General features: G+C 65.9%; 56 protein-coding genes and 4 tRNA genes (2 of these 60 only partly in view). 25 read left to right on the forward strand and 35 right to left on the reverse strand.

Annotated features, from left to right (window positions below; translation table 11 throughout):
• A protein-coding gene (locus tag LMQ14_RS03555; RefSeq protein WP_267733469.1) for a WS/DGAT/MGAT family O-acyltransferase crosses the window boundary here: on the reverse strand, window positions 1-298 show its 5' end (the start). 1,124 nt of this gene lie to the left of the window's left edge; only the first 298 of its 1,422 coding nucleotides appear in the window; its start codon is at window positions 296-298; the stop codon falls past the left edge of the window.
• A gap of 196 nt (window positions 299-494) precedes the next feature.
• Here LMQ14_RS03555 and LMQ14_RS03560 point away from each other — a divergent pair, with 196 nt between their 5' ends.
• Window positions 495-1,334, forward strand: coding sequence for a mycofactocin-coupled SDR family oxidoreductase (locus LMQ14_RS03560; protein WP_267733470.1), 840 nt, complete (start codon window positions 495-497; stop codon window positions 1,332-1,334).
• Window positions 1,335-1,338: 4 nt separating this feature from the next.
• Here LMQ14_RS03560 and LMQ14_RS03565 read toward each other — a convergent pair whose 3' ends face one another.
• Entirely contained in the window at window positions 1,339-2,145 is an 807-nt protein-coding gene (locus LMQ14_RS03565) for a lysophospholipid acyltransferase family protein (protein WP_267733471.1), read from the reverse strand.
• Window positions 2,146-2,289: 144 nt separating this feature from the next.
• On the opposite strand from LMQ14_RS03565, the gene LMQ14_RS03570 reads away from it, so the two are divergent.
• Window positions 2,290-3,354 carry an NAD-dependent epimerase/dehydratase family protein gene (locus LMQ14_RS03570; RefSeq protein WP_267733472.1) on the forward strand — a complete coding sequence of 355 codons (1,065 nt, stop codon included), beginning with the start codon at window positions 2,290-2,292 and terminating at the stop codon, window positions 3,352-3,354.
• Window positions 3,355-3,358: 4 nt separating this feature from the next.
• Here LMQ14_RS03570 and LMQ14_RS03575 read toward each other — a convergent pair whose 3' ends face one another.
• The gene (locus tag LMQ14_RS03575) at window positions 3,359-3,829 is read right to left on the reverse strand and encodes a hypothetical protein (RefSeq protein ID WP_267733473.1); all 471 of its coding nucleotides are present in this window, start codon (window positions 3,827-3,829) and stop codon (window positions 3,359-3,361) included.
• 146 nt (window positions 3,830-3,975) lie between these two features.
• Window positions 3,976-5,184, reverse strand: a complete 1,209-nt coding sequence (locus tag LMQ14_RS03580; RefSeq protein ID WP_267733474.1) for a cytochrome P450 — start codon at window positions 5,182-5,184, stop codon at window positions 3,976-3,978.
• Between the two features lie 236 nt (window positions 5,185-5,420).
• Between LMQ14_RS03580 and LMQ14_RS03585 the strand changes: the two genes are divergently transcribed.
• Window positions 5,421-5,819: a VOC family protein gene (locus tag LMQ14_RS03585; protein ID WP_267735327.1), complete on the forward strand. Its 399-nt coding sequence runs from the start codon at window positions 5,421-5,423 to the stop codon at window positions 5,817-5,819.
• Here LMQ14_RS03585 and LMQ14_RS03590 read toward each other — a convergent pair.
• From LMQ14_RS03590 to LMQ14_RS03625, 8 genes are all read right to left on the reverse strand, one after another.
• Window positions 5,813-6,280 carry a cupin domain-containing protein gene (locus LMQ14_RS03590; protein ID WP_267733475.1) on the reverse strand — a complete coding sequence of 156 codons (468 nt, stop codon included), beginning with the start codon at window positions 6,278-6,280 and terminating at the stop codon, window positions 5,813-5,815. The genes LMQ14_RS03585 and LMQ14_RS03590 overlap by 7 nt on opposite strands.
• A gap of 38 nt (window positions 6,281-6,318) precedes the next feature.
• Window positions 6,319-7,464, reverse strand: a complete 1,146-nt coding sequence (locus LMQ14_RS03595) for a hypothetical protein (RefSeq protein ID WP_267733476.1) — start codon at window positions 7,462-7,464, stop codon at window positions 6,319-6,321.
• 39 nt (window positions 7,465-7,503) lie between these two features.
• Window positions 7,504-8,187, reverse strand: coding sequence for a haloacid dehalogenase type II (locus LMQ14_RS03600; protein ID WP_267733477.1), 684 nt, complete (start codon window positions 8,185-8,187; stop codon window positions 7,504-7,506).
• A gap of 8 nt (window positions 8,188-8,195) precedes the next feature.
• Window positions 8,196-9,059, reverse strand: a complete 864-nt coding sequence (locus tag LMQ14_RS03605) for a DUF427 domain-containing protein (protein WP_267733478.1) — start codon at window positions 9,057-9,059, stop codon at window positions 8,196-8,198.
• 56 nt (window positions 9,060-9,115) lie between these two features.
• Window positions 9,116-10,165, reverse strand: coding sequence for a zinc-binding dehydrogenase (locus LMQ14_RS03610; protein WP_267733479.1), 1,050 nt, complete (start codon window positions 10,163-10,165; stop codon window positions 9,116-9,118).
• Between the two features lie 126 nt (window positions 10,166-10,291).
• A complete protein-coding gene (locus tag LMQ14_RS03615) occupies window positions 10,292-10,951 on the reverse strand; it encodes a TetR/AcrR family transcriptional regulator (RefSeq protein ID WP_267733480.1) in 660 nt (219 codons plus the stop codon).
• A complete protein-coding gene (locus LMQ14_RS03620) occupies window positions 10,948-11,649 on the reverse strand; it encodes a TetR/AcrR family transcriptional regulator (RefSeq protein ID WP_267733481.1) in 702 nt (233 codons plus the stop codon). Before LMQ14_RS03620 ends, LMQ14_RS03615 begins: the two co-directional genes overlap by 4 nt.
• 78 nt (window positions 11,650-11,727) lie before the next feature.
• Complete coding sequence (locus LMQ14_RS03625; protein WP_267733482.1) at window positions 11,728-12,597, reverse strand: alpha/beta fold hydrolase; 870 nt, start codon at window positions 12,595-12,597, stop codon at window positions 11,728-11,730.
• Window positions 12,598-12,780: 183 nt separating this feature from the next.
• Here LMQ14_RS03625 and LMQ14_RS03630 point away from each other — a divergent pair, with 183 nt between their 5' ends.
• Entirely contained in the window at window positions 12,781-13,497 is a 717-nt protein-coding gene (locus tag LMQ14_RS03630) for an SDR family oxidoreductase (RefSeq protein WP_267733483.1), read from the forward strand.
• Window positions 13,498-13,526: 29 nt separating this feature from the next.
• Window positions 13,527-15,227: an MOSC and FAD-binding oxidoreductase domain-containing protein gene (locus tag LMQ14_RS03635; RefSeq protein WP_267733484.1), complete on the forward strand. Its 1,701-nt coding sequence runs from the start codon at window positions 13,527-13,529 to the stop codon at window positions 15,225-15,227.
• A gap of 31 nt (window positions 15,228-15,258) precedes the next feature.
• Here the strand turns inward: LMQ14_RS03635 and LMQ14_RS03640 are convergent, their stop codons facing one another.
• Window positions 15,259-16,059, reverse strand: coding sequence for a family 1 encapsulin nanocompartment shell protein (locus LMQ14_RS03640; protein WP_267733485.1), 801 nt, complete (start codon window positions 16,057-16,059; stop codon window positions 15,259-15,261).
• Window positions 16,056-17,081, reverse strand: coding sequence for a Dyp-type peroxidase (locus tag LMQ14_RS03645; RefSeq protein WP_267735328.1), 1,026 nt, complete (start codon window positions 17,079-17,081; stop codon window positions 16,056-16,058). The genes LMQ14_RS03640 and LMQ14_RS03645 overlap by 4 nt, the downstream gene beginning before the upstream one ends.
• Window positions 17,082-17,127: 46 nt before the next feature.
• Here LMQ14_RS03645 and LMQ14_RS03650 point away from each other — a divergent pair, with 46 nt between their 5' ends.
• Together LMQ14_RS03650 and LMQ14_RS03655 are read left to right on the forward strand one after the other, a co-directional pair.
• On the forward strand, window positions 17,128-18,387 hold the full coding sequence (locus LMQ14_RS03650; protein ID WP_267733486.1) for a M18 family aminopeptidase: 1,260 nt from the start codon (window positions 17,128-17,130) through the stop codon (window positions 18,385-18,387).
• Between the two features lie 11 nt (window positions 18,388-18,398).
• On the forward strand, window positions 18,399-18,746 hold the full coding sequence (locus LMQ14_RS03655; RefSeq protein ID WP_267733487.1) for a VOC family protein: 348 nt from the start codon (window positions 18,399-18,401) through the stop codon (window positions 18,744-18,746).
• Here LMQ14_RS03655 and LMQ14_RS03660 read toward each other — a convergent pair.
• The gene (locus LMQ14_RS03660) at window positions 18,740-19,324 is read right to left on the reverse strand and encodes a TetR/AcrR family transcriptional regulator (RefSeq protein WP_324291128.1); all 585 of its coding nucleotides are present in this window, start codon (window positions 19,322-19,324) and stop codon (window positions 18,740-18,742) included. The two genes, LMQ14_RS03655 and LMQ14_RS03660, sit on opposite strands and share 7 nt — an antisense overlap.
• Before the next feature lie 84 nt (window positions 19,325-19,408).
• Here LMQ14_RS03660 and LMQ14_RS03665 point away from each other — a divergent pair, with 84 nt between their 5' ends.
• Both LMQ14_RS03665 and purL read left to right on the forward strand, forming a co-directional pair.
• Window positions 19,409-20,479, forward strand: a complete 1,071-nt coding sequence (locus LMQ14_RS03665; protein WP_267733489.1) for a phosphotransferase — start codon at window positions 19,409-19,411, stop codon at window positions 20,477-20,479.
• A 101-nt stretch (window positions 20,480-20,580) separates the two neighbouring features.
• Window positions 20,581-22,857: a phosphoribosylformylglycinamidine synthase subunit PurL gene (gene purL, locus LMQ14_RS03670; protein ID WP_267735329.1), complete on the forward strand. Its 2,277-nt coding sequence runs from the start codon at window positions 20,581-20,583 to the stop codon at window positions 22,855-22,857.
• A 27-nt stretch (window positions 22,858-22,884) separates the two neighbouring features.
• On the opposite strand, the gene LMQ14_RS03675 is transcribed toward purL, so the two are convergent.
• The gene (locus LMQ14_RS03675) at window positions 22,885-24,138 is read right to left on the reverse strand and encodes an HAD family hydrolase (protein ID WP_267735330.1); all 1,254 of its coding nucleotides are present in this window, start codon (window positions 24,136-24,138) and stop codon (window positions 22,885-22,887) included.
• A gap of 63 nt (window positions 24,139-24,201) precedes the next feature.
• Window positions 24,202-25,407: an MCE family protein gene (locus LMQ14_RS03680; RefSeq protein ID WP_267733490.1), complete on the reverse strand. Its 1,206-nt coding sequence runs from the start codon at window positions 25,405-25,407 to the stop codon at window positions 24,202-24,204.
• A 19-nt stretch (window positions 25,408-25,426) separates the two neighbouring features.
• On the opposite strand from LMQ14_RS03680, the gene LMQ14_RS03685 reads away from it, so the two are divergent.
• The 3 genes from LMQ14_RS03685 (at window position 25,427) to purM (ending at window position 28,644) form a co-directional block, all read left to right on the forward strand.
• Window positions 25,427-25,816, forward strand: a complete 390-nt coding sequence (locus tag LMQ14_RS03685) for a sterol carrier family protein (RefSeq protein WP_267733491.1) — start codon at window positions 25,427-25,429, stop codon at window positions 25,814-25,816.
• A gap of 135 nt (window positions 25,817-25,951) precedes the next feature.
• Window positions 25,952-27,478 carry an amidophosphoribosyltransferase gene (gene purF, locus LMQ14_RS03690; protein WP_267733492.1) on the forward strand — a complete coding sequence of 509 codons (1,527 nt, stop codon included), beginning with the start codon at window positions 25,952-25,954 and terminating at the stop codon, window positions 27,476-27,478.
• Between the two features lie 71 nt (window positions 27,479-27,549).
• Complete coding sequence (gene purM, locus LMQ14_RS03695; RefSeq protein ID WP_267733493.1) at window positions 27,550-28,644, forward strand: phosphoribosylformylglycinamidine cyclo-ligase; 1,095 nt, start codon at window positions 27,550-27,552, stop codon at window positions 28,642-28,644.
• A 63-nt stretch (window positions 28,645-28,707) separates the two neighbouring features.
• Here purM and LMQ14_RS03700 read toward each other — a convergent pair whose 3' ends face one another.
• Both LMQ14_RS03700 and LMQ14_RS03705 read right to left on the reverse strand, forming a co-directional pair.
• Entirely contained in the window at window positions 28,708-28,887 is a 180-nt protein-coding gene (locus LMQ14_RS03700) for a DUF3073 domain-containing protein (RefSeq protein ID WP_267733494.1), read from the reverse strand.
• A 146-nt stretch (window positions 28,888-29,033) separates the two neighbouring features.
• Window positions 29,034-30,128, reverse strand: a complete 1,095-nt coding sequence (locus tag LMQ14_RS03705) for a YgfZ/GcvT domain-containing protein (protein WP_267733495.1) — start codon at window positions 30,126-30,128, stop codon at window positions 29,034-29,036.
• Between the two features lie 85 nt (window positions 30,129-30,213).
• On the opposite strand from LMQ14_RS03705, the gene LMQ14_RS03710 reads away from it, so the two are divergent.
• A complete protein-coding gene (locus tag LMQ14_RS03710) occupies window positions 30,214-31,086 on the forward strand; it encodes an aminodeoxychorismate lyase (RefSeq protein ID WP_267735331.1) in 873 nt (290 codons plus the stop codon).
• A gap of 242 nt (window positions 31,087-31,328) precedes the next feature.
• Here the strand turns inward: LMQ14_RS03710 and LMQ14_RS03715 are convergent, their stop codons facing one another.
• From LMQ14_RS03715 to lmeA, 9 genes are all read right to left on the reverse strand, one after another.
• On the reverse strand, window positions 31,329-32,849 hold the full coding sequence (locus LMQ14_RS03715) for a sensor domain-containing protein (RefSeq protein ID WP_267733496.1): 1,521 nt from the start codon (window positions 32,847-32,849) through the stop codon (window positions 31,329-31,331).
• Window positions 32,850-32,998: 149 nt separating this feature from the next.
• On the reverse strand, window positions 32,999-35,374 hold the full coding sequence (locus LMQ14_RS03720; protein ID WP_267733497.1) for a hypothetical protein: 2,376 nt from the start codon (window positions 35,372-35,374) through the stop codon (window positions 32,999-33,001).
• Between the two features lie 124 nt (window positions 35,375-35,498).
• Window positions 35,499-36,164: an FABP family protein gene (locus LMQ14_RS03725; RefSeq protein ID WP_267733498.1), complete on the reverse strand. Its 666-nt coding sequence runs from the start codon at window positions 36,162-36,164 to the stop codon at window positions 35,499-35,501.
• Window positions 36,165-36,327: 163 nt separating this feature from the next.
• Window positions 36,328-36,630 (reverse strand): DUF1416 domain-containing protein, encoded by a 303-nt coding sequence (locus tag LMQ14_RS03730; RefSeq protein WP_036471607.1) that lies wholly within the window; start codon window positions 36,628-36,630, stop codon window positions 36,328-36,330.
• Window position 36,631: 1 nt separating this feature from the next.
• A complete protein-coding gene (locus tag LMQ14_RS03735; RefSeq protein WP_267733499.1) occupies window positions 36,632-37,465 on the reverse strand; it encodes a sulfurtransferase in 834 nt (277 codons plus the stop codon).
• Window positions 37,466-37,503: 38 nt separating this feature from the next.
• Window positions 37,504-37,974 (reverse strand): DUF4395 domain-containing protein, encoded by a 471-nt coding sequence (locus LMQ14_RS03740; protein ID WP_267733500.1) that lies wholly within the window; start codon window positions 37,972-37,974, stop codon window positions 37,504-37,506.
• Window positions 37,975-38,070: 96 nt separating this feature from the next.
• On the reverse strand, window positions 38,071-38,190 hold the full coding sequence (locus LMQ14_RS28255) for an Ms5788A family Cys-rich leader peptide (protein WP_420714605.1): 120 nt from the start codon (window positions 38,188-38,190) through the stop codon (window positions 38,071-38,073).
• Window positions 38,191-38,195: 5 nt separating this feature from the next.
• Window positions 38,196-38,618, reverse strand: a complete 423-nt coding sequence (locus LMQ14_RS03745; RefSeq protein ID WP_267733501.1) for a thioredoxin family protein — start codon at window positions 38,616-38,618, stop codon at window positions 38,196-38,198.
• A complete protein-coding gene (gene lmeA / locus LMQ14_RS03750) occupies window positions 38,615-39,427 on the reverse strand; it encodes a mannan chain length control protein LmeA (protein ID WP_267733502.1) in 813 nt (270 codons plus the stop codon). The genes LMQ14_RS03745 and lmeA overlap by 4 nt, the downstream gene beginning before the upstream one ends.
• Window positions 39,428-39,613: 186 nt before the next feature.
• Between lmeA and LMQ14_RS03755 the strand changes: the two genes are divergently transcribed.
• The 6 genes from LMQ14_RS03755 (at window position 39,614) to pstB (ending at window position 45,359) form a co-directional block, all read left to right on the forward strand.
• Entirely contained in the window at window positions 39,614-40,387 is a 774-nt protein-coding gene (locus LMQ14_RS03755) for a winged helix-turn-helix transcriptional regulator (protein ID WP_267733503.1), read from the forward strand.
• Window positions 40,384-41,313: a mycothiol synthase gene (gene mshD / locus LMQ14_RS03760; RefSeq protein ID WP_267733504.1), complete on the forward strand. Its 930-nt coding sequence runs from the start codon at window positions 40,384-40,386 to the stop codon at window positions 41,311-41,313. The genes LMQ14_RS03755 and mshD overlap by 4 nt, the downstream gene beginning before the upstream one ends.
• Before the next feature lie 141 nt (window positions 41,314-41,454).
• Window positions 41,455-42,579 carry a phosphate ABC transporter substrate-binding protein PstS gene (gene pstS / locus LMQ14_RS03765; protein WP_420714606.1) on the forward strand — a complete coding sequence of 375 codons (1,125 nt, stop codon included), beginning with the start codon at window positions 41,455-41,457 and terminating at the stop codon, window positions 42,577-42,579.
• 47 nt (window positions 42,580-42,626) lie between these two features.
• The gene (pstC, locus tag LMQ14_RS03770; RefSeq protein WP_267733505.1) at window positions 42,627-43,658 is read left to right on the forward strand and encodes a phosphate ABC transporter permease subunit PstC; all 1,032 of its coding nucleotides are present in this window, start codon (window positions 42,627-42,629) and stop codon (window positions 43,656-43,658) included.
• Entirely contained in the window at window positions 43,655-44,569 is a 915-nt protein-coding gene (pstA, locus tag LMQ14_RS03775; protein WP_267733506.1) for a phosphate ABC transporter permease PstA, read from the forward strand. Before pstC ends, pstA begins: the two co-directional genes overlap by 4 nt.
• 13 nt (window positions 44,570-44,582) lie before the next feature.
• A complete protein-coding gene (pstB, locus tag LMQ14_RS03780; protein ID WP_267733507.1) occupies window positions 44,583-45,359 on the forward strand; it encodes a phosphate ABC transporter ATP-binding protein PstB in 777 nt (258 codons plus the stop codon).
• A 5-nt stretch (window positions 45,360-45,364) separates the two neighbouring features.
• Here the strand turns inward: pstB and phoU are convergent, their stop codons facing one another.
• From phoU to LMQ14_RS03805, 5 genes are all read right to left on the reverse strand, one after another.
• The gene (gene phoU, locus LMQ14_RS03785) at window positions 45,365-46,030 is read right to left on the reverse strand and encodes a phosphate signaling complex protein PhoU (protein WP_267733508.1); all 666 of its coding nucleotides are present in this window, start codon (window positions 46,028-46,030) and stop codon (window positions 45,365-45,367) included.
• A gap of 57 nt (window positions 46,031-46,087) precedes the next feature.
• A complete protein-coding gene (locus LMQ14_RS03790) occupies window positions 46,088-48,232 on the reverse strand; it encodes an LCP family protein (RefSeq protein ID WP_267733509.1) in 2,145 nt (714 codons plus the stop codon).
• 224 nt (window positions 48,233-48,456) lie between these two features.
• Window positions 48,457-49,590 carry a tRNA dihydrouridine synthase DusB gene (dusB, locus tag LMQ14_RS03795; RefSeq protein ID WP_267733510.1) on the reverse strand — a complete coding sequence of 378 codons (1,134 nt, stop codon included), beginning with the start codon at window positions 49,588-49,590 and terminating at the stop codon, window positions 48,457-48,459.
• Between the two features lie 6 nt (window positions 49,591-49,596).
• Window positions 49,597-50,619: an acyl-ACP desaturase gene (locus LMQ14_RS03800; protein ID WP_267733511.1), complete on the reverse strand. Its 1,023-nt coding sequence runs from the start codon at window positions 50,617-50,619 to the stop codon at window positions 49,597-49,599.
• 134 nt (window positions 50,620-50,753) lie between these two features.
• Window positions 50,754-51,365 (reverse strand): TetR/AcrR family transcriptional regulator, encoded by a 612-nt coding sequence (locus LMQ14_RS03805; protein WP_267733512.1) that lies wholly within the window; start codon window positions 51,363-51,365, stop codon window positions 50,754-50,756.
• A gap of 68 nt (window positions 51,366-51,433) precedes the next feature.
• Between LMQ14_RS03805 and LMQ14_RS03810 the strand changes: the two genes are divergently transcribed.
• A complete protein-coding gene (locus LMQ14_RS03810; protein ID WP_420714607.1) occupies window positions 51,434-52,495 on the forward strand; it encodes an oxygenase MpaB family protein in 1,062 nt (353 codons plus the stop codon).
• A 136-nt stretch (window positions 52,496-52,631) separates the two neighbouring features.
• Window positions 52,632-53,531 carry a class I SAM-dependent methyltransferase gene (locus LMQ14_RS03815; RefSeq protein ID WP_267733513.1) on the forward strand — a complete coding sequence of 300 codons (900 nt, stop codon included), beginning with the start codon at window positions 52,632-52,634 and terminating at the stop codon, window positions 53,529-53,531.
• Between the two features lie 4 nt (window positions 53,532-53,535).
• On the opposite strand, the gene LMQ14_RS03820 is transcribed toward LMQ14_RS03815, so the two are convergent.
• Together LMQ14_RS03820 and LMQ14_RS03825 are read right to left on the reverse strand one after the other, a co-directional pair.
• The gene (locus tag LMQ14_RS03820) at window positions 53,536-54,330 is read right to left on the reverse strand and encodes a TIGR04255 family protein (RefSeq protein WP_267733514.1); all 795 of its coding nucleotides are present in this window, start codon (window positions 54,328-54,330) and stop codon (window positions 53,536-53,538) included.
• A 100-nt stretch (window positions 54,331-54,430) separates the two neighbouring features.
• A tRNA-Lys gene (locus LMQ14_RS03825) sits at window positions 54,431-54,506 on the reverse strand.
• 111 nt (window positions 54,507-54,617) lie between these two features.
• Here LMQ14_RS03825 and LMQ14_RS03830 point away from each other — a divergent pair.
• From LMQ14_RS03830 to LMQ14_RS03845, 4 genes are all read left to right on the forward strand, one after another.
• Window positions 54,618-54,690, forward strand: a tRNA-Glu gene (locus tag LMQ14_RS03830).
• 48 nt (window positions 54,691-54,738) lie between these two features.
• Window positions 54,739-54,812, forward strand: a tRNA-Asp gene (locus LMQ14_RS03835).
• A gap of 36 nt (window positions 54,813-54,848) precedes the next feature.
• Window positions 54,849-54,925: transfer RNA gene (locus tag LMQ14_RS03840), tRNA-Phe, on the forward strand.
• Window positions 54,926-55,048: 123 nt separating this feature from the next.
• Window positions 55,049-55,847, forward strand: the 5' portion of a protein-coding gene (locus LMQ14_RS03845; RefSeq protein WP_267733515.1) for a C1 family peptidase. The gene runs 128 nt beyond the window's last position; 799 of the gene's 927 nt are visible here — the first part of the coding sequence; the start codon lies at window positions 55,049-55,051; the stop codon falls past the right edge of the window.

The raw sequence follows: 55,847 nt of genomic DNA on the forward strand, positions 1-55,847 counted from the left end.
CCAGCTCGCGGCGGCCACCCGGTGCGGGCACCTGCACTCGTCGCAGGTGGTAGTCCAGATCGACCTCGCAGTTCTCCTGCCACATCGGGCGATGCAGTTGCCAGGGGATGTCGACGAGCTTGTAGCGCAACGGTTCCAACAGGTGCAGCCGACGGCGCACGTGCAGCCGGAAGGCGTCGAAGTCGAACTCGCCGTCGAAGTCGGACGGGTCGAGTATCGCTACTTTCAGCGTGTGCGTGTGCAGGTTCGGCGTCTCGCTGTAGAGCAGCATGGCGTCCATACCATTGAGTCTTTTCACACGCCACCTCGCCGTGTAGACGCGACCTGAAAGCAACTATGCCGTAGTGCTTTCGGGTTTGCTATGGGTCGGCGCTCGCCAATTCTGGCCGCTAGGAGACGGCGCCTCTTTCGTGCTAGGAGACACGTCATTGTCGGGGCTCGTTCGCAGGCGCACCATCGGGCTGGAGGTTCTCAGCGATCCGGGGAGGAAGCCAGTGACCCAAGGAGGTACCGGCCTCGAGGGCCGAGTTGCGCTCGTCACCGGGGCGGCCCGCGGCCAGGGACGCGCTCATGCCCTCCGTCTTGCCAGCGAAGGCGCGGACATTATCGCTGTCGATGTATGCGCATCCGTCTCCAGCACCATCCCCTACCCGGCCGCCACGTCCGAGGAGTTGGTGGAAACGGCACGGGCGGTGGAGAATTCGGGACGCAAGGCGCTGACCCGCGAAATCGACATCCGCAATCTGGCGGACTTGCAGCAGCTGGTTGCCGATGCCGTCGATCAATTCGGCAGGCTCGATATCGTCGTCGCCAACGCGGGGGTATTGAGCTTCGGGCGGTTGTGGGAGATGTCCGAAGAGCACTGGGACACCGTCATTGACGTCAACCTCAGCGGCACGTGGCGGACCTTGCGCGCCGCGGTGCCCGCGATGATCGAGCTGGGTAACGGCGGCTCGATCATCATCATCAGCTCGACGACCGGACTGAAGGCCACTCCCGGCAACGGGCACTATTCGTCGTCCAAACACGGCCTGGTCGGGCTCACGAATGCGTTGGCGGTGGAATTGGGCGAGTACGGCATCCGGGTCAATTCCATCCATCCGTACGCGGTGACCACGCCGATGGGAAGCTCCGTGGAGATGCTGACGTTTCTCGCCGATCATCCCTCCTACTTGCACAGCCTCTCCCCGATGCCGTTTCGTCCGGTCGGCGAACCCGAAGAGTTCATGAAGCCCGAGCACATCGCCGATGTCGTTGCGTGGCTCGCCGGCGACGGGTCGGCGAACATGTCGGGCAGTCAGGTCGTGGTGGATCGCGGCTACCTGAAGCATTAGGTGGTTAACCCAGGATGGGAAAGCGCCGCCGGGCGGCCAGCCGCTTGAGCGCGGCTTCCATTACCGAACGCACGTGCGCGTCGACCTCGGCGATGTCGGGGTCCTTGCCGAACTGGGCGGTGATGTCGATCGGCTCGAGCACCTCGGTGACGATCTTGGACGGCAGCGGCAGGTTCGGCGGGAAGATGACACTCAGACCGAACGGGAAGCCGAAACTGATCGGCAGAATATCCATGCGGGCCTTGGTGATTCCCAGCTTGCGGGCCAGCCAGTTGCCGCGGGTCAGGAAGAGCTGGGTTTCTTGGCCGCCGATCGAGACGGTCGGCACGATCGGTACTCCGGCTTCGATGGCGGTCCGCACGTAGCCGGTGCGGCCGTTGAAGTCGACGGTGTTCGCGCTCAGCGTGGGCCGGTAGGAGTCGTAGTCACCGCCCGGGAAGACCAGCACCACCGCGCCCGAATGCAGTGCGGTGGCGGCATTTTCGCGGCTGGCCTCGATCACCCCCACGCGACGCAGCCAGCCGTCCAGCGGACCCATGAACACCCCGTAGTGGGCCAGGGTGTACACCGGTCGGTCGTAGCCGAATTTGTCGTAGAAGGCCGACGAGAAGATCAGCACGTCGGGCGTGAAAATGCCGCCGGAGTGGTTGGACACCACCAGCGCCCCACCGGCCGGCGGCACGTTGTCCAGGTTTCGTACCTCGGCCCGAAACCAGCGGTTGACCACCGGGCCGACCGTGTTCTTCACCTGCTCGGTGAACGCCGGATCCCATTTGGCGGTTTCGTGATTATCGGCCTCAGCGTCGCCCATCGTGATTCCCCCACGGTTGTGTTCCTGTTCGTATTTGCCAGCGCGAGGCCGCTCCCCCAGGGCACACCGCTTGTGACATAGGGTACTCTCTATTTGAGAGAATGTCATATCCGTTTGCTGTGGCTGCCACGCATCGGGGGGGAAATGACCGAAGTCGTTCTGGTTACTGGTGGTTTCGGGTTGGTCGGCTCGCAGACCGTGCGCCAGTTGGTTGCTGACGGCCATCGCGTGGTCGCCACCGACCTCGGCACGCCGGCCCACCTTAAGGCGGCCAGGTCGCTGCCCGCGGGAGCCGCGGTGCGCTGGGCGGACCTGACCGACCCGACGCAAGTCGACCGTCTCGTCGCCAAGACGGCGCCCTCGGTGATCATCCATCTGGCCGCGGTGATCCCGCCCGGGATCTATCGTCACCCGAAACTGGCCAGGCGGGTCAACGTCGACGCGACCGCGGCGCTGGTGAACGCCGCGAAGGCTAGCCCACGCCCGGTGCGTTTCATCCAGGCATCGAGCAACGCGGTGCACGGGTCGCGCAACCCGCGCCGGCACCGCGAGTGGTTGCGCGCGGACACTCCGGTGCGTCCGTCGGACCTTTACGGCGCGCACAAGGTCGAGGCCGAAGCGCTTGTCCGCGCCTCGGGTCTGGAGTGGGTGATCCTGCGCCTGGCCGGGGTGATGAGCGTCGATCTGGGCGCCATGCCGCTGAGCCTGGACGCACCCTTCCTGGAAAGCGCGTTGCCGACCGACGGGCGTATTCACACCGTCGACGTCCGCGACGTCGCGTTCGCGTTCTCGGCCGCGGTGACCGCGGACGTGATCGGTGAGACCCTGCTGATCGGGGGCGACGAGTCGCACCTGCTGCGGCAGTCGGACGTCGGCAAAACGCTGGCGGCCACCCGGGGTCTGGTCAACGTGCTGCCCGAGGGCCGCCCGGGTGATCCCGACAGCGAGGACGGCTGGTACGTGACGGACTGGATGGATACCGCCCGCGCGCAACAGGCGTTGCGCTTCCAGCGCCATCCGTGGCCGGACATGCTGGCCGAAATGCGCGCGGCGGCGGGCTGGCAACGCTATCCGATGCGGGTGGTCTCTCCGATCGCGCGCCAGTTCCTCAAATACCGTGGCGCCTACCGGAAATCGCCCGCCGGCTATGCGGACCCGTGGGCCGCGATCCGCGCCGAGTTCGGCGAGCCCCGGCCCGACATCGGATGACCGCTCAGCCGGCGTCGCGCAGCAGCGGTTCCGCCGGCGTCGGGCATTCGGCGACCTCGGCCAGCTTGGCGAAGAACACAATCGCCGCGGCAATGGTGTGGTCGACGTACATGGCGAAGTCGTCGAAGTCGATCGGCTCCCGGACCTTGCGGGTGTTCCGCGCCAGAACACCGACCCGCTGTGGGTCAGAGGATCCGTGCACAGTCACCACGACATCGCGGTTGAGTTGATTCCAGGCGTCGGCGAGCTCGGCCAAGTCAGCGCTGTCGGTGGCGGGGAAGAAGCAACCGGGGGTGATTTGGATCGTGAACTCGTCGCTGTGCCAACGGGAGATCCCGAGGTGCACATGCAGCCGCCGGGGGCGGGTGTTGGCGACGTAGAAGAATTCGCCGTCGTGCTGGCCGCGGAAGTACCGGCTGCCGCGGGTGCACAAGTAACGTTCGATCAGGTTTGCGGACAACGCTTCAGTCGTCATGAACTAATGGTGAGGCCTGCGGCTTTGCGGATCCTTTGAGTCGAGCAATGTGTCGGCAAAGAATCTGTTGAGAATTAGCTGAGTTTGTAACGATCCGGTCACGCTAAGTCCACTGTCCCGCAACGGAATACGGCTGAGTCCCACGCTCAGGGTAACACGCGCACCGGCACGTTCGACCAGCCGGCGACATTCTGCATACTCACCCGTTTGCAGTCGTCCCAGAGCACTTCGTAGCGGGGCATCAGGTCCAGCAGTTTGTTCAGCGCGATCGCGCTTTCCAGCCGGGCCAGCGCGGCGCCCAGGCAACTGTGCACGCCGTACCCGAAGCCAAGGTTCTGCGCCTCGGAGCGATCGCGGTCGATGTCGAATTTGTCGGCGTCGGTGAAGGCCTTGGGATCGCGGTTCGCCGAACCGCCCAACAGGAACACCGGCTTGCCCGCCGGAATAGTGACACCGTGCAGTTGAACGTCTTTGAGCGAGCAGCGGACGTTGTACTGCGCCGGCGCCTCGTATCGCAATACCTCTTCGACGGCGGCCGGGACTTTGCCGCGATCATCGAGGAGCTTCTGCCATTGGTCGGGGTTGCGCGCGAACTGCACGACGGCGTTGCCGACCAGCTTGGTTACGGTCTCGGCGCCGGCGCCGCCCAGAAGTGTGGCGAACCCGGTGATTTCGAAGTCATCCAGCTGTGTGGTGCCGCCGTCTTCGCGCTCCACCTCCGCGGCGATCAGACCGCTGATCATGTCGTCCTGCGGCGCTTTTCGGCGCTCCTGGATCAGGTTGTAGTAGTACGTGCCGATCTGGGTGACCGCCTCCCAGTTGGCTTCGCCCATCTCGATCTGTCCCGGTTCGCGATGCAACGAGACGTCAACCCAGTGACGGATTTGCTGCCGGTGTTCGGCGGGCACACCGAGCACCGAGCTGATCACCTCGACGGGAAAAAGCGCCGAGAAGTCGGCGACCACATCGAATCGGTTGGGATCGATCCGGGACAGGTGGTACTCGATCAGCTCGGTGACGGAGTCTTTCAGGGACGTGATCGCGCGTGGGGTGAAGACCTTGTTGACGAGACTGCGCATCCGCCGGTGCTCCGGAGGATCCATGAAGATCATCGACCTCGAATCCTCCGGGAGATCGTTGTTCTTGACCATGGCCAGATCGATCCCGCGCGCCGACGAATACGTTTCGTAGTCCTTGAATGCGGCGCTGACATCCTCGTGGCGAGCCAGCGCATAGAAGTCGTGTGCCTCGTCGTAATAGACCGGGGCCTCTTCTCGCATCCGCCGATACGTCGGATACGGGTCGTTGAAGAACTCCTCCGAGAACGGGTCGAACACCAGGTGCGCGGTTGCCATGTCTCCTCCTCAACGCCCTGCAAGGCGTGCTGAGCATCTGCTTAGCATTAGCCACCGGGCCCGGTCAAGGGCTCGGGGCCGACGAATTGGTGGCCATTGCGCGCGCCGGCTCGATCGCCGGGAAAAGTTTGCGCTGGTGCGACACCCGACGGCTCACCTACCCGAGCGGGTTACCGTGGTGTCGAATGATTTTCGCGCAGAGCCGCACTCGATGGGTGCGGACCAGGAGGGTCACCGTGGGGTTCGGCATCGAACGGTTCGACCACATCGTCATCAATTGCAATGACGTCGAGGCCACCGCGGCGTGGTACGAGCGTGTTCTCGGCATGAAGCGGGAGACGTTCGGACCGTCCAACCGAACAGCGCTGTGTTTCGGGAATCAGAAGATCAACCTGCGGCCTGTCGGCGCACTCGCCGACGATCCCGACTGGGTCACCGGGACCGTCGAAGCCGCGGGCTCCGAAGACCTGTGTTTCATCACCGATTCCACTCCCGACGAGGTGCGTGCGCACCTACAAGCGTGCGGCGTCGAGATCACCGCGGGTCCGGTAACAAAGACCGGTGCCCTGGGGCCGATGACCTCGCACTACTGCCGTGACACCGACGGCAACCTCGTCGAAATCGCGGTCTACTGACCGCTTTCGAGCGGATGCAGCGCGGGCAGGTTGACCACGATGGCCTCCTGGGTGCTGCGCGCGATCACGACTTCCGCCTGCGTGTTCGGGTCCGGGTTTTCTTCCCGGTGTGGCAGATACGGCGGGATGAACACGTAGTCGCCGGGTGCGGCGACGATGCGCACTTCTTCGACGCCGTCGTGAAAGACGAACTCCGGGTTGCCGCTTCGCACATAGATCGCGGTCTCCGACTCTCCGTGGTGATGGTTGGACGAGACGGTCGCGGGTAGTGCGTGCGTCTCGCCCATCCATAGCTTCTCGGCGCCGACCGATTTACCGGACAGCGCCGCGAACCGCCGCAGTCCTTCGGACTGCGCGGTGTCGGAGCTGATCTCCGACGCCTTGATGTGGTGCACCCGGCTCTGCGACACCTGCTGTTTGGTGTCATCGAAGTCAGGGTGAAATCCATCCGTGGTTGCCATGGTCCACAATTGTCCCGGTTTTCGAATCGACGTGCCGCTCAGTTGTGTTCGAGCATCGCCGCGTATTTGCGCAGGTCGTCGTCGGGTACTTCGGTGAATCCCCCGTAGTCCTGGTAGAGCTCGATGCTGGTCGCACCCTGCTGGACGCCGTAGCCGATGACGGCACCCAGATCCGGCGGCGAGGCCCCGCCGGTCTGGAACTCCACCTCGGCGCCGCTGCTCTTCATCGCCGCATAGATGGTCTGCAGGTCTTTGTTCACCTTCTTCGGCACGTCGAGGTCATGGTTGTCGAACACGCAGCGGTCACCCGCGCGCTTTCGGCAGTCCGCCATCCAGGCCAGCGTGAAATCGACGTCGTGCACCGGCTTGCCGCTGTCGGTGGCCTTGAACGGATTGAGCGGGGTCTCGAAACGCGTGGTCTTCCAGGGCGCGTAGTCGTCGACGATCCTGTTGAGGCAGGCCTTGTAGTTCGCGTCGGTCATTCCGGCCTTGCGGAGTGGATCCACCGCGGCCGGGCGCGTGTCAATGGAGAACGGCTCGGCGGTGAACATCATGCACGAGGTGACCGCGACCTCATGGACCAGCGGATCACCGTCGTACTTTGCGGCGAGGAGTTCCTGCAGATGTGCCCAGCGCAGGTGGTACCTGTCGTCCCAGACGTGACCCAGGGTGCGGTCCTTCGCGACGCCCCGGAAGTTGGTGTGCACCACGGGGACCTTGCCGCCGCTGTCCTCCATCACCCAGTCGGGCGCCCAGAATCCGCCCCACACCCGGATCTTCACGGCGAGCGGCGTTTTCGGGTTGTCCTGGTTGTACTTTCGGACGTTGGCCAGGCCCTGGTCGATCTCGTTGTTGTCGGCGAGCCCCGACGTCGCGGTCGGCTCGAGCGAGCGCCAGGACGCCAGGATGACGATGCCCTGCAGCAGGCCGCTCTTTTGCCGCACGGTGTCGAGCGAGTTGTCGGGCTCACCCAGCGCGGGCGCGAACTTGTACGCACCCATGGAGATCAGTCCGCGCAACGGCTCTTTCACCGCGTCGGCGGCCAGCCGCACCGAATTCCGCTCGGAGAGAGAGTGATCACATGGCCAGACGACCAGGACGAGCGCGCACAGGGCCACAACCAAGCGCGCCCACGCGCGCCCGGCGCGGGCCCGCTTTGGCGGGAGGGGAGTGCGGCTCCGCACGCGTCGAACAGTAGCCGAGTCGCCGGCTGCGTGCGCGGGTCAGCGCCGCCCGGCGATGAGCTCGGTGGCAAGTTGGTGCAGATCGTCGACGACGAGGGCCGGCTGCGGCAGCCCCGCAACCCGCAGCGGGGGATTGCCCGGCCGGGTGACGAGAGCCGCGCTGAAGCCGACATTTTGCGCGCCGAGCAGATCCCACGGGTGGGCGGCCACCATCATGCAATCGGCGGGCGCCACACCGAGTTCCTCGCAGGCATGCCGGTAGACCACCGGCGACGGCTTGAAGGCGCGACACGATTCCACGCTGAGCTGTCGATCGAAAAGCGGCGAGAGCCCGGCGTTGTCCAGTGGTGTCGAAACCCCGGGCCGGTGTGGCGAGTTCGTCAGCGTCACCAGTCGAAACCCGTTGTCGCGCAGCGCTGTAAGTCCTGCTGTGGCGTCGGGGTGTGCCGGCATGGTGCGCATCTGCTCCCGCAGCCGACGTGCGTCGGTGTCGGTGACCTCTACGCCGTAGATATCGGCCAGCATGTGCAACACGCCTTGACCGATCGTGAAGAAGTCCGCATAGCAGTCCGCCAAGGTGGCCGCCATCGAGTACGTGACGAGTTGGCCGAACCACTCGCGGAGCACCCGCTCGTCGCCGAACAGCTCCCCGAAAAGTGGTGCGATGGAGTCGATGTCGATCAGCGTCTCGTTGACGTCGAAGACGAGCACTGACGGTGTCATTGCCATGCCTAGTGCTTTCCTAACACTTCCTCGGTATCGAGTCCGCGGTCCACGCCATGGGGGATGACTGTTTGGCCGGGCTCGAGCCGCAGCTGGGTGTCATCTAGGTAGACGTCGATCTTGTCGGGCTCAAAGGACACCAGGTTGCTCACCCGTCCCACCTCCGTCCAGGCGTTGACGTAGGACCAGGCCGCACGTTTGCGGCTGCCGATGTCATAGTAGGAGGCGATGCCCTTGTATGGGCAGAAGGTTTGTCCCTCACTGGGTTCGAGCGCCGTTTCGTCGATATCCTCGCGCGGTACGTACCAGCGTGGGGCAAACCCGGATTCGTACAACGCCAATGGGCGCTGCGTGTCCGCGATCACCGCGTCGCCATCGCGGACGACGAGATGCCTTGAGGTCGAGCGGATGTCGATGCGGTGATAGGCGTCGGCGGCATGCCCGACGATGCGTTCGTCCTCTTCGTAGAAGGCCTCCATGGCGCGCCAGGCGAAGGCCAGCCGTCCGTCCAGGACCGCGGCGTGCGGTGGCAGCCCGGTGTGTTGCCACGCGCTGTGATTGGCCTCGTGCTCCGAGACGCGGACGGTGAACCACCGGGTGTCGCCCAGGTCCTTGTGCTGCGTCACGCGGTCCTCGGTGACGAGAACTCCCTCTTCGATGTCACCCCGTGGGAAGTAGGCCACGGGATAGCGTCCCGGCTCGTGCAGCAACACCACGTCTTCGCTGTCGGCAATCCACCGGTCGGCGAAGCGCACCCGCATGCGGCGGCGCAATGGTTCGGCGAACAGTAGCCGTTCCGGCAACGCCTGCTCGGTGAGGAAGTGACCGACCGACCCGGTTGCCAACGGACCTTGCTGCCATGCCAAACCCATAGCCATGCCCCTTTCTGATCGAAAACGATTGACGGGCCGTGCTTTTCCGCACGAGGCTAGTCCATGACCACGACGATCTTTCCGCCCGCTTCTCCGGATTCCGCCACGCGATGAGCCTCGCGAATGTCGTCGAATGAGAAGACGCGTGCGGGCTTCGCGTCGAGTTTGCCCTCGGCGATCTGCCGTGCGATGTCACCCAGCGGTATGTCGGACACCTCGAACCCCGGGTTTCCGAAGACGGGACTGGCGAAGAAGCTGAAGCTCACGCCGCTGGCCATGCGTGCCAACGGGTTGAAATCGCCGATAGGGTCCAGCCCACCTAGCCATCCCGCGAGACAGGCGGTGCCACCGACGCGCAGCATGTCCAGCGAATCGAGGATCGTGCTGTTGCCGACCAGGTCGAGCACCGCGTCGATCTGCTTGGCCTCGGCGATGTGGGCCGCCAGATCGGGCCGTTCCACCTCGACGCGGACCGCGCCGAGTTGCTGCAGCAGGGGAAATCGCTTCTCGCTGCGCGCGGTGGCAATGATGTTCGCCCCGGTGATGACGGCCATCTTCAGGGCGGCCTGGCCCAACGCCGATGTCGCACCGCGAATCACCAGTGTCTGTCCCGCTGTCAATTTGAGATTGCGAAACAGGCACGTCCACGACGTCGCATAGGTTTCCGGCAGCGCCGCCAATTGCGACCAGGGCAGCTCGGATTCGATGAGGGTGACATTCGCCGCGCGCACCCGCGTGTATTCCGCATAGCTGCCGTTGATCGTTCGGCCCAGGCCACCCATCAATGCGGCGACCTTGGCGCCGACCGGGAACTCGCCGCCCGGGCACGAGTCGACGATGCCGACGCACTCGATGCCGCTGACCTCGGCGGCTTCGGCCCACTCTCCTCGGCGCATGTGTATCTCGGCGTGGTTGATGCCGAAGCCCTTGACCTCGATGACCACCTCGCCGGCTTTGGGCAGCGGCTTGGGGATCTCGGTGTGCACCAGGCGGTCGAGCCCGCCGAACCCCGTCAGGATGATCGCCCGCATCGTGTCCCCTCCGGGTTGTTCCCGCACCACGGCCGGGGCGGTGGGCAGCACGGCGGCATTGCTGGTGGTGCTCATGACCTGCCTCTTTCCAAATCGTCAGCCAGACTTCGGATATCGACGCACGGGATAATAATGGGCCATATGACCCATTATTATGGGCCGTTCAGCCCAAAAATGTCCAGAGCGCAACTCGCGTCGTGCTCAGGATTTGCGTTTGCGCGACGCGTTCTTTGGCCGCCGCGGGTCGGCCTCGAAAGAGCGCACGTAGTCGACCGCTGCGTTGACGGCGACCCGCAGGGGCTCGGCGTCACCGGTCGCGTGCGTGAGCATCGCACCGCCCTGATGCGCGATGACCAACGAGACGGCCAGGTGGCGCGGGTCGGCGTCGGCGCGCAGGTCGCCGCGCCGGCGCATCGCCTCAAGCCCGGTATGGAACAAATCGAGCCATTGGTCGTAGCCGCTCGCAAGGTCGTCACGCACTTCGTCGTCGGCCTCGATCAGTTCACCGGCCAGTGAGCCGTAGATGCATCCGCCCAACCGGTACACGGTGTCGATGTCGTCGACGCAGGCATCGGCCCAGGCTTGCAGCGCTTCGATGGTGTCGAGCGCGCCGAGCCGCGATTGGGTATGAAACTCGATGACGTCATCGCGGCGCGCGGCGATGACCTCGCGGGTCAGATCGCGTTTGTCGCGGAAGTAGTGCGACATCTGCGATCCGCCCACCCCGGCGGTGCTGCGTACCTCGTCGATGCTGGTGTTGGCCACGCCGCGCTCGAACATCAGCCGGGCCGCTACGTCGATGATGCGGGCCCGCGTCGCCTGCCCCTTGCGGGTGAACCGTGGCTTGTCGGCGTCAGTCACGTTGTCGCCCTGGGCTTCACGCGCCGTCCGCGGGGACGTCGTGACGGCCGCGGCGCGCGTTCGTCGGGATCGGCGGCAAACATTCGCAAGTAGTTGACCGCGAACCGGGTGGCGTCAGCGTGTGGCCACTCCGCCCGATAGGTGAAAGCCAACGTGGCTCCGCCTTGGTGGGCGCAGATGATGGCGAGCGCCAATTGTCGTGGATCGGCGCTCGCGATCAGGACGTGCTTGTCCTTCATCCGCTGGATGGCCGGGTCGAGCAACTCCACCCATTGCCAGTACCCCGCCGCCAACGTGGCGCGGGTGGCGTCATCGGACTTGGCCAGCTGGGCGGTCAGCGCGTGGTATGTCGGTGTGCCACCCGAGGTTCCGATGCGTCGGAGGTAGCGCATGTTCAGATCGATCCAACGCTCGAAGTCGTCGAATGAGTCCAGGTCGCCGAGCGTGGGCTGACGGTGGAAGTCCAGAACCACGCCGATCTGGCGCCTGATCACCGCGCGAATCAGGGTGCTCTTGTCGGCGAAATAGTGTGCGAGCTGAGAGCCGCTGACCGAGGCGGCCTTGCGCACGTTCTCCATGTTGGAGGCCGACAGACCTTCGGTGACGATCAGCTGGGCGGCGGCCTGCACGATCCTGTCGCGGGTGGCACGCCCCTTGGCGGTCAACCGTTGTTCGTCCTGAACATCGGGATGGGCCATCGCGTCAGGCTAACCCGCGAGCGCCGCTGATTATGGGATATGCAGCCCACTGCTGTCCGCGCCGCCCGCGGGCCTCGGTTAGGCGGGCACCCGGGCCTCGAGGAAGTTGCGGATCAGCCCGGCGACGTCGTCGAGTGCGGACTCCAGCAGGAAATGCCCTCCGTCGAGCAGATGAATCTGCGCATCGGGCAGGTCGTCGGCGAAGGCCTCGGCGCCGGCGGGTCCGAAGATCTCGTCACCCCGGCCCCACACCGCGAGCAGCGGAACCCGGGTGGCGCGAAAGTACTCGTGCACCTGCGGGTACATCGGAGCGTTGGTGGCGTAGTCGCGGAACAGCTTTAGTTGCACCAGGTCGTTGCCGGGCCGTGATAGCAACGCGTAGTCGTGCTGCCAGCACTCGGGATCGACCAACGTCTCGTCGGCCACGCCGGTGAGGTATTGCCATCGCGTCGCGTCCAGGGTGAGGAATTGGCGAAGTGGGGCTTCGGTCTCGGCGGTCGGGTTGGTCTGGTAGGCCCAAACACCCTGCCAGAAGCTCTCCACAAAACCGGCGTCGTAGCCGTTGCCGCTCTGGCTGATGATCGCCGAGATGGCGGACGGGTCGCGCAGCGCCAGCCGCCAGCCGATCGGAGCGCCGTAGTCCTGCACATACATCGCGTACCGATCGACACCGAGGCCGCGCAGCAGGCCGGCGGTGAGGTCGGTCAGCGCATCGAAGGTGTAGTCGAACTCGGTGACGGCCGGGGCGTCGGACAAGCCAAAGCCCAGGTGGTCTGGCGCGATCACGTGGTAACGGTCGGCGAGGGCCGGAATCAGATGCCGAAACATATGGGAGCTGGTCGGAAATCCGTGCAGGAGAACCAACGCCGGCTTGTCTGCGTCCCCGGCCTCCCGGTAGAACAGCCGACGGCCGGCGACGGTCGCGTAACGATGATGAACAGCCGGCATGGAATTCCTCCTGTGCCACATGGTCCGGTCCGGGCGAACGCCCCATTCGCATTATTTTTGGGATGTGCATCCCAGTATGCACCAAATCCATCGGGTCGCAATAGCCCCGACGGAGTTGACCGTTGGGTCGCCCGCGAATATTCTGGGCCGGCCATCCCAATCTAGCCACTGTGGGGAGCGTCCGTGGGTAACACGTTGCGGGACAAGACCGTCGTGGTGGTCGGCCGCGGCAGCGGCATCGCGCGTGCGGTGGCTTTGCTGGCACACTCGGAAGGCGCACATGTCATCGTGGCCGGGCGTGATCAAGGCAAACTCGCCACCGCGTACCGCGATAGTGACATCAGCGCCGAGGTCGTCGATCTCACCGACGACGCGTCGATTGCGGCGCTTGCCGATCGGGTGGGCGCGGTGGACCACGTGGTGTCGACCGCTTCCGCACGCGCTCGAGGCGACCTGGCCTCCCTGGAACGCCAGAAACTTCAGCTGTCGTTTGACACCAAAGTCATCGGGCCTACGATGCTGGCCAAATATTTTGCATCGCATATCAACCCGGGCGGCTCGTTCGTACTGTTCTCGGGCGTTCATGCCTTCAAGCTGAACGTCGGGTACCTCGGGGTGGGTATCACCAACGGGGCGGTGGATTTCCTCGCGCGCTGGCTGGCCGTCGAGCTCGCGCCCACGAGGGTCAACGCGATCTCGCCCGGCGTCATCGATACGGGGGCATGGGACGCCCTGGGCGACGAGGGCAAGCGTGACTACTTCGCACACATCGCGGCCGGTAACCCGGTGCGGCGAATCGGCACCCCGGAGGACGTGGCCAACGCGGTGCTGTTCGCCATGAACAACACCTTCATGACCGGGATGACGTTGAAAGTCGACGGCGGCGAGCCGCTGATTTAGGCTCTCTCGCAAGGCCAAAGGAGACGGCAATGGGCATGCTGGTATCGGTGAACGTGGGCATGCCCAAGAACGTGCAATGGCGGGACAAGACCGTCTACACCGGCATATGGAAGACACCGGTCGAGGGGCCGGTCATGGTGCGACGACTCAACATCGACGGCGACGGCCAAGGCGATCTCGGCGGCCACGGTGGTGAACAACGCGCGGTCATGGTCTATCAGACCGAGTCGTATGACTTCTGGATGAACTACCTGAATCGCGGCGATCTGGTACCGGGTCACTTCGGCGAAAATTTCACTGTCACCGGGCTATCCGATCACGATGTGTGTATCGGCGACCGCTACCGAATCGGCGACGCGGAATTCGAGGTCACCCAGCCGCGGGTCACCTGCTTCCGGATCGGGTTGCGCCTTGACGAACCGGAGATGCCCAATCTCCTTGTCTCCCAGCACCGTCCAGGGTTCTACCTCCGCGTCATCACCGAGGGCCATGTCCAGGCCGGTGACGACATCGTGCTGACCCGTCGGGGACGACACGAGCTCAGTGTCGCCGAAGTCGACGCGCTGTTGTATCTGCCGAACCGCGACGCCGAAACGTTGCGCAAGGTTGTCGACGTTCCGGCGCTGAGCCCCGGATGGCAGCAATCGTTCAACGACATGCTCGATTCTGGGGAGGAGTCAGCGCCTGCCATCGGGGTTGAGCCGGGGTGGAACGGATTTCGGCCGTTGCGGGTCACCGCAATATGCCGGGAGAGTTCGTCGGTGCTGTCGATCAGACTCGAGGCAGACGACCATGGCTCGTTGCCGCCGCCGCTGCCGGGGCAATACTTGACCGTGCGACTTCCCGGGGCCGGCGATCCCGTACCGCTGCGCAGCTATTCGCTCTCCGGCAATCCCGGCGCGGGCGATTACCGCATCAGCGTCAAGCGCGAAGATTGCGGCCTGGCCAGTCGATGGTTGCACGCGCACATCGAACTTGGATCGGTGGTCGAAGCCGCGGCCCCGCGCGGCGATTTCTATCTCGCCGACGACGACAGGCCGGTGGTCCTACTGTCGGCGGGAATCGGCATCACTCCCGTCTTGGCGATGCTGCATGCCCTGGTGGCGGCCCGCAGTACCCGCGACATCTGGTGGCTGCACACCAGCCGCAATCGCGAAACCCAAGCTTTTGCAGAGGAAGTCACCACGCTGATCGAGTCGTTGCCACAGGCCCGGCAACAGGTGTTCTACACCCAGACGCAGGGACATCTGGACCAGCCGGCCATCGCGGCGCTCGGGCTGCCGTCCGATGCCGCGGCGTACCTTTGCGGCCCAACCCAATTCATGACCGACATGCGCGAAGCGCTGGCGGCGGTCGGGCTCGACACGGCGCGCATCCACAGCGAGCTGTTCGGGGCGCTGCCGGCGATCAACCCCGGCGTCGTCGAGGGGGCCCCGCGCACGCCCCCGCACCCGCCGGACGGGCCACCGGGGACCGGGCCGTCAGTGACCTTCGCGCGCAGCGGACTTACCGTGAACTGGTCTGACGGCTACGGCACCATCCTGGATTTCGCCGAGGCCTGCGACGTACCGACGCGTTTCTCGTGCCGAAGCGGCGTCTGCCACTTGTGCGTAACCGGAGTCGTCGCCGGCACCACGCGGTATGTCCAGACTCCGCTGGAACTGCCCGCACCGGGAACGGTGCTTGTCTGCTCGGCGGCTCCCGACAGCGACCTGGTGCTCGATCTTTGACCGAGCGAAAGCTGTTGCGGTAAGCCGACTTCTAGGTGCCCAACGCGACCGACGCTTCGGCGGTGTAGCACAGGAACGTCAGGGTCTCCTGCAGGTACAGCTGCACGGTGTCGGCGTCATGACTGCTGTAGCCGATGGAGACATCGGTGCCCAGCTGCAGATCGAAATCGCCGCCACGGGTGGTCAGCACGAACGCACCGTCGATGGCCGGCGCCCAGATGATATCGCCGTTGATCAGCCGGTTGATGTGCTCGAGGATCGGATACCCGTGCTCGGTGGTTTCGCTGACCTTGGTGTAGATATCGGCAGACAGCAGCACCGAATACGGACCGTCGACGCCGGCCAGCCGCAGCTCGGACAGCGCCTGCGTGATGATGTCCGGAATCGCGCGAGGGTCGTCGGGCAACATCAGCGCGGGGTTCGAGCTACTGTTGCGGATTCCGTCAATCGACGCTGCCGCGTAGCCCTCGAAGATGGCGCGATCCTCGACGAACGCCAGCTTCTTGGCGGCCTCTTTGACCGGGTCCCAGTCGGAGTCCTGCGAACCGCGCTCGACGTCGTCGATCTCGTCGCGGGACAGGGTGAATGGAACCCGCAGTCGGACAAGGGGTTTGCTGGATCGCAGGTGAGCGACCACTCCGTCGGTGGGTGCTTGCACATCGACCAGCCGACCGGTGCTGACCGCCGCGGTGACCGGACCCCCGGGCTCGCTCACGTCGACCACCCGCCGCCCCGCAATGTGCCGCTTGAACGTCCGGGTCGCCTCCAATTCGATTTCAGCCCAGGCGACGTCGGTGACCGGCGCCAGATTGCGGTAGAGGTTGTTCGTCATTGGGTGGTTCCTTTCAGGCTGCCGATCGATAGCGCGCCGTCATCAGCGGTGGTGGTATCCGGTCGCTCCGTCTCGAGCGGCGCGGGAAGGGGCGGTGGATCGTCGAGGAAGTCGATGGTGGGGGAGAAGAACAGCGCACCGGTCAGCGCGGTGGAGAAGTCGAGCACGCGATCGGTGTTGCCCGGCGGATCACCGAGAAACATGTTGCGCAGCATTCGCTCGGTGACCTCGGGCGTACGCGAATAGCCGATGAAGTAGGTGCCGTACTCGCCCTTGCCGACTTCCCCGAACGGCATGTTGGCGCGGACAATCTTCAGCTCGTTGCCGTCGTCGTCCTCGATTACGTTGAGCGCGATGTGGGCGTTGGACGGTTTGACGTCGTCGTCCATCTCGATGTCTTCGAGCTTGCTGCGGCCGAACACCATTTCCTGTTCCGTGACCGACAGCGAATCCCACGACGACATGTCGTGCACGTATTTCTGAATGTGGACGTAGCAGGAGCCGGCGAAGTCGGGGTCCTCGTCACCGATCGCGGTCGCGTTCACAGCGATTGGGCCGTCCGGGTTTTCGGTGCCGTCGACAAAGCCGAGCAGGTCGCGATTGTCGAAGAACCGAAAGCCGTGCACTTCGTCGACGACGGTGACCGCACCGGCCATCGACTTGAGGAGGCGGCCCGCCAGTTCGAAACAGACGTCCAGTGTCTCGGCCCGGATATGGAACAACAGGTCACCGGGAGTGGCCGGCGCGGTGTGCCGCGGTCCGCTCAGCTCGATGAAGGGATGCAATTCGGCGGGCCGCGGTCCGCCGAACAATCGATCCCAGGCATCCGACCCGATCGACGTGATCACCGACAGGTGCTTGGTCGGGTCACGAAAGCCGATGGCGCGCACCAGGCCCGAGACGTCGGGCAGCGCGTCGTGCACGGTTGCCTCGCCGCCGTCGTCGATGGTGACGACCAAAAAAATCGCGGCAGGTGTCAACGGCGTGAGGATGGGCTGGGGCTGAACCGGCGGCACTCTGATGACCCTAGCGTTAACCTCGTGGTCGCGGACAGCCATGATGTTGAACATGTCGGCCAGCGCCGCAGGCCTCTGCGAATTCATCGACGCCTCTCCGTCCCCGTTCCATGTCTGCGCCACGGTGGCGGGGCGCCTGCTTGCCGCCGGCTACACCGAACTCCGCGAAGCCGACCCCTGGCCCGGGGAACCGGGACGCTTCTTCACCGTCCGCGCCGGGTCGCTGGTCGCCTGGAACACCACCGGCCCCGATGGTCCGTTCCGGATCGTCGGCGCGCACACCGACAGCCCCAACCTGCGGGTCAAGCAACATCCGGACCGAGTGGTCGCCGGCTGGCAGGTGGTGGCGCTGGAGCCCTATGGCGGGGCTTGGCTCAACTCGTGGCTCGACCGCGATCTGGGCATCAGCGGCCGGTTGTCGGTGCGGGACGGCTCCGGCCTGGACCACCGGCTGGTCCGGATCGACGAACCGATCCTGCGGGTGCCGCAGCTCGCCATTCACCTGGCCGAGGACCGCAAATCGGTCGCCCTGGACCCGCAGCGACACGTCAATGCGGTCTGGGGCGTCGGCGACCAACCGCGCGCATTCGTGGACTACGTGGTCGGCCGCGCCGGGGTGGCCCCGGCCGACGTGCTGGCCGCCGACCTGATGACGCATGACCTGACGCCGTCGACGGTGCTCGGCGCCGACGCAAGTCTGCTCAGCGCGCCCCGGCTGGACAACCAGGCCAGTTGTTATGCGGGGCTGGAGGCGTTGCTGAGCACCGAGCCGCGCGGCAACGTGGCAGTGCTGGTGCTGTTCGACCACGAGGAGGTCGGCTCGTCGTCGGACCACGGTGCGCAGTCCAACCTGCTGAGCACCGTCCTGGAACGCATCGTGCTCGCGGCCGGCGGCAGCCGGGAAGATTTCTTGCGGCGGCTGCCCGCATCGCTATTGGCCTCGGCCGACATGGCGCATGCCACCCACCCCAACTACCCGGAGCGCCACGAGCCCGGCCACCTGATTGCGATCAACGCGGGGCCCGTGCTCAAGGTGCACCCCAATCTGCGGTACGCCACCGATGGGCGTACGGCGGCGGCGTTCGCGCTGGCCTGCCAGCAGGCCGGGGTGGAGTTGCAGCGCTACGAGCATCGCGCCGACTTGCCGTGCGGTTCCACGATCGGGCCGATGGCCTCGGCGCAAACCGGCATCCCCACCGTTGACGTCGGCGCCGCCCAGCTGGCTATGCACTCCGCCCGCGAATTGATGGGTGCTCACGACGTGGCCGCCTATTCCGCTGCGCTGCAAGCGTTTTATTCGCCCGCGGCATAGGGTTTGGCGATATGGCGCTCCACGTGGAAATGGTCACCATCGATTGCAGCGATCCGGCGACGTTGGCCGGGTGGTGGGCGCGGCACTTCGGTGGCGCGACGCATGATTTGCTCGCGGACGAATTCACAGTGGTGACCTTGCCTGACGGGCTACAGCTCGGATTCCAGAAGGTGCCGGATCCCACTCCCGGGAAAAACCGTGTGCACCTGGATTTCGGTGCGGAGGACGTGGACGAAGAAGTGTCGCGGCTGACGGCCGCGGGAGCCACCGAAGTGGGTCGGCACAACTTCGGCGATGATTTTCGCTGGGTAGTGCTGGCCGACCCCGAGGGCAATGTGTTCTGCGTGACCCGTCAGTAACTCGATACCCCGTCAAGCAGCGCGTCGACGAGCCCGTCGAATCCGACGCTGCCGCCGGGATGGGTGAGCGCGTGGAAGAGCAGGGCGCCGACCAATGCTTGCGCGACCGCATTGACGTCCGCGGCGGCGCGCAGCTCCCCGTCTTCGACGGCTCGACGCAGTCGGGTCGTCAACCCGGCCAGTTGCGGGGCGCTCAACTGCTGATAGAGATCCTCGCCGTCACCCGGGCGCGCGGCGGCCGCGGCGACAAGAGCCCGCACCAACGCGGCGTTGGGCGGCTCGGCCAAAAATTCGGCGTGTTCGTTCAGCCAGGCCCGGAGGTCGGCCCGGATGTCGCCGGTCTGGGCGACCGGAAACGACCCCGATCGTCCGTAGGCCTCCAGCACCGCTTCGGCGACCAGCGGCGCTTTGGACGACCACCGCCGGTACAGCGTCTTCTTGCCCACCCGGGCCCGGGCCGCGACCCGCTCCATCGACAATTCCGCGTAACTGCCGGTCGTCAGCAGTTCGCGGGTGGCGTCCAGAATCGCGTGATGCAGCCGGCTGTCACGCGGACGGCCGATTCGTTCGTCGGGCACTGGCGGCGGATGGCCGGGTTGGGCTACCTTCATCGGGAACAGCTTAGGATACGATACGTGTCGTTTCTACGAAAGGACTCGCCGGTGAGTGCTCCCTCGTTGTCGGTGCCGAAGACCTGGGACGAGTTGACGCCCGAATGGATGTCGGCGGCGCTGGCCTCGGACTTTCCCGGTGTCGTGGTCGACACCGTCACCGTCGAGCTGCGCGATGACGGCACCAATCGACGCGCCCGGTTGGGCGTCACGTATCGGGCCGGCGAGGGGCCGGCGACGGTCTTCGTCAAGGCCGCCGATCCCGCGCACAAGGCATTGATCCGGTTGACCAGCGGAATGTTCCATGAGCCCCGGCTCTTCACCTGCGGGGCGGAGCTGCCGCTCGAGCACCCCGCCGTCTACACCGCGCTGATCGACGAGCCCGACTACGACTTCATCTTGGTCATGGAGGATCTCCGCGCCCGGGGGGCCGATCCGCGCGACGGCACCCGGCCTTACACCGTCGAGCAAGCCGCCACCGGTGTGCGCGGCCTGGCCCGGATGCACGGCCAGTATTGGGGGGAACGCGTGCTGCGTGCCCCGGCGCTCGGCTGGCTGGAGCCCTTCGTGACCTGGGAAGGCATGCAAGCGGCACCATTGCCCACCGCGCTGGAACGCCTCGGCGCCGATGCGCCCACCCAGGTGACGTCGTTGAGCATCGATCAGCTCATCGAGTCGATTTGGAAGCCCTATATCCGGACTCTCACCACCTCGCCGCAGACGCTGCTGCATGGTGACCCGCATATCGGCAACACCTACCTGCTGCCCAGCGGCGAGGTCGGGTTCCTCGACTGGCAGGTGGCCCGCCGCGGCAACTGGTCGCTGGATCTTGGCTATTTCCTGCAAGGCGCCTTGACCGTCGACGATCGCCGCCGCAGCGAACGCGATCTGCTTACCGAGTACCGGGATTCGCTGGGGCTGCCGGCCGACGAACTGCCCAGCGCCGAGGAGATCTGGTTGCGCTATCGGGCGTCGGTGGCACACGGACTTACCCTGTGGCTGGTGACCGCGAGCGCCGGCGAGTGGCAACGCACGGACGTGTCCGTCGCTCTGGCGCAACGGTATTCGTTCGCCTACGCCGACCTCGATGCGGCGGCGGCGCTCGCCGAGATCGCGGGTTGAGCGCAGCCGGCCCAGCGCGCCGAACGCGCCCGACTGCTGCGCGGCGAGTAGCTCTTTAGACTGTGTGCGTGACTGTCTCCGGAGCGGATGCCCGTACGCACGTGGCCGACACCGTCGAACACGCAGCCGCCACCCCCGATCAGCCGCAGCCCTTCGGTGAATTGGGCCTCAAAGACGACGAGTACCAGCGGATTCGCGAGATTTTGGGCCGCCGGCCCACCGACACCGAGCTGGCGATGTACTCGGTGATGTGGAGCGAGCACTGCTCGTACAAGTCGTCCAAGGTCCATCTGCGCTACTTCGGCGAGACCACCACCGACGAGATGCGTGCGGCCATGCTGGCCGGAATCGGCGAGAACGCGGGCGTCGTGGACATCGGCGACGGCTGGGCCGTCACGTTCAAGGTCGAGTCGCACAACCACCCGTCCTACGTCGAGCCCTATCAGGGTGCGGCCACCGGCGTGGGCGGCATTGTGCGCGACATCATGGCCATGGGCGCCCGGCCGGTCGCGGTGATGGATCAGCTGCGGTTCGGTGCCGCCGATGCGCCCGACACCCGCCGCGTCCTCGACGGCGTGGTCCGCGGTATCGGCGGTTACGGGAACTCGCTGGGCCTGCCCAACATCGGCGGCGAGACCGTCTTCGACGCGTCGTACGCGGGCAACCCGTTGGTGAACGCGCTGTGCGTGGGCGTGTTGCGAAAGGAAGACCTGCACCTGGCGTTCGCCTCGGGAACCGGCAACAAGATCATCCTGTTCGGTGCGCGCACCGGCCTCGACGGGATCGGCGGCGTGTCCGTGCTGGCGTCGGAGACCTTCGGCGGCGACGAGGGCGGCGGCCCCGGCCGCAAGAAGCTGCCCTCGGTGCAGGTTGGCGACCCGTTCACCGAGAAGGTGCTCATCGAGTGCTGCCTGGAGCTGTACGCCGCAGGCATCGTGATCGGCATCCAGGACCTTGGTGGCGCTGGATTATCTTGCGCCACTTCAGAACTCGCTTCGGCTGGCGATGGGGGTATGCGGGTCGAGCTGGAGACCGTCCCGTTGCGGGCGGCCAACATGACCCCGGCCGAGATCCTGTCCAGCGAGTCGCAGGAGCGGATGTGCGCGGTGGTCGCTCCGGAGAACGTCGAGGCTTTCCTGGCGGTGTGCCGCAAGTGGGAGGTGCTGGCGACCGTGATAGGCGAGGTCACCGACGGTGATCGGTTGCGCATCACCTGGCATGGCGAGACCGTCGTCGACGTGCCCCCGCGCACCGTGGCGCATCAAGGGCCGGTGTACGAGCGTCCGGTGGCGCGCCCGGAGTCGCAGGATGCCTTGAACGCCGACCGGTCGAACGGCCTGCCCCGGCCGGTCACCGGCGATGAGCTGCGCGCGACTTTGCTTGCGCTGCTGGGCAGCCCGCACCTGTGCAGCCGGGCGTTCATCACCGAGCAGTACGACCGCTATGTGCGTGGCAACACCGTGCTGGCCGAGCACGCCGACGGCGGGGTGCTGCGCATCGACGAGTCCACCGGCCGCGGCATCGCACTGTCGACCGACGCCTCGGGTCGCTACACCAAGTTGGATCCCTACACCGGAGCCCAGCTCGCGTTGGCCGAGGCCTACCGCAACGTCGCTGCCACCGGGGCCGTCCCGGTCGCGGTGACAAACTGCCTCAACTTCGGGTCCCCCGAAGATCCCGGGGTGATGTGGCAATTCGCGCAAGCGGTCCGAGGACTCGCCGATGGCTGTGTCGCCCTGGGGATTCCAGTGACCGGTGGCAACGTCAGCTTCTACAACCAGACCGGATCGGCCGCGATCCTGCCCACTCCGGTGGTGGGCGTGCTGGGCGTGATCGACGATGTCGATCGGCGCATCCCGACCGCGCTGGGCACCGACCCGGGGGAATCCCTGCTGCTACTGGGCGACACCCGAGACGAGTTCGACGGGTCCATCTGGGCGCAGGTGACCGGCGATCATCTCGGTGGGTTGCCGCCCGCGGTCGACCTGCAGCGCGAGAAGCTACTGGCCGAGGTGCTCAGCGCGGCATCTCGCGACGGGTTGGTGACCGCGGCCCATGACCTGTCCGAGGGCGGCCTCGCCCAAGCCATCGTGGAGTCGGCGCTGGCGGGTGAAACAGGTTGCCGCATAGTGCTTCCCGAGGGCGGCGATCCGTTCGTGACACTGTTCTCCGAGTCGTCGGGCCGGGTGCTCGTGGCGGTGCCGCGCACCGAGGAGAGCCGGTTTCAATCTATGTGCGAGGCGCGCGGACTTCCTGCCGTTCGTATCGGCGTCGTCGACCAGGATTCGGACGCGGTGGAATTTCAAGACCTGTTCACGGTGTCGCTGGCTGAACTGCGCGCGACATCCGAAGCCGTGTTGCCGCGATTCTTTGGCTGAGCGCCCCGGCATTGCCAGGCAACCGATTCACCCCGCGTGTACGCGGTCTTGCTGGTCTCCGACGACGCTGCCGTCGGGGCGCAGCAGCGGCGCATGGTCGCCGTTGGGTGCGTCGAAACCCTGTGTCGCGCAGGGATAGGGCGGGCTCACGCCCAGCGGGGTGATGAACATCGGATTGACCAGCCACCGTCCGTCCAGATCGGCGTAGGCCCGACACATCAGCTCGATCTGGTTGCGATTGATCGCCAGGCGCAGCGCGGTCGCGTCCGCGGTGAAGGTGACGTCTCCGTCGGAGTCGCCGGCCCCGAAGACCTGGCGCCGCTGCTCGGGCAGCTGGTCGAAGGCCGCCGTTCCCTGGACGCCGAAGACCTGTTCGTTGATCCGGCAGCGCTTGCCCTCGTTGTACGGAACGGATGGTTCCCCGCCGCAGGACGCCAATCGCGTGGTGAGGACGTCGCCGTCGTGTTCGGTGCGGGTACCCATCGCATGGTCGGCGGAGATTCCGAGATCGGCGGCCCAGACTCGCACCACCGGCTCGGGCGAGGCGGAGATGATCCGGACGTCAAATCCGTTGGCCTGCAAGGTGGCGACTAGGTCTCGCATCTGAGCGTAGTAGCGAATCCACCCGGTTTGACGGGTGCTGCCCACCAGTTGTTCGGTGCCCTCGGGCGCGTCGAGATTTTCCCGCCGGGCCGCTTCGGTGAAGCCGGTGATGTCGGCCTCGGTCCAGCCGGCCAGCAGTTGGGACCCCCAGGCGGCGGCGGGATTGATGCGTCGATGGTTGTAACCGGCGAATGCCGGTGCGCCCGTGCGGGTCTGACGATCGCTGGCTATCGAGACCAGCGCGTCGGCGCATCCGGCGTTGGTTCCCGTCGGCAACGGCTCACCCGGAGGGGCCAGCGCGCCGCAGGCGGATGACAGTTCCGCGGCCGCCGGCGGGGTGAGGTATTGGCTTGTCGCGCTCCAATTCCCGCTAGGGGGCTGACGCAGCTTCGAGTTGCGCACCATCCACAGAAATGTCGCGTCGCCGATGTCGTTCTTCACCATGGTGCCGTCCCAGTCGAACAATGCCACCGGCGCGTCGTCCGTCTCGGGCGCCAGCTTTCCGCAGCTGCCCAGCTTGCCGATCATCGCGTTGAGCCGGTCCCGGTTGTCGCCATACCAGCCGGGATCGCCGGCCAGGGTGCGACAGCCGTTGTCGCTAGCGTCGCCTTCGCGATGGTCGCCGGAGTCGCCACAGCCCGACACCGACAGTGACGCCGCGGTGATCGCTAACGCCATGAGTCGACGCGCGACCGTCGCCGCCCGGTAAGCGGCCAAGCGTGCGATTGTCATCGTCTCTCTTCAGGGGTTGATGGTGTTGTCGCCCAGTTGGCGGCCCCACACATACTCCACGGCAAGTGGTGAACCGACCTCGAAGTGGTTGTACGGGGCCACGCTCGCCCCAGTGTCCATGACGAGGTAGGGAGCAGGCCACAGCTCGCGGGTAATCGACCGCCAGCATCCCGGCCGCCCGCCGGGTCCGCCCCTGGCGTTGGTTCGCGGCAGGTTCTCGGGGTAGGTGTACGGATTGGGCGCACCCGCGATCGAGCCCGAGGAGTGGGCGCCCAGCGCATAGCCGTTGTCGCCGAGCGCAACGTGGAGCTTGGGTGCGACTTCGTTGAAATTGCGGATGGTGCAGAAGATTTCGGGGCTGTATTCGTCCAGCAGCTGGGCGGTGGGAATGAGATCGGTCGCCCCACGCGCCAGATAGGGTCCGCTACGGCCGAACACGTCGGCGCCGCTGTTGCCCAATCCCGCCGCCGCCAGCAGCGCCGCGTCCAGATCTCCCTGCTGGCGGTCGAGCGTCCGCGCGGTAGTCACCGCGTGCTCGAGCGCATCCCACAAGTCCGGCGCGGCATCGGCGTACGTGTCACCCAACGCCGCCAACCGCGCAATGTCGAACTGAATCATCGGCAGCTGCGGATTCACGTCGTCAAGGATCGCGTTGCCGTTGAGCAACGAGGCGCCGAATTTCTCCCCCAGTCCGGCCAGCGCCTGGGCCGTCGCGGACAGCGTCAGGTTCACCTTCACCGGATCGACCTTCTCGGTAATAGACATCAGTGTCTCGAACAAGGTGTTGAACTCAGTCGTCACTGCTGTCGCGTCGATCACCGAGGATGGCGTAATCGATTGTGGCGCTGGGTTCTTCGGTGAACTCAAGGCAACGTATTTGTTGCCGAACACCGTGCTCGCCTTCACTTCGGCCGCCACGTTGGCCGGAATCATGTTGACGTACTTCGGAGTCACGTCCAGCACCACTTTGGCGGCCGGCTTGCCGCCCCGGGTGATCTCGGAAATACCCGCCACGCGGCCGATCTCGACACCGTTGTACGTGACCTTGGAACCGGGATCCATCACCAAACCCGCGCGGGCGACCACCATGGTCAACTTCGTTTTCGGGGTGAAGTCTCCGCGAAACTGCGAATACAGGGCCAACCCGATGAGCCCCATGACCACGATCGTCACGAGGCCGACGGTTTTGTACGGTGGCCCGCGGCGCGGATCCATGATTCTGAGACCCTAAGGTATGGCCGCCCGTGATAGTGCCGATCCGGCCAAGACACGTCAGGTCCTCACGACCGTGGCGGACTGGCTGTGCGACGAAACCCGACCGGCACCGGATCGGGCCACACTGGCGACGGCGGTTCGGCTCACCGCGCGCACGCTGGCCGCACTGGCACCCGGCGCCAGCGTCGAGGTCCGGATCCCGCCGGTCGTCGCGGTGCAGTGCGTGGCCGGGCCGAAACACACCCGCGGCACGCCGCCCAACGTCGTGGAAACCGATCCGCGGACCTGGCTGCTGCTGGCCACCGGGCGGTTAACGCTCGCCGACGCGAAGGTTGCCGGATCGTTGACGTTATCGGGGGCCCGCGCGGGTGAAATTGACCACTGGTTGCCCCTGTTCCATATGGGCTGAATATAACCCTGAACTGCAGGTTTAGGGTGACACGCCGAGAACTTTGGCGCTCAACACGCCCAACAGATTCGCCCCCTGGGCTTACGTGCCCGTAAACTCCGTTACGTCACCACTCTCTCTAGGGAGCCGCCCACCGTGACCGTCGAGGAACCCGAGCAGGACCTGAACTCGCCCCGCGAAGAGTGCGGTGTATTCGGGGTCTGGGCCCCAGGCGAGGAAGTCGCCAAACTCACCTACTACGGCCTCTACGCGCTGCAGCATCGCGGTCAGGAAGCCGCCGGTATCGCCGTCGCCGATGGATCTCAGGTACTGGTCTTCAAAGACCTCGGCCTGGTCAGCCAGGTGTTCGACGAGCAGACACTGGCGGCCATGCAGGGCCACGTCGCGATCGGGCACTGCCGGTACTCCACCACGGGCGATACGACCTGGGAAAACGCCCAGCCGGTGTTTCGTAACACCGCGGCGGGCACCGGGGTTGCCTTGGGACACAACGGGAATCTGGTCAACACCGCTGAACTTGCCACCCGCGCGCGCGACGCGGGTTTGATCTCGAAGCGCTACCCGGCCCCGGCGACGACGGACTCCGACATCCTGGGCGCCCTGCTCGCCCACGGCGCCGCCGACTCCACCCTGGAGCAGGCGGCGCTGGAACTGCTGCCGACCGTGCGTGGGGCCTTCTGCCTGACGTTCATGGACGAGAACACGCTGTATGCCTGCCGCGATCCCCATGGGGTGCGGCCGCTTTCGCTTGGTCGCCTCGATCGCGGCTGGGTGGTGGCCTCCGAGACGGCCGCCCTCGACATCGTCGGTGCCTCGTTCGTTCGCGACATCGAGCCGGGTGAATTGCTGGCCATCGACGCGGACGGGGTGCGGTCCACCCGCTTTGCCAACCCCACCCCGAAGGGTTGCGTCTTCGAATACGTCTACTTGGCCCGGCCGGACAGCACCATCGGCGGTCGATCGGTGCACGGCGCCCGGGTGGACATCGGTCGCCGGCTGGCCCGGGAACGCCCGGTGGACGCCGACCTGGTGATCGGTGTGCCGGAATCGGGCACCCCGGCCGCGGTGGGATACGCGCAGGAGTCCGGTATTCCGTACGGGCAAGGCCTGATGAAGAACGCTTACGTCGGGCGGACATTCATCCAGCCGTCCCAGACGATCCGCCAGCTGGGCATCCGGCTGAAGCTCAACCCGCTCAAAGAGGTGATCCGCGGCAAGCGGCTCATCGTTGTCGACGACTCGATCGTGCGGGGTAACACGCAGCGTGCGTTGTTGCGCATGCTGCGCGAGGCCGGCGCCGTCGAGGTGCACGTCCGGATCGCCTCGCCACCGGTGAAGTGGCCGTGCTTCTACGGCATCGACTTCCCGTCGCCGGCCGAATTGATCGCCAACGCCGTCGAGGACGAGGAAGAGATGCTCGAGGCGGTGCGGCATGCCATCGGCGCCGACACGCTGGGCTACATCTCGCTGCGCGGCATGATCGCCGCGACCGAGCAACCGGCCTCACGGCTTTGCGCCGCCTGCTTCGACGGCAGGTATCCGATCGAGCTCCCCAGCGAAACCGCGTTGGGCAAGAACGTGATCGAGCACATGCTCTCCAACGCCGCGCGCGGCGCGGAGCTCGGCGATCGTGCGGCCGACGACGTTCCCGTCAACCACTGACGGAATTCACACCGGATCCTTCAAAGGCGTTTGATACCGGCGCGAAGCGCCTACCGGTAGCCTTTATCGCGATGACCGATCCCGGAAAAAGCCCCGGAGAAGAACCGGGCAGCCAGGGCATTACCTACGCGTCGGCCGGGGTGGATATTGAAGCCGGTGACCGCGCGGTCGATCTGTTCAAGCCACTGGCGGCAAAAGCCACCAGAGCCGAGGTCCGCGGTGGGCTGGGCGGGTTCGCCGGACTGTTCGCGTTGCGTGGCGACTACCGAGAGCCGGTGATCGCGGCCTCCACCGACGGCGTCGGTACCAAGCTGGCGGTCGCCCAGGCGATGGACAAGCACGACACCGTCGGCCTCGACCTGGTCGCGATGGTGGTCGACGACCTCGTCGTTTGCGGCGCCGAGCCACTGTTCCTGCAGGACTACATCGCGGTCGGACGAGCCGTGCCGGAGCGACTGAGCGCGATCGTCGGCGGCATCGCCGAGGGATGCGTACGGGCGGGCTGCGCGCTGCTGGGCGGCGAGACCGCCGAGCACCCCGGGCTTATGGAGCCCGACCACTACGACATCTCGGCCACCGGAGTCGGCGTGGTCGAAGCCGACGACATCCTGGGGCCCGATCGGGTCAAACCCGGCGACGTGATCATCGCGCTGGGGTCCTCCGGCTTGCACTCCAACGGATACTCGCTGGCCCGCACGGTGCTGCTCGAGATCGATCGGATGAACCTGGCCGGTTACGTGGAGGAATTCGGTCGCACGCTGGGCGAAGAGTTGCTGGAGCCCACCCGGATCTACGCCAAGGACTGCCTGGCGCTGGCCGCCGAAACCCATGTCCGCACGTTTTGCCATGTCACCGGGGGCGGTCTGGCGGGCAACCTGCAGCGCGTCATCCCGCACGGGTTGACCGCCGAGGTCGACCGCGGCACCTGGACGCCGGCACCGGTATTCGCGATGATCGCCCAGCGCGGCCGGGTCGCCCGCGAGGAGATGGAGAAGACCTTCAACATGGGCGTCGGCATGATCGCCGTCGTCGCACCCGAAGACACCGACCGTGCCCTGGCGATTTTGACCGCGCGCCACCTCAATTGCTGGGTGTTGGGGACGATCTGCAAGGGCGGAAAAGACGGCCCGCGCGCGAAACTGGTCGGGCAGCACCCGAGATTTTAAGGGCCTGCGCCTAGCTGGAAACAACACTGTGCCGATGCACGCGGCATCGGCACGGAGCAAGTTCTAGCGGCGCCAGTCGTCTTCGCGATCCCAAGATTCATCGGCGCCATCCAGCTCGCCGGACGGGTCCGCCTCGGACCCCGCCAGCTCGCGCTGAAGCCGATCGAAGTCGGTCTGCGGGGAGCTGTATTTAAGTTCTCGAGCAACCTTGGTCTGCTTTGCCTTAGCCCGGCCGCGGCCCATGGGGGAACCCCCTCGCGCAATAACGGAGCGGCCTAACAAGTAGGCGGCTCCGATCTCTGGTGTCGTTATTGTCCTGCCAACAGCTTACCGTGCCTTGCGGACGAGCGTCGGTGCCCCCTGCACGCCGTGTTGGACTTCAACGGACATTATCTCGTGCCGCCCCGCAACCGCTCGACGGCCAGCCGTCCCGCGCCAATCTGGTCGCCCGGCGGCAGCGAGTCGGCGTCGATGACGGCCGCGACCGAGGCCTCCGCGCCGGTGGTCAGTTCGGTGTCGGCAGGTATCCCGCGCTTGAGCAACGCCAGCGCAATCGGCCCCAGATCGACGTGATCGACGACGGTGCCCAGCCGTCCCACGGCACGCCCGCCCGCGAGCACCGCGTCTCCGGTCGACGGCCGGTCCACCGAGCCGTCGAGGTGCAACAGCGTCAGCATTCGGGGCGGTTTACCCAGGTTGTGGACCCGAGCGACGGTTTCTTGCCCGCGGTAGCAGCCCTTGTCCAGATGGACGGCCCCGGCGCCGGGACCACCGATCCAGCGCACCTCGTGCGGAATCGTGCGTTCGTCGGTGTCGACGCCGAGGCGCGGGCGTACCGCCGCGACCCGATGGGCTTCGTAGGCCCACACCCCGGCCGGCCGCACGCCGGCCTGCCCGAAGCGGCCTCGCCAGTCGGCCGAATCGCTACGCGGGACCAGCAGGTCGAGCTCGAGCTGGCCGGCGGTGGCGGCGGGCATCCCCCGCGCAAAGCCACCTCCGGCGAGCGGAATTGCGACCAGTTCGTCGGGCAGGGCGTCCAGGCCAAGCACGTCGAGCACCGCGCGGTCGGCCAGCCGGGGGCCGATCAGCGACAACACCGCGATGTCGGCGGCCGCGGGCGTGACGTCGGACCAGAACACCATCTTGGTCAGGTAGCCCAGCAACGGCTCACCGCGCCAGGGTTCGGTGTCCAGGTAGGTGACGCCGCCGAGTTCGGTCTGCAGCCAGTGGTCCTCGACCCGGCCCTGCCCGTCCAGGCTGAGATTCTGGGTACTGGCCCCGTCGGGAAGTTCGCTGACGTGCTGGGTCGAGATGTTGTGCAGCCAGCTCTGCCGGTCCGCGCCGGTCAGGGTGAGGACCGCGCGGTGCGAGCGGTCCACCAGCACCGCATCGGTCTCGGCCGCGCGCTGCTCGCTGAGCGGATCGCCGTAGTGCCAGATCGCGCCGGCATCGGGTCCGGAATCGGGTGCGGGTATGGCAGTCACACGTCAACTCTACGGATCTAGGCGCGCCCGGCGGCGCCCCTCACCGCGACGGCTAGGCTCTGTCGGCATGGCAGCCCAGACGGGTGTGATCGTCACCCTCGACGGCGAAATACATCCGCCCGGCACCCCGCTCCTGCACGCCGACGATCTCGCGGCCGTCCGGGGCGACGGTGCCTTCGAGACCCTATTGGTCCGCGACGGCGGGGCCTGTCTGGTCGGGCCACATCTGCAGCGCCTGACCCAGTCGGCCAAATTCATGGATCTGCCCGAGCCGGACCTTCCAAACTGGCGGCGCGCGATCGACATCGCCACCCGGGAGTGGGTCGCCGGCTCGGCCGACGAAGGCGCATTGCGGTTGATCTACAGCCGCGGGCGTGAGAGCGGTTCGGAGCCCACCGCGTACGTGATGGTCAACGCCGTCCCGGAACGGGTTGCCGCGGTTCGCCGTAGCGGGCTCGCGGCGCTAACGCTGGACCGAGGGCTACCCGCCATTGGCGTCGGCGAGATGCCGTGGTTGTTGGCCGGCGCGAAAACCCTGTCGTACGCGGTGAATATGGCCGCGTTGCGGCACGCCGCCCAACAGGGCGCCGGCGACGTGATTTTCGTCAGCTCGGACGGCTACATCCTGGAAGGCCCGCGCTCGACGGTGGTGATCGTCACCGATTCCTATGCCGGCCCGGACAGTAACCCGTGCCTGCTGACGCCGCCGCCCTGGTATCCGATCTTGCGCGGCACCACGCAGCAGGCGCTGTTCGAGGTGGCGCGAAGCAAAGGCTACGACTGCGACTACCGCGCGCTGCGCGTCGCGGATTTGCATGCCGCCCAAGGGATCTGGCTGGTGTCCAGCATGACCCTGGCGGCTCGCGTACACACGCTCGATGGTCGTCCGTTGGGTCGATCACCGATGACGGAGGACTTCGCCCAACTGGTCGACGCCGCGATCGTCAGCGATCGCTGAGCGCTGAATTGTGTTGTCGGCACGCACAGCGGCGGGTACGGTCGGCCGTACACAGGGAAGGAGGTGGTCCGCGAAATTGATAGCTTCATGGACATGTGAGGTGGCTACGCGCTAGCTGCATTGGCTCGGAAGAGCTAGCGATCTACGCGCGCTGGCGAATTCCCCGTAGCCACCCGGCCCCCGAGCTTCCCGGTCTGTCCAACCAGGATCCTTGCTCGGGGGTCGTTCCATGTCGTGGGCTGTTAAGCCCCGATCTTCGCCGAGATCTTCTCGGCGATCTTGCCCGCCTCGCCGGTCCCGACCTCGGGGCCGCAGGTGCTCACGTCGATGACCATGCTCCCCGCCGCGTGCAGCACGTGGTGGCAGGTCTTGGCGTTGTCGGCCCGGGTGCGCTGTTGGGCGATCTTCGGCGCCTCCCCGGTGACGTCGGCGAACGCCCAGTCATAGGTGTGGCCGTTAAGCGTCTCGGTCACCGTCTTTCCGGCGCACGCTTTCCACTTGTCCGCCGCGGCCGCGACGAATGCGCCGGCTTGATCGGCCGACGAGAACGACGCGACCGCCTCAATGATCCGGTGCACCTGGTCTTGTCCGGAGGTGTGGACTATTTGGCCACTGATCGCAGTGAAGCCGGCGGCTCCCTGGTATCCGGCGGCCACCCCGGATTCGTAGCCGCCCGCGCATTCCGGACTCGACAGCGACCACTTGGGACTGCGCAGCTGATTAAATTTCTCGCCGGACGCCAGATTCGGGTCGGTCACGATCGTGCCGACCTCGGCGGCGCCGATCAGATAGGCCTCCAGCTTGGATGCCGGACCCGAATCCGGGGCCGGAGCCGGTCCTGAATTCACCGACGAATTCGCGCTCGTGCCGGCCTTCGGGGCAGGCTTGGTCTTGCCTCCCTGAGTCGCCACCACCACGACGATCGCGATCACGGCGATGACGGCCAGTGCGGCACCGCCGATAATGAGCAGCCGTTTGTTCGACCCGCCGCCGGTCGCCGCGCCGCCGCTCACCGCGGTCGGGGCAGTGACCGCGGTGGCTGCGGCAGGGGGCGCCGCGGCAGCCGGAGCCGGGGCGTTGGCGGCGGCGCCTTCCGGCGAACCGTCCTTGGCCTCGATTTCGGACAGCACGTTGTCGATTTCGCTTCGGGTGCGGTACGTGACGTCATGTCGCAGGCGCAACATGCGCAGCAGTTGCGCGATGTCGCCGCGGGCACTGGGATCGTCGCCGTCCTCATCGAACCCGGACCGCAGCTCGACCAACAGCTGAAGCTGCTGCTGCGGGCTCAGTTCTTTTTCGGCGAGGGTGTTCCCCAGCCGCGTGATGTAGCCGAACGGCACCGGGGGCTCTTCGGGCAGCGGGTTGGGCAACGGCACCGGCTTGCTGCGCAGCGCGTGCACCGCGGTGACCAACTGGATGCCGGCGTCAACGCTTGGTTCCCGGTAGTCGATGATCTGCAATGCGGCAAGGGGATTCACGCGCATGCTGTCGACGTCGCCGATCCGTACGGGAAGGATCGGCCGGCCCAAAGCTTGGGCGTAGCGCAGCTCCGCCTGGCTCGGCTTGGATTGCAGCCAGTTGCTCGACAGCGCAACGATGAACACTTCGCAGTCACGGATCTGCTCGAGGATCTTGGCCCACCACGAGTCGCCACCACCGAGCTCTTGGTCGAACCACACCTGGTTCTGCCCGCGCCGAAGGGCGGTGGTCAGGGCGTCGACCGTCGACCGATCTTGGCTCGAGTAGCTGATAAACAGCGCCATCGCAGTCTCCTAGGGTGAAGAGCGAACGAACTGGAGCGAAAGCCTGCCTGCGCGACCCTTACGCACATGCGCCGATACCGTATCAGTGTTGAGTCCCTTCACGATGCGCTAATTTTCAGCGCAATTTTGGGTCGGCAACACGCGACCGCTTACCCGTCGCAGCCGTCTTTGGCATGCGCTTCTTCGGGCGGCCGGTATTCGGTGTAGCGCCGTGCGAACTCGTCACCGGGGACCGGCCACTGCTCACCGCTGGCTCCCCGCACGACCCAGTCGCCCTCGGCGGCGTTGGTGGGCCCCTCCAGGGTGTTGATGGTCTCGCCCGGGTAGGCCGGGCGGGCTTGGACCCGCCCCTTACGTTGCCATTGCCCGTCGCCCGCGGGCTCGTAGGTGTCCCGGAAGATATCGTCGCGCACCGACCAGACCTTGCCGTCCTCCGAGATCGCCCAGTCGCCCGCATCGGCGCGCATCGCGTGTCCCGAGTCCGACGTCCAAGTCCATGGCGCGCTTCGTTGTTCGGCAGCGACCGTCCCCACCCGGGTGAAGGATTGCCATAGCGGACGCGAGCGAAAGCCCAGCTGGCGCAGGCTCCATAGCGTGCCCGCCAGACTCCGTACCGCGGCGTTGAGCAGATCCGGGTCGCTTTCCACCACCGACCAGTCGACGATCTTGTTGTGGATCTTGCGTGAGTCGTCGCGTGGGACACCGTATTTCCAGCCGTTGCGCCGGTAGTAACGGCACCAGTCTTCGTGCTCCGCCTGGGCCATCTGCAGCGACGAGTGGTGGTCGAAGCCCATCAGCGCGAGCTGTTCGGTCGGCGCCAGCCCCGACATCTCGCTGCCGGACAGCTGGGCGGGCGGGCTGCCCCAGGTATTCCAGGTGTGCCCCGCGATCTGCTCCACCATCCACAATGCGTTGCGGACCTGGCGCCGGTTGGATCCGCGGTAGAACTCGTCGAGCTCGGCCCAGGGCACGGCCGCCGCGCCACGCGGCCAACTGGGGTCAATGGTCGAGACATAGCGCTCATGGATCAGCCGAGCCGCGCGCTCCCAGGCGTCCTGAACCTGACCCTCTTGGGTATCGAGCACCAGCGAATAGGACTGCAGCCGGCCGACGACCTGAACGGAATCGTCGCTGATGCTGGTGTTGAGGTCCGAGGCATAGATGGACATGTCGGGGAAGCGGGCCGCCAACCGGGCGGCGGTGGTCCCGGCATGCGCGTCCACGAAGATCACCGCACTGGTCGCGGGGTCGACGTCACCGATCAGCTTCAGCATGGTCGGGATCGTCGGCGCCTCCGCGACCGCGTCGATCGTCGGTCCCTCCGACATGAATCCGGCTTGCTGACGGTGGAACTCGTGATCGTGCAGGTAGTCCTCGGCGTCTCTTTCGACCAGGGTCAGCGCGGGCAACGCGACTGCGCCGGGCGGAGTGTAGAAGTCGCGTTCCAGGGCGCGTTGGGTCAGGTCCGCGCACAGCGCGAGTGTCAATTGTGAAGTGCCGCAGACGAATACGTGCTTCGCGCGCCCCGCTGCGATAATGCTGTCGAGAAGCCGGCCCGCGGTCACCTCGTATTTGCCGACCACGTCGGCCGCCCATCGGGTATCCGATCCGCCGAACTGCTGGGCGCGCCACGCCTGGGCCAGCCACGGATCGTCCATCCGCACGATGAGTGGTAACCGCTGCTTGTGCGCGATTTCGGAGAGTCGGCGACTGATCTGGTCCAGCCACATCAGGTTGAGCGCCGGGTCCGGTGCCATCAGGTAGAGCCGAGAAAGGCGTCGCCACAGCCGAAGTGACACCAGGGTCGACGGCGTGTTGAAGTCCACCAGCACCACCCGGGCGCCTTGGCGGCGGGCCCGTTGCACGCGGTCGTCGCTGGCGCCGGTGATGACGACCAGGGTGCCGCGCCGGTCCAGCGTGCGGGCGACGGCACTGATCATCGATTGCGTGTCGTTGTCGATACCCACCACGGCCGTGACGGATTCGGCCCAGTTGGCCCGCATCCGGTCCACCTGTGACCGGAAGACCCCGACCACCGCGCCGCCCAATCCGGTGAAGATCGCCGACAGCGCGGCGATTCGGGCCAATTCCAGGCCCACCGGCGTGGTGCTCGGGCAGGTGTGCCCGCCCACGGAGAAGTCGCCGGTGCCGCCCTTGACCAGACTGGCCGTCGCCATCAGGGGAGTGAAGAGGGCGGGATGGTTGGCGTCGTGACATCCCCAGTAGGAGCTGAGTCCCAGGATCGCCGTCATCGGGACCAGGGCTGCAATCAGGCTGAACGAAACTCCCACTGCCCGGTGGCTGCTGCCCGAGCGGAAATTCAGCACGGATGCCCAGATCAGCACGATGACAACGACTCCGAGCGTCGGCATCGATCCCGGCCGGCCGAACCACCCCAGCCATGGCGGAAAAGAATCGTCGATGGAAGGCCGCAGAGCCAGTAGGGCTAGATAGAGGACGAGGAGCACACCGACCGCGGTGACGGTCCAACGCAAGATGGGCGAGGGTGCCCTCGTGGGACGCATCCGCCGATCTCCCTTCGCGCGGTATCGGCTGCTCGGACGTCGAACAGTACACGCAAAAGATCGGCCGAAGGCAATGGTTTGGTGCGAGCGCCCAAATACCTACGCGGGCAACAGCAGCGGGCCGTTAGCCGACGAACCGGGACAGCCGCGCCGACAGGTGCGGGACCAGTCCGCCGTCGGCGTCCACCCGCTCCTCGACGTAGGCAAGGTCGCCGCCCTCGACGATGCCGTAGAGGCGCTTGGCGCCGCCCACCAGAACGCCGGATCGGCTGCGGGCCAGGGCATCGGTCACCAGCTCCCACGACGACTGGTTGCGGGGGCGCCCATAGAAGAGTTCGACGTAGCCGGACGAGTGGGCGAGCAAAAGCTCGATGGCCGTGGATTCACTCAGGTCGTCGGGATCGAGGACAAAGCGCCAGAAGCCGGTCTCGCGCAGGCCGGGCGCCTGGTAATTGCCGTCGGTGTCGAGCCGCCACGATCTGGCTTCCCAATTCAGGTAGTCGCCGCCGTCGTGGGAGACCACGATCTGCTGGCCGAATCGGTAGTCGCCGTCGGGTCCGCGGCCCTCGCCCTCACCGCGCCACACGCCGACCAGCGGCAGCAGGGCGAGCAGCGCGTCGTTGAGGTTGGCGCCTTCGCGCAGGTTCGCGGTGTCGGCCGGGACCGGCAGATCGTCGAAGGCGGGAATGTTGCGGGCGGCGGTCACCTTGGCGCGTTCGGCGGCGGCAGCGACCGCGCGGTCGCTAGACGCTGCAGAACCGGCCGGTCCCTCAGGGTCCTCGTACGTCACGACTCGTCGGTGATGAGCCGGTAGAGGGTGTACAACGCAAACCAGGAGATGACCACGACTGCGGCGACCAGCATGATCTCGAAGAAGAGCACCACGCTAGCGAGTCTATTCGCCTCGCGCCATCAGCCGCGCTTCCGGGGGATCCCGGTCACGGCATCAGCGGTCAGGCGATCTTGACGTCCACTTCGTGGATACCGGCGCCCGACGGCGCGACGACGGCGTCACCGTTGCCGGCCTTGGACAGGGCACGCAGCGTCCACGCTCCCGGTGCCGCGAAGAACCGGAAGTCGCCGGTGGCCGACGCGACGACCTCTGCCGTGAACTCGTCGGACGAGTCCAGCAGGCGGACGAACGCGCCACCGACGGCTTGGCCGTCGCGGTCCACGACGCGCCCGGTGATCACGGTTTCCTTCTCCAGGTCGACGCTGGCCGGCAACGTCTGTCCTTGCCTAGGTGCAGAGCACATATCAGCTTCCCAACTCGATCGGGGCGCCCACCAGGGAGCCGTATTCCGTCCAACTGCCGTCGTAGTTCTTGACGTTCTTGTGCCCGAGTAATTCCTGCAGAACGAACCAGGTGTGCGACGAACGTTCCCCGATCCGGCAGTACGCAATCGTTTCCTTGGTGCCGTCCAGGCCGGCGTCGGCGTACAGCTTGGCCAACTCCTCGTCCGACTTGAAGGTGCCGTCCTCATTAGCGGCCCGGCTCCATGGCACGTTTATCGCTCCCGGAATGTGTCCGGGTCGCTGGCTCTGCTCCTGCGGCAGATGCGCCGGCGCCAGGATCTTGCCGGAGAACTCGTCGGGGGAGCGCACGTCGACGAGGTTCTTGGCGTTGATGGCCGCGATCACCTCGTCCCGGAACGCCCGGATCGTGTTGTCCGGCGGGGCCGCAGTGTACGAGGTGGCCGGCCTGCTGACGGTGTCGGCGGACAGCGGGCGTCCGTCGAGCTCCCACTTTTTGCGGCCGCCGTCGAGAAGCTTGACCTGCGTGTGGCCGTACAGCTTGAAGTACCAGTAGGCGTAGGCGGCGAACCAGTTGTTGTTGCCGCCGTAGAGGATCACGGTGTCGTCGTTGGAGATGCCGCGTTCGGACAGCAGTTTGGAGAACTGCTGGGCGTCGACGAAGTCGCGCTTGACCTGGTCCTGCAGGTCGGTGCGCCAGTCGAGCCTGATCGCGCCGGCGATGTGGCCCCCGTCGTACGCACTGGTGTCCTCGTCGACCTCGACGAACACGACGTTCGCGGTGTCGAGGTTTTTCTCAGCCCACTCGGCGGAGACCAGGACGTCGGAGCGTGCCATGGTTGGGGATCCTTTCGATTACTTGCGATGAACTTCGGTTACGCCGGACCGGCAGTCGGTCGTAGGCGAACCACGAGCGGGTAAAGCTGGCAGCCCAGGCAGATGCCGAAGGCCGCATTCAGGAACGCCGCCACCAGCGCGAAAGCCGTCGCGATGACGCCCACCAGGGGCGCACCGACGGCGAATCCGGCAGTACCGACGATCGCGAAGATCAGGCCGACCAACTGGGCGAACTTCAGGGGAGCCACCGGTTCGCGCTCTTTGACCGGGCCCAGCCGAGGTGCCACCAGGGTGGCGAACAGGCGGCCGTAAGGGTGCCGGCGCGGGCCGCCGAGAGCACCGATCGCGAAGACAACGGCCTGCAGACCCAGAATGATCGCGGCCGCCAGCGGGCTCACCGCCGAGACGATCAGCGTCGCGACCAGGACCGCGGTCGTGACCCAGGCCGCGAATCTGGGTCCACGAACGTCGACGCGGTCCAGCTGGGCGCTGGTATTACTGCTTGACACGAAATACTCCTATTTGCCTGTTGCACGGAAGAAGTGGAGACACGCCAGGATGGGGCTCCGGGCTGCTCCGAGTGCTGCGCGTGCGGGCGCGGCTACTCAGCAGCTACAGCAACAGCGACAACAACAACCCGCGACGCGGCACAGATCGACTGCGCGGCGCTTGGTGAGCATGAGCTCCATGCGGGATGACACGTCGGTCAGCTTACCCAATGACATCGCGATCAAGCCAACAGCGGTTCGAGCGCGGAGCGCAGGTCGGCGGCCTTGGGGACGCCCGATGTCCGGTAACGCTGTCGTCCGTTGACGTCGAAAATCAGGGTTGTCGGCAACGACAGCACCGAAAAGCGCCGCGCAGCTGCCGGGTTGGCGTCGATGTCGACTTCGACATGTGCCACATCGCCCATGTTGTCGCACACCTGGTCGACCACCCGGCGTACCCGATCGCAGGGTCCGCACCACGGTGCGCTGAAATGCACGACGGTCGGCCCGGTGCTGGACAGGCCCAGGTCCGCGGTGTCGACGCCGGTGCTCTGGCGCGGGCCCGAATCAACTTCTTTGATCGCACCGGAGCGCCGGGTCATCAGCCAGCCGACGACCGCCGCTAGGGCCAGAGCCCCGACTATCGCAACGACGACGGTTGTCATGATTGGTTAAACCCTTCGAGGGTCACGGTTACTCCCGTGGTGATGCCCTCGATGATCACGTCCGAGCCGCGTGCCCCCACCGTGCGCGGCGCCACGCCGAACGGAAGCCGTTGATTGGGCAGTCTGGCGGTGAAGGCGTGCAGCACGGCGTCGCGCTTGTCGTCCGGAACGGTTTGGTTGGCGGTGTCGGGTCCGGTGAGGATGCCGGTCGGGGTGAACACGAGTGTCGCCGGGTCGTCGGGCGCGATCGAAAGGTCGACCGAGACGCTCACCCGGTGGTCGAAGTTGATCGATTTCGGGGTTCCGCTGAACACCAGCCCGTGGTTACCTGAAATGCCCGATTCGGTGGTACCGCCGGTGGCGTCGTTGGTCTCGGCGGGTGGCGCCTCCACCATCAAATCGTCCATCCCGAGGTACCGGCCCAGGTGTGTTGAGTCGAGGATGATGCGGCTCTCCAGCTTGCCCACCGGCAGCTTCGCGTCGGGTCTGATCAGCCACGACGCGTAGGTCAGGTCGATCGAGTGCATGGTGGCTTCGAGGGTGGCCTTGCCCGTCGGCGCGTGTTCGATGCCGTTCGCCTTGATTTCCAGCTCGTGGTAGTGGCGGTGCATCGCCTCCGGAATGAACGGGAAGGCCAGGATGGCCACGAACGGATCCGACCCCAGATTCGCCGCCGTGCGCACGTTGCGCGACAGGCGGTACTCGGCGTAGATGCTGGCGCCGTAGTCCACCCCGACGGTGCCGCCGACGATCACCGCCGCGGCGGACACCGCGGCGATCACACTGATCAGCAGCCTGCGCATCCGCATATTGTGGCGTAGTTCGCCGCGGTGTGCGGCGGGGGATTCCGGTCCGGATTACCTCGTGGCGGGGCTCACAGTAGCTACCAAGGACACGCACAAAGGCCAGGTGGCACGTTATCGTTACATTGCCTGGCCACTAACGCCACGTGGCTTTATGAATCTGGGAGATGCCTTTCCCACGAGCTGGAGGGGTTGTTGGAGCTACTACTACTGACCTCTGAGCTGCACCCGGACCCGGTCCTACCGTCGTTGTCGTTGCTTCCCCACACCGTGCGGACAGCGCCGCCCGAGCCCTCCTCACTACTGGAGGCGGGGACCGCGGACGCGGTTCTCGTCGACGCGCGCACCGATCTGTCGGCCGCGCGCGGGCTTTGCCGTTTGTTGAGCACCGCGGGCCGGTCGGTCCCGGTCATCGCGGTCGTGGCCGAAGGCGGCCTGGTGGCGGTCAGCGCGGACTGGGGGCTGGATGAGATCCTGCTGCCCGGCACCGGGCCCGCCGAGGTCGACGCGCGGATACGGCTGGTGGTCGGTCGCCGCGGTGGGCTGGCCGACCAGGAGAGCGCCGGCAAGGTCAGCCTCGGCGAGCTGGTGATCGACGAAGGCACCTACACCGCGCGGCTGCGGGGCCGTCCGCTTGACCTCACCTACAAAGAGTTCGAGCTGCTGAAATACCTGGCTCAACATGCCGGCCGGGTGTTCACTCGCGCCCAGCTGCTGCACGAGGTGTGGGGATACGACTTCTTCGGTGGCACCCGGACAGTCGACGTGCACGTACGGCGGTTGCGGGCCAAACTCGGACCCGAGTACGAGGCACTGATCGGCACGGTCCGCAACGTGGGCTACAAGGCCGTTCGTCCGGCGCGCGGACGAGCACCGATCCCTCCGCCCGACGACGACATCGAAAGCGACGAGCCCGACGCCGAGAATCTGGAAGACCCGCTGGCCGACCCGCTGCGCAGTCAGTGACGTGGTCGGACCGGGGCCCTGACTGGCGCTCTGCACTGACCGCCGAAGAGCAGCAAGGCGTACGTGAACTGGTCGCGGCGGCAACCGAATTCGATGGGGTAGCACCCGTCGGCGAGCAGGTTCTTCGGGAACTCGGGCACGACCGCACCGAGCACCTGCTGGTCACCAGCGCCAACACCATCGAGGGCTACCTCAATCTCAGTCCGCCCCGTGACGGCGGCGACGGGATGGCCGAATTCGTCGTCCATCCGCGGGCCCGCCGGCGTGGTATCGGCACGGCGATAGGACGGGCGGCGATCGCCAAAACCGCTGGAAGTAACCGCTTTTGGGCGCACGGCACGCTGGAGCCTGCCGCCGCGACCGCGGCGGCGCTGGGTCTGATCGCGGTGCGGGAGCTCGTCCAGATGAGACTGGTGCTCCAGGGGATCCCCGACCCGGTGGCCCCGGTTCCCGGCGTGCGGGTCCGTACCTACGCGGGTACCGACGACGACGCCGAGCTGCTGCGGGTCAACAACGCCGCGTTCGCCGCACACCCCGAACAGGGTGGGTGGACCGCGGCCGACCTGGCCGAGCGGCGCAGCGAGCCGTGGTTCGACCCAGCGGGTTTGTTCTTGGCGTTCGACGACGCGGATCGGCTGCTGGGCTTCCACTGGACCAAAGTGCACCTCGATCAACCGCGCCTGGGCGAGGTGTACGTCCTCGGTGTCGACCCGTCGGCGCAGGGCCGCGGGCTGGGGCAGATGTTGACGGCCGTCGGCATCGAGTGGCTGGCTCGACGCCTCTCGGGGCCGCCAGACCCGGGCGACGTCACCGTGCTGCTCTATGTCGAGGCGGACAATGTCGCCGCGGTTCGGACCTATCGGCGCCAGGGATTCACCACCTACAGCGTCGACACCGCGTACGCGCCGGCGCCGACCGCCGGGTGAGGAGAAAGCGCAGGCAGAAGTGGCGTGCCAGCTGACAATTCACCGCACGTTCACCGCTTAGGCACTCTTGTGAACGGGGCGTCAGCGCATAGTTTCGAGCGGCGGCCGCATGCGTCGAAACTGCGTCAGAAAGCGAGATCGGTGAGGCTCGACAACGTTGGCAAGACGCTGGCGGCAGCGGTGTTGGCGATCACGATGACCAGTGCGGGCCTGACGGCCTGCGGCAGCGATGACAATCACCACGACCCGGCCTCGGGAGCGTCGTCGGGACCCGGCGACACGCCGACCTGTAGCGGCAAAGGCGAATTGACGGCCGAAGGGTCGACCGCTCAGCAGAACGCGATGGCGGTGTTCAGCCACGTCTGGGGTCAGTACTGCCCGCGCAAGTCCGTGTCGTACAACCCGACCGGGTCGGGAGCCGGCCGCGAGCAATTCATCGCCGGCCACGTCGACTTCGCGGGATCGGACTCTCCGCTGATCGCCGACCAAATCATGCCCGCCACCAAACGGTGCAACGGAAACCCCGCGTGGGACCTGCCGCTGGTGTTCGGACCGGTGGCCCTGGTCTACAACCTGCCCGAGGTCAAGACGTTGACCCTGAACAGCGATGCGCTGGCGAGGATTTTGACCGGCCGGATCGCCGTCTGGAATGACCCCGTCCTGACGGCGCTGAATCCCGGGATAGCGATGCCCGACACCAAGATCACGTCGATCTACCGGGTGGACTCGTCGGGCACCACCGACAACGTGCAGAAGTTTCTGACGGCCTCCGCGCCGGAGAGCTGGTCTAAGGGAGTCGGCACCGAATTCCAGGGCGGTGTCGGCGAAGGAGCGGCGAAGTCGTCCGGTGTCATCCAGGCGGTGCGGGCTACCCACGGCGCCATCGGATATGTCGAAAAGGGCTTCGCTGACCAGGCGGGCCTGCCCTACGCACAACTCGCCACGGCCGGTGGCGTGGTCCCCCTGACCACCGAGACGGCGAGCACCGCCATCAACACGGCCACCTTCGTGTCGGGTGGCAACGACCTGGTGCTGAACTTGAATTCGATGTACGCCGCGCAGCAGCCGGGTGCCTATCCGTTGGTGCTGGCCACCTACGAGATCGTCTGCTCGAAGGGCTACGACGCGGAGACCGCGACGGCGATCAAGTCCTTCCTGGCTGTGGCCGCGAACACCGGTCAGGCCAACCTTTCATCGGCCGGCTACATCCCGTTGACCGATAAGGTCAAGGAGCGACTGGTCACCGCGATCAATGCGATGCAGTAGCCCTCGGGTCCAAGGAGCGACACCAAACCGGCAGTGACGGATTCACAATGACTACGCCAGATCCAGCCCAGGCGGGTTCGGGTTCGGTCGCTGCCGCGTCCTTTCCGTCAGCGCCGGTCGTACCCATCCGCCCGTGGAAAGGCGTTCAATCCCGCTTCGGGGACCGGATATTTCGGAAATTCGCGGAGGCCTCGGCGGTACTGATCGCCGCAGTCGTCATTGCGGTCGGCGGGTTCCTACTGTTGCGCGCGATGCCGGCGTTCAAGCGCAACCAAGAAGACTTCTTCACCTACCGCGGCAGCTGGATCACCACCAACACCTCGGCGATGCACTTCGGCATCCTCGACCTGCTGCAGGTGACGGTGTTCGTCTCGGTGTTCGCGTTGATCCTGGCGATGCCGGTCGCGCTGGGTGTCGCCATCTTCCTCACCCAGTACGCACCGCGGCGGCTCGCCGGGCCGCTGGCCTACACCATCGATCTGCTGGCCGCGGTTCCCTCGATCATCTACGGCGTATGGGGTCTGTATGTCCTGGCTCCGCAACTGAGGCCCGTCGCGACCTGGCTGAATCAGTCGCTGGGCTGGTGTTTCCTGTTCGCCGACGGCAGTGCGTCGGCGGCCGGCGGCGGCACCATTTTCACCGGCGGGATCGTGCTGGCGGTGATGATCCTGCCGCTGATCACCGCGGTCACCCGCGAAGTCTTCGTGCAGACGCCGCACGAGCAGATTGAGGCCGCGTTGGCGCTCGGTGCCACCCGCTGGGAGGTGGTCACGACAACGGTGTTGCCGTTCGGCAGGTCCGGATACATCAGCGGCGCGATGCTGGGCCTGGGCCGCGCCCTGGGTGAGACGGTCGCGCTGCTGATCATCTTGCGCGGCACCCAAAAGGCGTTCGGCTGGTCACTATTCGACGGTGGCTCGACCTTTGCGACCAAGATCGCGGCCACCGCATGGGAATTCAATGACCGGTACAAGGCCGGTGCCTATATTGCGGCAGGGCTGGTGCTCTTCGTGCTGACCTTTGTGGTCGATGCCTTGGCTCGCGGCGCACTTGCCGGAACCAGGAAGGGCGCGCGATGACCTCGATCTTCGACCGGCCCCTCAAGGCGCGCACGCTATCCGGACTCGGCCGGCGCCGCCGGGCCTCCAACATCGTTGCAACGGTGTTGGTTTCGCTGTCGATGCTGATCGCGCTGGCGCCCCTGCTGTGGGTGTTGTGCGCGGTTATCGTCAAGGGCTTCAAGGTGATCGCGTCCGCGTCATGGTGGACGCATTCCCAGGCGGGTACTACGCCTTTTGCTGCCGGGGGCGGCGCCTATCACGCCATTGTCGGCACCCTGCTGCAGGGCTTGGTGTCCGCCGCGATCTCCGTGCCGATCGGTGTCATGGTCGCGATCTATCTGGTCGAGTACGGGGGTGGCACCAGACTCGGCAGGCTGGCGACATTCATGGTGGACATCTTGTCCGGCGTGCCATCGATTATTGCCGCATTGTTCATCTACGCGTCGTGTGTGGCCACGCTGGGCATTGACCGCTCGGGGTTCGCGGTGTCGTTGGCTTTGGTGCTGTTGATGCTGCCGGTGATTGAGCGGTCGACGGAGGAGATGCTGCGGATCGTTCCGATGGATCTGCGCGAGGCCAGCTATGCGCTGGGGGTACCGAAGTGGAAAACCATTGTCAGGGTGGTGATTCCGACAGGGTTGTCGGGCATCATCACTGGGATAATGTTGGCGCTGGCCAGAGTGATGGGCGAAACGGCTCCGCTGCTCATCCTGGTCGGCTATTCGCAGGCGATGAACTTCGACATCTTCAAGGGATTCATGGGGACATTGCCTGGCATGATGTTCAACGAGACAGCGTCGGGCGCAGGCGTGAACCCGGTTCCCACCGATCGACTATGGGGAGCGGGGCTGACGCTGATCGTGATGATTGCGGTTATCAATGTTGGAGCCAGGGTGGTCTCGATGATGTTTGCTCCCAAGAAGTCCTAGGGAGGAGTGCTGGGTGGCAAAGCGTTTGGACTTGAAAGACGTCAACATCTACTACGGATCGTTTCAGGCGGTCGCCGATGTGACGCTGTCGATTCTCCCGCGCAGCGTGACGGCGTTCATCGGCGCGTCCGGTTGCGGCAAGACGACCGTGCTGCGCACATTGAACCGGATGCACGAGGTCATTCCCGGTGCGCGGGTCGAGGGCACCGTGTTGCTCGACGACGAGAACATCTATGGCGCGGGTATCGACCCGGTGGGTGTGCGCCGGGCGATCGGCATGGTGTTCCAGCGGCCAAACCCGTTTCCCGCCATGTCTATTCGCGACAACGTGGTGGCGGGCCTCAAGCTGCAGGGGGTGCGCAATCGCAGGCTGCTCGACGACATCGCCGAACACTCGCTGCGCGGCGCCAACCTGTGGGACGAGGTCAAGAACCGGCTGAACCGGCCCGGTGGCGGTCTATCGGGCGGACAGCAGCAGCGGTTGTGCATCGCGCGTGCGATCGCGGTACAACCCGATGTGTTGCTGATGGACGAGCCGTGCTCCGCGCTGGACCCGATCTCGACGATGGCGATCGAGGAACTGATCAGTGAGTTGAAGCAGGACTACACGATCGTCATCGTCACGCACAACATGCAGCAGGCCGCCCGAGTCAGCGATCACACGGCGTTCTTCAACCTCGAAGCCGCGGGAAAGCCCGGCCGGCTCATCGAGGTCGACGACACCGAGAAGATCTTCTCCAATCCCTCGCAGAAGGCCACCGAGGACTACATCTCCGGTCGCTTCGGCTAACGGGGTTACGGCGTGGGCGCCGTCTCGTCTTCGGGCAGCTTGCCCGTCGCCTGGAAGATGACGCGCCTGGCCACCTCGACCGCGTGGTCGGCGAAGCGTTCGTAGAAGCGCCCCAGCAGGGTCACGTCGACGGCGGCCGCCACGCCGTGCTTCCATTCGCGGTCCATCAGCACCGAGAACAAGTGCCGGTGCAGGTCGTCCATCGCGTCGTCTTCTTCGCGTATCCGGGCGGCTTTCTCCGGGTCGCGGGACAGCACCACCTCTTGTGCGCTGTTACCCAGTTCGACTGCGACTCTGCCCATTTCGGCGAAATAACCATTGACCTCTTCGGGCAATGTGTGCTGAGGATGGCGACGGCGGGCGATCTTGGCGACATGTAGCGCCAACGCGCCCATCCGGTCGATGTCGGCGACCATCTGGATGGCACTCACGATGGACCGGAGGTCGCCGGCCACCGGTGCCTGGAGCGCGAGCAGCACGAAGGCGCTCTCCTCGGCGAGAGCGCTCAATTCCGCGATCTCTTCGTGGCCGGAAATCACCTGTTCGGCGAGGACGAGGTCGGCCTGCAGGAGTGCTTGGGTTGCCTTCTCCATGGCTACCCCCGCTAGCCCACACATCTCGCCCAGGCGCTCGGATAAATCCGAGAGTTGCTCATGGTAGGCGGTCCGCATGTCGCCAAGCCTACTGACTCGGCGTCGGAATCGGCGATCTACTGAAGCGAAATACGGTTATTCACAGGTGGTATCGGCGGCGTTAGTCACCGTCAGGTCGTCGGGCAGTTTGGTGGGCGTGCTCCCCGGGCTGCGGTCGATCTGGACGCTGAGCGACGAACCGCTGGGCGCGGGAGCGGTCACCGACTTGAAATCGGGGCCGAGCACCACCTGAACGACCTGCCCGTAGCCGGACACCCGCGCAACCTTCGAGTTCGCGAACGCCGATGCCACGGTCGCCGCCGCTTGCTCATTGCCGGGCGAGAAGAACACCGTCGTGGCATTCACCGAACTCGGATAGTCATCGGGTGACATGACGTTGAACCCGTTGTGCTTGAGCTGGCTGGTGGCGGTGGCGGCCAGCCCGCTCTGTGGCGTCGCATTGGAGACCCGCACGGTGACCTCGTCGGGCGAGGTCGTCGTCACCTGCTCGCGTCGCGCCTCGGGCGCAGCACTCGGCGGCGGTGATTTCTTGGTGGTGGGTGCGGCCGTCGGCCCCGACGTCGGCGTAGTCCCCAGGTTTTGCGCGTTCTGGTCGTTTTCTTCGGGCAGCGGATCGTCGTTGATGATCGCGTTGAAGAGCGCCTTCATGTCGGCCGTCCGCGGTGGTTCGTCGCCGTTCTGGTCCGTCACACCGGTGGGCACCGTGACGAACGTGAAGTGCCCGGCCGCCATGCCCTGCAGCGACCGGCCCAGCTGAACAAGGTCCTTGGTCTGGACGTTGTCCACCCGGCTATTGCTGATGAACATGTTGACGACATTGTTGAGCTTGTTGAGGTCGGTCAGCGTGTCTTCCGAGATCAGCGAACGCAGCAGCGACGACAAGAACAGCTGCTGGCGTTTGATGCGGCCGTAGTCGCCGTTGGACTCGGTGGTGACCTGGCGGGCGCGCACGTAGTTCAGCGCCGTAGGGCCATCGATGAGCTGGCGTCCCGAATGCTCGAGGACGGTACCGAGTTCGTAGTCGTGCAGCGGTGTCTTGCTGCACACCTCGACGCCGCCGAGTGCCTCGACCATCTTGGCGAACCCGGCGAAGTCGACGGCGATGAACCGGTTGATGCTCAAGCCGGACAGCTTCTGGATTTCCTTCACCAGACATTTCGGGCCGCCGAAGGAGAACGCCGAGTTCAGCTTCGTCTCGGTGTAAACCATCTTGGAGCCCCACGTCTTCGTCTTCTCGTCGTAGAGGGGTCCGTACTTTCCGGTTTCGGGATTCCACGCTTCGCACTGCATGGGGGTGATCGCCAGATCACGGGGGAACGACACCGCCACCACGCGTTTGCGGTTCGCCGGAATGTTGACCAGCATCACGGTGTCCGACCGGGCGCCGCCGGCGTCCTCGGTGTCGCCCGCGCCCATGTCGGCGTTCGCCCCGGAGCGGGAGTCCATGCCGACGATCAAGAAGTCTTCGTCGCCGTACTGCCCGCCGGGGTCGACGATGTCGCCGGAGTCTGGGTCGAGCGCGTTGACGACGTTGAGCTGGTGGTTCTTCGACGTGCTCCACTGCCACGCGCCGCCGGTCAGGGCCAGTGCCACCCCGGCACACAGGGCCGCCATCGAACGAACGGCCAGCAGTAGCGGCCTACGGCGGGACTTGGGTTTCGGCGACGAGTTCGCGGGAGATTTCGGGCGTCGGGTCCGCTTCGGCTTGGCGGGGCGTGACTCGGGCGGTTCCTCGACCGTGCGGTCGAGCGTGGGCGCGTCGCCGTTCGAGTAGGTGGCGGGCCCGAGATCGGGAACCTCCGAGACCACGTCAAGCGAGTAGGCCGGGGTATCGATGACCTGGGTGTCCTGTAAGTCGAAGAACAACTCCGGATCGGGTTCGACGGGTTCATCGTCGCGGGCCGCGCGGTGGTGGCGGGTGCCGGTGTTGCTGGCGCCGACTTTGGCGATCAGGTCCGCGACGCTGAGCGCCCCGGAGGCATGGCTTCCGCCTCGGTCCGCGCTGCGGGCGGGCCGATCGACAGAGCCGACCGGCTCGGCTGAAGCACGCTCGGGCGTTGCGGCGGGCGGCTCGATCTGCCATCGATGGACGCTGTCATCGGCGGGTGGTTCGGAGAATCGCTCCCAGGGCGCCGCGCTTAGTGCGGCCGGCGAGGTGGGTTGGCGGTCGCGGGGGCCACGGCGATGGCCAAGAGTGGCGTCTACCTCGCCGTCACTCATGTCCTATCCGCCTCCGAAGCCCCGATGCCGCCGTCAGTGATGTCCGTGCGCCAATTCACCGCAGCGCCGCGCTAACAGCGCTGCAACTTCGCTACCCGTCAGGTCGCGCCTTTGTCCATAGCCCCTGTGCAGCCGGTTAAACCAACCGCTACCCAAGCGCAATCCGGCAAGGTCCACATCGTACTGACTTATCGCCGCGGACGCGATTTCGAGCGGGGTTGGGCTCAGCCCCCGGAGTGCATGACGTCGGCCCCCGCCGGAACCGTGCAGTCGTCGGGGTCGTTCAGCCAGCCTTCGGGCAAACTGACGCGGGCGGCCGAACCCTGCCGGCCGCGCGGCCCGGTTGCCGCCTCCGGGAACCCGACGGTGCCGTCCAGCCGGTCCAGCAGCGCGTCGAGCTCGTCGAGCGTCTTGACCAGGGCCAGCGCTCGCCGCAAATCGGATCCGGCCGGGAAGCCATGCAGATACCAGGCGACGTGCTTACGGATGTCGCGCATGCCCTTGTCCTCGCCGAAGTGGGCGGTGAGCAACTCGCCGTGCCGGCGCACGATATTCGCGACCTCGCCGAGCGTCGGCGGGGTGGGGGCCGGGCTGCCGGTGAACGCGGCCGACAGCTCGGCGAACAGCCAGGGCCGGCCCAGGCATCCGCGGCCGATGACAACGCCGTCGCATCCGGTGCTGGCCATCATGGTCAGCGCGTCGCTGGCGTCGTAGATGTCGCCGTTGCCGAGCACTGGAATCGTTTTCACCTGCTGCTTGAGCAGCGCGATCTGCTCCCAATCGGCGGTGCCGGAGTAGCGCTGGGCCGCGGTGCGAGCGTGCAGTGCGACCGCCGCCGCGCCTTCGGCTTCGGCGATGCGGCCGGCGTCCAGGTGTGTGTGGTGCTCGTCGTCGATGCCGATGCGGAACTTCACCGTCACCGGGATGTCGGTGCCTTCGGTGGCGCGCACCGCCGCGGCCACGATCTGGCCGAACAGCCGCCGCTTGAACGGCAGCGCCGCGCCGCCGCCGCGCTTGGTGACCTTGGGCACCGGGCAGCCGAAGTTCATGTCGATGTGGTCGGCGAGGCCGTCGTCGGCGATCATCTTGGCCGCCGCATAGGTGGTGGCCGGGTCGACGGTGTAAAGCTGCAGCGAGCGCGGCGACTCTTCCGGGGCGAACGTCGTCATGTGCATCGTGACCGGATGCCGCTCGACGAGGGCACGCGCGGTCACCATCTCGCAGACGTAGAGTCCGCTGACGGTGCCGACCTTGGACTGCTCTAGTTCACGGCACAGCGTCCGGAATGCAACGTTGGTCACGCCCGCCATCGGGGCCAGCACCACCGGGCTGGCCAGCGTGAATGGACCGATGCGCAACGCTGGCTACCGGCGGCTCATCACAAGCTTGCCGGCTGTCTGGTGCAGCTCGGCTGCGGTGGTCCTCTTGCCCGTCCGGAGTTCGCGGTCGAGCTGGCGCTGCTTGGAGATCTCGAACTTGTCGCAGGACATCTCGAGTTCCTTGATCAGCAGCGCGAGGTCGTCGCGCAACTCGGCGGCCTCGCCGGTGAAGTCCTCGCGCTCGAAGATGCGCCATTTCTTCAGCACCGGCATCACGACCTCCTCGAGGTGGATGCGCGGGTCGTAGACGCCACCGACGGCGATGAATACGGCCTTGCGGCGGAATTCGGGCACCTGGAAGCCGGGCATCTGGAAGTTCCGCAGGATCTTGTGCAGCGACCGCATCGCCTGATTGGGCGCGATCTCGAACCCGGCCTCGCTGACATCACGGTAGAAGATCATGTGTAGGTTCTCGTCGGCCGAGATCTTGCCCAGCAACTGGTCGGCGATCGTCTCGTTGCAGGCTCTACCCGTGTTGCGGTGCGAAATTCGGGTCGCGAGCTCCTGGAACGTCACGTAGATAACCGAATCGAACAGGCTCGAGGCGAACAGGTCGTCGCGAATTTGGTGGTTCTGGCCCGGGCTGAAGCCACGGTTGACCACCTCGATGCGCAGCTTCTCCAGCTCGACCGGGTCGACCGCGCGGGTCACGACCAGGTAGTCGCGCAGCGCGATCCCGTGCCGGTTCTCCTCGGCGGTCCAGCGGTTGACCCACGTGCCCCAGGGGCCGTCCAGGCCGAAGTTCATCGCGATCTCGCGGTGATACGACGGCAGATTGTCTTCCGTCATCAGGTTCTGCACCATCGCCACTTGGGCGAGGTCGGAGAGCTGGCTCTGCTCGGGGTGCCACTCCTGGCCGCCGAGTGCGTAATAGTTCTTGCCGTCCGACCACGGGATGTAGTCGTGCGGGTTCCAGGCCTTGTGCATGGACAGGTGCCGGTTCAGGTACTTCTCAACGACCGGCTCAAGTTCTTGCAGCAGCTGCAGCTGGGACAGCTCGACTTGCATGGCACCCCCAGTTATCTGTGTCTAATGGTTGCAGTCAATATATCTGTGTCGGTCAGTTGCATCAAGTTCCGCCCCGCGCGCGGCGGGTCACAACTTGGCCTACATATGCAGGCGCTCTCAAAGACGAACGGCCGCTACTCGGATACCCCGTCCAAGGGCGGTACATACGGGGCTGCCGTGTTGAAAAGCATGTTGACGCAGTAATCGATGAATTGCTTGCGGGTGGCCCCCAGCTGCCTGTTTAGGTAAGCGGTGAACAGGCTGGTCAGACCGCCGACCAGGCTGGTGGCGATCATTTTCTGCAGCACGGGATCGCCGATATTCGACAGCTTTTTCTGCAGCAGATCGATGAAGCTGGGCATCCACTCGGCGCCCGACTGGGTCAGGATCGGCTCGACGGCCGGCGCCAAGAGCAGCACGCGCCCGCGCACCGGGTCGTCGACCATCAGCTCGACGAACTGCTCGACCGCTGCCCGGGGGGTGTCCGCCGAGGTGAGGGTCGTCATGGCCCGGGCGCAGACGTCGTCGTACACCGCGCGCACGAATTCGTCGCGGTCGGAAAAGCTCTCGTAGAAATACCGTTCGGTGAGCGCGGCCTTGCGGCAGACGGCCCGGACGGTCAGCGCGGGGCCGCGCTCGCTGCCCAGTAACTGCACGCCGGCGGCGATGAGGTTGTCGCGTCGGAGGGCGTGGCGACTCTCCAGGGGGACGCCAGACCAACGGCCCCGTCGTTGACCGGACTGCACATCGCTCCTAAGCTTAAATATTGACAACGCACGTAGTCAGAATTTGGCTAGCTACAGGAAACCCACCAGTGACTCAACATACGTCCGCAGCCTGCCCACTGACCAGCGCCGAAGCTGGTAGCGACGGGACCACTATCGACGAGTCGGCAATTCCCGATGGGCCCGACGCGGTTGCCAGCGGGTGCCCGGTCTCGCCGTCGGGCTATCAGGCGCCGCCGATGCCGCTCGGCCCGGATTCGCTGACGTGGCGCTACTTCGGGGATTGGCGTGGCATGTTGCAGGGGCCCTGGGCGGGCTCGATGCAGAACATGCACCCGCAACTGGGCGCGGCGGTCGTCGACCATTCGACGTTCTTCAAGGAACGCTGGCCACGCCTGCTGCGGTCGTTGTATCCGATCGGCGGAGTCGTCTTCGATCAAGACCGAGCTCCGGTCACCGGCGCCGAGGTGCGGGACTATCACGTAGAAATCAAGGGCGTTGACGAGCAGGGCCGTCGCTACCACGCGCTGAACCCTGACGTCTTCTACTGGGCGCACGCGACCTTCTTCGTCGGGACTATCCATGTGGCAGAACGGTTTTGCGGCGGTCTGACCGAGGAGCAGAAGCGTCAGCTGTTCGACGAACACATCGATTGGTACCGGATGTATGGCATGAGCATGCGGCCGGTGCCGGCGTCCTGGGAGGAATTTCAGGTCTACTGGGATCACATGTGCCGCAACGTGTTAGAGAACAATGAGGCGGCGCGTGCCGTGCTGGATCTGACCGACCTGCCCAAACCGCCATTCGCCCGCAAGGCTCCGGACTGGTTGTGGGCGGCGCAGCGCAAACTGCTGGCGCCGTTCTTCGTCTGGTTCACCGTCGGTCTCTACGATCCGCCGGTGCGCCAGCTGATGGGTTACCAGTGGTCGCGCCGCGACGAATGGCTGCACCGGCGTCTTGGCGACTTAGTTCGTCTCGTGTTCGCCTGTGTGCCAGCACGATTCCGCAAACACCCGCGCGCCAGGGCCGGTTTGGATCGTGCTTCTGGACGGATCCCGGCCGATGCGCCGCTGGTGCACACACCGGTGCGCAACCTGCCGCCGCTGGACGAGCGCGACAACCCAATGCACTACTGCCCCAAGGTTTCCTAAGTCACGGTCGCAGCCGACGATTTGCGCGTACCGCCGCTCGCTCCACAACCGGCGGAAGCCACGGCGGGCCCGGGTGCCGGAGTTGTGGTAATAACTAGCTTATCTATGTTTGTTGGAATTCGGTTAGGGGAGCACGATGGCGCGCACCGATAGTGATCGCTGGGATCTCGCGACGAGCGTCGGTGCGACCGCAACCATGGTTGCCGCCCAGCGGGCGCTGTCCAACGACGAGAAGTTGATCGACGACCCGTTCGCTGCGCCGTTGGTGCGGGCGGTCGGAATAGATGTGTACGTCCGATTGGTCAACGGGGAGATCCCGGTCGGCGGGGATACCGAATTCGATCCACGGCGGATGGCCGAGGGGATGGCCACCCGTACCCGGTTCTACGACCAGTTCTTCCTTTCGGCCGCGCGCAGTGGCGTCGCCCAGGCGGTGATTCTTGCCTCCGGTCTAGATGCGCGTGCCTACCGCTTGCCGTGGCCGGCGGGCACCGTCGTCTACGAGGTCGACATGCCCGATGTGATTGCGTTCAAGACCCTGACTCTGGGCGATCTCGGCGCCGAACCGACCGCCGAGCGGCGCACCGTCGCGATCGATCTGCGCGACGACTGGGCCACCGCGCTGCAGGCTGCCGGATTCGACCCGAAAGCGCCCTCGGCGTGGAGCGCCGAGGGCTTGGTGCTGTACCTGCCGGACGAGGCTCAAGACGCGCTGTTCGACAACATCACCGAGCTCAGCGCCCCGGGCAGCCAGTTGGCTTTCGAATTCGTGCCCGACACAGCGGTTTTCGCGGATCCGCGATGGCGTGCACACCACGACCGGATGAGCGAACTCGGCTTCGAAGTCGACTTCAACGATCTCGTCTACCACGGCCAGCGCAGCCACCTCGTCGACCACATCAAGGCGCGCGGCTGGGCAGTGTCGTCCCACACGGTCAAGGAGCTGCAGGCGGCCAACGGATTTCACTATCCCGACGACGAGGTCGCGCAGGCCTTCGCCGATGTGACCTACAGCAGCGCGGTGCTCACCGGATAGGGCCTCAGCCGAGCAGGTCATCCCTTAGCCGGCCGGTGAGCATTTCCTGAAATACTGCGCGTGCCGGTTCGTAGAGGTTGTGAAAGGTCGCGCGGACCGCGTCCCGGTTGTATTCGGGGATCGAGGCGACCGGGGTCCAGAAGCTGTCGATGTCCAGCTGGAAAAACGGGCCGGGCTGTGCCGGCAGGGTCCGGCGCAGGTAGTAGTTGGGGTCCAGCGCCTGGCCGATGCCCGGCCCGTAGCGCACGATCATCGATTTGCCCGGTTGCTGCTCGCGGTAGACGGCCGCGCCCTGCCACTCGGTCAGGCTCAGCCCGCCGGGAGTGATGCGTTGCGGCCCGAGCAGCGGCTCGGCGATCCACTCGGCCCAGTCGATGCGACCGTCGGCGCCCAGCGGGACCCGGATCTCCAGCAGGTAGCGCAGACCGATGCGTTCCACCCCGACGATCGACGACACCTGCGAGCGGGCTTCCACGACGCGCATCGCGACGTCTGACAGCGCCTCGAAGGTGGAGTAGCCGGTGGTCTCGACGACGATCGCCTGGCCCTTGATCGAGGCGGCCAGCGTGCCGTCCCGGTTGACGTAGCGGACGAACTGCTCGGCCGTGGGTGCCGGACTTCCGCCCGGGCCCATTGCCCAGGCCACGTCCTGAGCTTGGCGTTCGATGGGCAGGTCGTCGGCGAGGAGGCTTTTGAGCTCTCGGCTCGACGATTCGGTGAGGGAATCCGTTGCGGGGTGACGGATTTCCATCGTTACCAGGGCTGCGGGCGCGTTTTGCCAGGCCGGATCGACACTCACCCCGCGAAGCATATCCAAGTCGCGCAGCGGTCAAACCGAGGCATGCTGCGCGAATTGCCTGCTGTTGTCTGCCCCACAAACTCCGGTTCGCACCGCGTCTTGGTGCCCCCACTAGGACTCGAACCTAGGACCTGCGGATTAAAAGTCCGTAGCTCTACCAACTGAGCTATAGGGGCGGCGAACGTTCAGGATACTTGGGCTCCAAACGCGGCTCGAACGGCGCTCGTTTGAGGATTCGGCCTGCGGTGACCTAAGCTGGTGCGGCTCCCAACGGTAGTTGGACTTTGGCCCCCATCGTCTAGTGGCCTAGGACGCCGCCCTTTCACGGCGGTAGCACGGGTTCGAATCCCGTTGGGGGTACGCGCAAGGGCGGTAACGTCGGAGCGAGCAGTACACGCAGGAAAGCAAGGCCCTGTGGCGCAGTTGGTTAGCGCGCCGCCCTGTCACGGCGGAGGTCGCGGGTTCGAGTCCCGTCAGGGTCGCCCATAAAAGGCGAGGCACGTTATCGGTGCCTTCCGGGCCAGGTAGCTCAGTTGGTACGAGCGTCCGCCTGAAAAGCGGAAGGTCGCCGGTTCGATCCCGGCCCTGGCCACCAGAATGATCATCGCGGTTCTCCGACGCCAGGCGAGCACGGTTGGACGCAATTAGGTTATGAGGCGTCGTTGGCAACTTTGCTGGGCGAGGAGAACCCGTGGATCCAGGGATCAGCAGGCGTTCGATGCTGGCGTTGTCGGCGGCCGGCGCCCTGGCGGTAGCACTGCCTTCCTGCAGCGGCAGACAACAGCAAAGCGAAAGCCAGAGCCCAACCCAAAGCGAAGAACCGGCCGACCTTGCCTCCTACGGATACGATCCCGACTCCGCAGAACCCGGGGAAACGGAACGGCCCAGGCGCCGTGGCGAAGTGCCGCCGGCCGCGGCTGTCCCGGACCAGTGGTTACCCCCGGTTGGGCGGCAGACCATGCCGAATTGCTTCGTGTGGGGCTCCGTATACGGCCTCGCGACGTTCTACGCGGCGCGCAAGAGCCGCACCCCGCCAACCACTCCCGACCGCCAGGCCGGACCCGATTACGCCTACATTCGGTACGAAATCGCCAACAAGACCGCCGAGAACATCTGTCACGGCGGACAAATCACCAAATGTCTGGATTGGCTTCGATCCAATGGCGGCACGCCATCGTTGGCTGCGGCCCCCAACCGCAAGCCGGGATCCAAAGCCACGTGTCGAGTGGAATGGTCGGATTATGGCTCGCAGACGATCCCGCCGGATCCCAGCTTCCGCATCCCCGAGTACAAGCTGACGCACATCACCGGGTCCGACGGCTTGAACAATCTTCGTACCGTCATCGCGTCCGGCATGCCAGTCGTTTTCGGCACCTCCCTGTACACGGACTTTGCGCACTACCGCGGCCAGCCCGCCCCCTATGTGGGCAATGGAAAGGTGAGCCACGACAAGAACGGCAAGAAATCTGGCCACGTGATGCTCATCGTCGCCTACGACGATGCATACACGAAGTCAA

This window comes from Mycobacterium sp. Aquia_213 (genome assembly GCF_026625985.1).
In the GTDB taxonomy this organism is placed as follows: domain Bacteria; phylum Actinomycetota; class Actinomycetes; order Mycobacteriales; family Mycobacteriaceae; genus Mycobacterium.

Excerpts from the sequence above, each read along its gene's own strand:
- LMQ14_RS03745 (WP_267733501.1), bottom strand. The coding sequence starts at position 38,618 with ATGACAACCGTCGTCGTTGCGATAGTCGGGGCTCTGGCCCTAGCGGCG.
- LMQ14_RS03715 (WP_267733496.1), bottom strand. The coding sequence starts at position 32,849 with ATGGCGCTGTTTATCAGCTACTCGAGCCAAGATCGGTCGACGGTCGAC.
- LMQ14_RS03730 (WP_036471607.1), bottom strand. The coding sequence starts at position 36,630 with ATGTGCTCTGCACCTAGGCAAGGACAGACGTTGCCGGCCAGCGTCGAC.
- LMQ14_RS03685 (WP_267733491.1), top strand. The coding sequence starts at position 25,427 with ATGGCCGCCCGTGATAGTGCCGATCCGGCCAAGACACGTCAGGTCCTC.
- LMQ14_RS03650 (WP_267733486.1), top strand. The coding sequence starts at position 17,128 with ATGTCGGCCAGCGCCGCAGGCCTCTGCGAATTCATCGACGCCTCTCCG.
- LMQ14_RS28255 (WP_420714605.1), bottom strand. The coding sequence starts at position 38,190 with ATGTCATTGGGTAAGCTGACCGACGTGTCATCCCGCATGGAGCTCATG.
- LMQ14_RS03815 (WP_267733513.1), top strand. The coding sequence starts at position 52,632 with ATGGCGCGCACCGATAGTGATCGCTGGGATCTCGCGACGAGCGTCGGT.
- LMQ14_RS03565 (WP_267733471.1), bottom strand. The coding sequence starts at position 2,145 with ATGGGCGACGCTGAGGCCGATAATCACGAAACCGCCAAATGGGATCCG.
- LMQ14_RS03720 (WP_267733497.1), bottom strand. The coding sequence starts at position 35,374 with ATGCGTCCCACGAGGGCACCCTCGCCCATCTTGCGTTGGACCGTCACC.
- LMQ14_RS03700 (WP_267733494.1), bottom strand. The coding sequence starts at position 28,887 with ATGGGCCGCGGCCGGGCTAAGGCAAAGCAGACCAAGGTTGCTCGAGAA.
- LMQ14_RS03675 (WP_267735330.1), bottom strand. The coding sequence starts at position 24,138 with ATGGCGTTAGCGATCACCGCGGCGTCACTGTCGGTGTCGGGCTGTGGC.
- LMQ14_RS03605 (WP_267733478.1), bottom strand. The coding sequence starts at position 9,059 with ATGGGTTTGGCATGGCAGCAAGGTCCGTTGGCAACCGGGTCGGTCGGT.
- LMQ14_RS03640 (WP_267733485.1), bottom strand. The coding sequence starts at position 16,059 with ATGACGAACAACCTCTACCGCAATCTGGCGCCGGTCACCGACGTCGCC.
- LMQ14_RS03620 (WP_267733481.1), bottom strand. The coding sequence starts at position 11,649 with ATGGCCCATCCCGATGTTCAGGACGAACAACGGTTGACCGCCAAGGGG.
- pstA (WP_267733506.1), top strand. The coding sequence starts at position 43,655 with ATGACCTCGATCTTCGACCGGCCCCTCAAGGCGCGCACGCTATCCGGA.
- LMQ14_RS03800 (WP_267733511.1), bottom strand. The coding sequence starts at position 50,619 with ATGCAAGTCGAGCTGTCCCAGCTGCAGCTGCTGCAAGAACTTGAGCCG.
- LMQ14_RS03580 (WP_267733474.1), bottom strand. The coding sequence starts at position 5,184 with ATGGCAACCGCGCACCTGGTGTTCGACCCGTTCTCGGAGGAGTTCTTC.
- LMQ14_RS03590 (WP_267733475.1), bottom strand. The coding sequence starts at position 6,280 with ATGGCAACCACGGATGGATTTCACCCTGACTTCGATGACACCAAACAG.
- phoU (WP_267733508.1), bottom strand. The coding sequence starts at position 46,030 with ATGCGGACCGCCTACCATGAGCAACTCTCGGATTTATCCGAGCGCCTG.
- purM (WP_267733493.1), top strand. The coding sequence starts at position 27,550 with ATGACCGATCCCGGAAAAAGCCCCGGAGAAGAACCGGGCAGCCAGGGC.
- LMQ14_RS03790 (WP_267733509.1), bottom strand. The coding sequence starts at position 48,232 with ATGAGTGACGGCGAGGTAGACGCCACTCTTGGCCATCGCCGTGGCCCC.
- pstC (WP_267733505.1), top strand. The coding sequence starts at position 42,627 with ATGACTACGCCAGATCCAGCCCAGGCGGGTTCGGGTTCGGTCGCTGCC.
- LMQ14_RS03575 (WP_267733473.1), bottom strand. The coding sequence starts at position 3,829 with ATGACGACTGAAGCGTTGTCCGCAAACCTGATCGAACGTTACTTGTGC.
- lmeA (WP_267733502.1), bottom strand. The coding sequence starts at position 39,427 with ATGCGGATGCGCAGGCTGCTGATCAGTGTGATCGCCGCGGTGTCCGCC.
- LMQ14_RS03625 (WP_267733482.1), bottom strand. The coding sequence starts at position 12,597 with ATGCCGGCTGTTCATCATCGTTACGCGACCGTCGCCGGCCGTCGGCTG.
- LMQ14_RS03570 (WP_267733472.1), top strand. The coding sequence starts at position 2,290 with ATGACCGAAGTCGTTCTGGTTACTGGTGGTTTCGGGTTGGTCGGCTCG.
- LMQ14_RS03610 (WP_267733479.1), bottom strand. The coding sequence starts at position 10,165 with ATGAGCACCACCAGCAATGCCGCCGTGCTGCCCACCGCCCCGGCCGTG.
- LMQ14_RS03655 (WP_267733487.1), top strand. The coding sequence starts at position 18,399 with ATGGCGCTCCACGTGGAAATGGTCACCATCGATTGCAGCGATCCGGCG.
- LMQ14_RS03735 (WP_267733499.1), bottom strand. The coding sequence starts at position 37,465 with ATGGCACGCTCCGACGTCCTGGTCTCCGCCGAGTGGGCTGAGAAAAAC.
- LMQ14_RS03635 (WP_267733484.1), top strand. The coding sequence starts at position 13,527 with ATGGGCATGCTGGTATCGGTGAACGTGGGCATGCCCAAGAACGTGCAA.
- LMQ14_RS03600 (WP_267733477.1), bottom strand. The coding sequence starts at position 8,187 with ATGACACCGTCAGTGCTCGTCTTCGACGTCAACGAGACGCTGATCGAC.
- LMQ14_RS03680 (WP_267733490.1), bottom strand. The coding sequence starts at position 25,407 with ATGGATCCGCGCCGCGGGCCACCGTACAAAACCGTCGGCCTCGTGACG.